General features: G+C 62.4%; 41 protein-coding genes and 3 pseudogenes. 28 read left to right on the forward strand and 16 right to left on the reverse strand.

The window, feature by feature from the left end; translation table 11 throughout:
* The first annotated feature begins 134 nt into the window (after positions 1-134).
* A complete protein-coding gene (locus ACZYOF_RS21445) occupies positions 135-740 on the forward strand; it encodes a vanadium-dependent haloperoxidase (RefSeq protein WP_463717018.1) in 606 nt (201 codons plus the stop codon).
* Positions 741-1,272: 532 nt separating this feature from the next.
* Here the strand turns inward: ACZYOF_RS21445 and ACZYOF_RS21450 are convergent.
* Positions 1,273-2,652, reverse strand: coding sequence for an amidase (locus tag ACZYOF_RS21450; protein WP_463717019.1), 1,380 nt, complete (start codon positions 2,650-2,652; stop codon positions 1,273-1,275).
* Between the two features lie 93 nt (positions 2,653-2,745).
* Between ACZYOF_RS21450 and ACZYOF_RS21455 the strand changes: the two genes are divergently transcribed.
* The 9 genes and pseudogenes from ACZYOF_RS21455 (at position 2,746) to ACZYOF_RS21495 (ending at position 9,976) form a co-directional block, all read left to right on the forward strand.
* Positions 2,746-3,573, forward strand: a complete 828-nt coding sequence (locus ACZYOF_RS21455; RefSeq protein ID WP_463717020.1) for a FadR/GntR family transcriptional regulator — start codon at positions 2,746-2,748, stop codon at positions 3,571-3,573.
* On the forward strand, positions 3,570-4,469 hold the full coding sequence (urtB, locus tag ACZYOF_RS21460; protein ID WP_463717021.1) for an urea ABC transporter permease subunit UrtB: 900 nt from the start codon (positions 3,570-3,572) through the stop codon (positions 4,467-4,469). The genes ACZYOF_RS21455 and urtB overlap by 4 nt, the downstream gene beginning before the upstream one ends.
* 2 nt (positions 4,470-4,471) lie before the next feature.
* Positions 4,472-5,476 carry a branched-chain amino acid ABC transporter permease gene (locus ACZYOF_RS21465; RefSeq protein WP_463717022.1) on the forward strand — a complete coding sequence of 335 codons (1,005 nt, stop codon included), beginning with the start codon at positions 4,472-4,474 and terminating at the stop codon, positions 5,474-5,476.
* Positions 5,476-5,961, forward strand: a pseudogene (locus ACZYOF_RS21470) (ATP-binding cassette domain-containing protein); the annotation flags it as partial. The gene ACZYOF_RS21465 and the pseudogene ACZYOF_RS21470, both read left to right, overlap by 1 nt.
* A gap of 138 nt (positions 5,962-6,099) precedes the next feature.
* Positions 6,100-6,189, forward strand: a complete 90-nt coding sequence (locus ACZYOF_RS21475) for an ABC transporter ATP-binding protein C-terminal domain-containing protein (RefSeq protein ID WP_463717050.1) — start codon at positions 6,100-6,102, stop codon at positions 6,187-6,189.
* On the forward strand, positions 6,189-6,884 hold the full coding sequence (locus tag ACZYOF_RS21480) for an ABC transporter ATP-binding protein (RefSeq protein ID WP_463717023.1): 696 nt from the start codon (positions 6,189-6,191) through the stop codon (positions 6,882-6,884). Before ACZYOF_RS21475 ends, ACZYOF_RS21480 begins: the two co-directional genes overlap by 1 nt.
* Before the next feature lie 22 nt (positions 6,885-6,906).
* Positions 6,907-8,097, forward strand: coding sequence for an ABC transporter substrate-binding protein (locus tag ACZYOF_RS21485; RefSeq protein WP_463717024.1), 1,191 nt, complete (start codon positions 6,907-6,909; stop codon positions 8,095-8,097).
* A complete protein-coding gene (locus ACZYOF_RS21490; RefSeq protein WP_463717025.1) occupies positions 8,094-9,467 on the forward strand; it encodes an amidase family protein in 1,374 nt (457 codons plus the stop codon). The genes ACZYOF_RS21485 and ACZYOF_RS21490 overlap by 4 nt, the downstream gene beginning before the upstream one ends.
* Positions 9,464-9,976, forward strand: coding sequence for an amino acid synthesis family protein (locus ACZYOF_RS21495; RefSeq protein ID WP_463717026.1), 513 nt, complete (start codon positions 9,464-9,466; stop codon positions 9,974-9,976). The genes ACZYOF_RS21490 and ACZYOF_RS21495 overlap by 4 nt, the downstream gene beginning before the upstream one ends.
* Before the next feature lie 693 nt (positions 9,977-10,669).
* Here ACZYOF_RS21495 and ACZYOF_RS21500 read toward each other — a convergent pair.
* From ACZYOF_RS21500 to ACZYOF_RS21530, 7 genes are all read right to left on the reverse strand, one after another.
* Entirely contained in the window at positions 10,670-11,611 is a 942-nt protein-coding gene (locus tag ACZYOF_RS21500) for a haloalkane dehalogenase (RefSeq protein ID WP_463717027.1), read from the reverse strand.
* Positions 11,612-11,748: 137 nt separating this feature from the next.
* Positions 11,749-12,189, reverse strand: coding sequence for a hypothetical protein (locus ACZYOF_RS21505; RefSeq protein ID WP_463717028.1), 441 nt, complete (start codon positions 12,187-12,189; stop codon positions 11,749-11,751).
* A 128-nt stretch (positions 12,190-12,317) separates the two neighbouring features.
* Positions 12,318-12,806, reverse strand: a complete 489-nt coding sequence (locus ACZYOF_RS21510; RefSeq protein ID WP_463717029.1) for a cupin domain-containing protein — start codon at positions 12,804-12,806, stop codon at positions 12,318-12,320.
* Between the two features lie 29 nt (positions 12,807-12,835).
* Positions 12,836-14,356, reverse strand: coding sequence for an MFS transporter (locus tag ACZYOF_RS21515; RefSeq protein WP_463717030.1), 1,521 nt, complete (start codon positions 14,354-14,356; stop codon positions 12,836-12,838).
* Between the two features lie 93 nt (positions 14,357-14,449).
* The gene (locus tag ACZYOF_RS21520) at positions 14,450-14,932 is read right to left on the reverse strand and encodes a MarR family winged helix-turn-helix transcriptional regulator (protein ID WP_282529585.1); all 483 of its coding nucleotides are present in this window, start codon (positions 14,930-14,932) and stop codon (positions 14,450-14,452) included.
* Positions 14,933-15,818: 886 nt separating this feature from the next.
* A complete protein-coding gene (locus tag ACZYOF_RS21525) occupies positions 15,819-17,177 on the reverse strand; it encodes a tyrosine-type recombinase/integrase (protein WP_463717031.1) in 1,359 nt (452 codons plus the stop codon).
* Positions 17,178-18,182: 1,005 nt separating this feature from the next.
* Positions 18,183-19,808: an MFS transporter gene (locus ACZYOF_RS21530; protein WP_463717032.1), complete on the reverse strand. Its 1,626-nt coding sequence runs from the start codon at positions 19,806-19,808 to the stop codon at positions 18,183-18,185.
* Positions 19,809-20,147: 339 nt separating this feature from the next.
* Here ACZYOF_RS21530 and ACZYOF_RS21535 point away from each other — a divergent pair, with 339 nt between their 5' ends.
* On the forward strand, positions 20,148-21,071 hold the full coding sequence (locus ACZYOF_RS21535) for a ring-cleaving dioxygenase (protein ID WP_463717033.1): 924 nt from the start codon (positions 20,148-20,150) through the stop codon (positions 21,069-21,071).
* On the opposite strand, the gene ACZYOF_RS21540 is transcribed toward ACZYOF_RS21535, so the two are convergent.
* A complete protein-coding gene (locus tag ACZYOF_RS21540; protein WP_463717034.1) occupies positions 21,064-22,023 on the reverse strand; it encodes a LysR family transcriptional regulator in 960 nt (319 codons plus the stop codon). The genes ACZYOF_RS21535 and ACZYOF_RS21540 overlap by 8 nt on opposite strands.
* 263 nt (positions 22,024-22,286) lie before the next feature.
* Between ACZYOF_RS21540 and ACZYOF_RS21545 the strand changes: the two genes are divergently transcribed.
* Positions 22,287-23,213, forward strand: coding sequence for a helix-turn-helix domain-containing protein (locus ACZYOF_RS21545; protein ID WP_282532047.1), 927 nt, complete (start codon positions 22,287-22,289; stop codon positions 23,211-23,213).
* A gap of 23 nt (positions 23,214-23,236) precedes the next feature.
* Here the strand turns inward: ACZYOF_RS21545 and ACZYOF_RS21550 are convergent, their stop codons facing one another.
* The gene (locus tag ACZYOF_RS21550) at positions 23,237-23,869 is read right to left on the reverse strand and encodes a hydrolase (RefSeq protein ID WP_463717035.1); all 633 of its coding nucleotides are present in this window, start codon (positions 23,867-23,869) and stop codon (positions 23,237-23,239) included.
* Between the two features lie 474 nt (positions 23,870-24,343).
* Between ACZYOF_RS21550 and ACZYOF_RS21555 the strand changes: the two genes are divergently transcribed.
* From ACZYOF_RS21555 to ACZYOF_RS21585, 7 genes are read left to right on the forward strand one after another with little or no spacing between them, the layout of a single operon-like run.
* Positions 24,344-24,994: a hydrolase gene (locus ACZYOF_RS21555; RefSeq protein ID WP_463717036.1), complete on the forward strand. Its 651-nt coding sequence runs from the start codon at positions 24,344-24,346 to the stop codon at positions 24,992-24,994.
* Between the two features lie 30 nt (positions 24,995-25,024).
* On the forward strand, positions 25,025-25,315 hold the full coding sequence (locus ACZYOF_RS21560) for a XapX domain-containing protein (RefSeq protein WP_463717037.1): 291 nt from the start codon (positions 25,025-25,027) through the stop codon (positions 25,313-25,315).
* A complete protein-coding gene (locus tag ACZYOF_RS21565; RefSeq protein ID WP_463717038.1) occupies positions 25,312-27,198 on the forward strand; it encodes an amidohydrolase in 1,887 nt (628 codons plus the stop codon). The genes ACZYOF_RS21560 and ACZYOF_RS21565 overlap by 4 nt, the downstream gene beginning before the upstream one ends.
* A 1-nt stretch (position 27,199) precedes the next feature.
* Positions 27,200-27,652 (forward strand): DoxX family protein, encoded by a 453-nt coding sequence (locus ACZYOF_RS21570; protein WP_282532052.1) that lies wholly within the window; start codon positions 27,200-27,202, stop codon positions 27,650-27,652.
* Positions 27,653-27,663: 11 nt separating this feature from the next.
* The gene (locus ACZYOF_RS21575; protein WP_463717039.1) at positions 27,664-28,596 is read left to right on the forward strand and encodes a VOC family protein; all 933 of its coding nucleotides are present in this window, start codon (positions 27,664-27,666) and stop codon (positions 28,594-28,596) included.
* 14 nt (positions 28,597-28,610) lie between these two features.
* Positions 28,611-30,032, forward strand: a complete 1,422-nt coding sequence (locus ACZYOF_RS21580) for an alginate export family protein (RefSeq protein WP_463717040.1) — start codon at positions 28,611-28,613, stop codon at positions 30,030-30,032.
* Between the two features lies 1 nt (position 30,033).
* A complete protein-coding gene (locus tag ACZYOF_RS21585) occupies positions 30,034-30,714 on the forward strand; it encodes a YoaK family protein (RefSeq protein WP_463717041.1) in 681 nt (226 codons plus the stop codon).
* Positions 30,715-30,766: 52 nt separating this feature from the next.
* Here the strand turns inward: ACZYOF_RS21585 and ACZYOF_RS21590 are convergent, their stop codons facing one another.
* Positions 30,767-31,705 carry a ring-cleaving dioxygenase gene (locus tag ACZYOF_RS21590; RefSeq protein ID WP_463717042.1) on the reverse strand — a complete coding sequence of 313 codons (939 nt, stop codon included), beginning with the start codon at positions 31,703-31,705 and terminating at the stop codon, positions 30,767-30,769.
* A gap of 125 nt (positions 31,706-31,830) precedes the next feature.
* Between ACZYOF_RS21590 and ACZYOF_RS21595 the strand changes: the two genes are divergently transcribed.
* Positions 31,831-32,736 (forward strand): LysR family transcriptional regulator, encoded by a 906-nt coding sequence (locus tag ACZYOF_RS21595; protein ID WP_282532057.1) that lies wholly within the window; start codon positions 31,831-31,833, stop codon positions 32,734-32,736.
* 1 nt (position 32,737) lies between these two features.
* On the forward strand, positions 32,738-34,006 hold the full coding sequence (locus tag ACZYOF_RS21600; protein ID WP_463717043.1) for an adenylate/guanylate cyclase domain-containing protein: 1,269 nt from the start codon (positions 32,738-32,740) through the stop codon (positions 34,004-34,006).
* 79 nt (positions 34,007-34,085) lie between these two features.
* Here ACZYOF_RS21600 and ACZYOF_RS21605 read toward each other — a convergent pair whose 3' ends face one another.
* From ACZYOF_RS21605 to ACZYOF_RS21620, 4 genes and pseudogenes are all read right to left on the reverse strand, one after another.
* The gene (locus ACZYOF_RS21605) at positions 34,086-34,724 is read right to left on the reverse strand and encodes an oxidoreductase (RefSeq protein ID WP_463717051.1); all 639 of its coding nucleotides are present in this window, start codon (positions 34,722-34,724) and stop codon (positions 34,086-34,088) included.
* Positions 34,649-35,209, reverse strand: a complete 561-nt coding sequence (locus tag ACZYOF_RS21610) for an oxidoreductase (protein ID WP_463717044.1) — start codon at positions 35,207-35,209, stop codon at positions 34,649-34,651. Before ACZYOF_RS21610 ends, ACZYOF_RS21605 begins: the two co-directional genes overlap by 76 nt.
* Before the next feature lie 40 nt (positions 35,210-35,249).
* Positions 35,250-36,397 (reverse strand): annotated as a pseudogene (locus ACZYOF_RS21615) (FAD binding domain-containing protein).
* Between the two features lie 40 nt (positions 36,398-36,437).
* Positions 36,438-37,646, reverse strand: coding sequence for an MFS transporter (locus ACZYOF_RS21620; protein ID WP_282532061.1), 1,209 nt, complete (start codon positions 37,644-37,646; stop codon positions 36,438-36,440).
* A gap of 384 nt (positions 37,647-38,030) precedes the next feature.
* Between ACZYOF_RS21620 and ACZYOF_RS21625 the strand changes: the two genes are divergently transcribed.
* From ACZYOF_RS21625 to ACZYOF_RS21635, 3 genes are read left to right on the forward strand one after another with little or no spacing between them, the layout of a single operon-like run.
* Complete coding sequence (locus ACZYOF_RS21625) at positions 38,031-39,335, forward strand: c-type cytochrome (protein WP_463717045.1); 1,305 nt, start codon at positions 38,031-38,033, stop codon at positions 39,333-39,335.
* A gap of 40 nt (positions 39,336-39,375) precedes the next feature.
* Complete coding sequence (locus ACZYOF_RS21630; protein WP_394569346.1) at positions 39,376-39,864, forward strand: (2Fe-2S)-binding protein; 489 nt, start codon at positions 39,376-39,378, stop codon at positions 39,862-39,864.
* A complete protein-coding gene (locus ACZYOF_RS21635) occupies positions 39,861-42,089 on the forward strand; it encodes a xanthine dehydrogenase family protein molybdopterin-binding subunit (RefSeq protein ID WP_463717046.1) in 2,229 nt (742 codons plus the stop codon). The genes ACZYOF_RS21630 and ACZYOF_RS21635 overlap by 4 nt, the downstream gene beginning before the upstream one ends.
* A gap of 107 nt (positions 42,090-42,196) precedes the next feature.
* On the opposite strand, the gene ACZYOF_RS21640 is transcribed toward ACZYOF_RS21635, so the two are convergent.
* Positions 42,197-42,907 (reverse strand): TetR/AcrR family transcriptional regulator, encoded by a 711-nt coding sequence (locus tag ACZYOF_RS21640; RefSeq protein ID WP_463717047.1) that lies wholly within the window; start codon positions 42,905-42,907, stop codon positions 42,197-42,199.
* A gap of 165 nt (positions 42,908-43,072) precedes the next feature.
* Here ACZYOF_RS21640 and ACZYOF_RS21645 point away from each other — a divergent pair, with 165 nt between their 5' ends.
* From ACZYOF_RS21645 to ACZYOF_RS21660, 4 genes and pseudogenes are all read left to right on the forward strand, one after another.
* Entirely contained in the window at positions 43,073-44,323 is a 1,251-nt protein-coding gene (locus ACZYOF_RS21645) for an FAD binding domain-containing protein (RefSeq protein WP_463717048.1), read from the forward strand.
* Positions 44,320-44,655 (forward strand): DUF485 domain-containing protein, encoded by a 336-nt coding sequence (locus tag ACZYOF_RS21650; protein WP_463717049.1) that lies wholly within the window; start codon positions 44,320-44,322, stop codon positions 44,653-44,655. The genes ACZYOF_RS21645 and ACZYOF_RS21650 overlap by 4 nt, the downstream gene beginning before the upstream one ends.
* Positions 44,652-46,306, forward strand: a pseudogene (actP, locus tag ACZYOF_RS21655) (cation/acetate symporter ActP). The gene ACZYOF_RS21650 and the pseudogene actP overlap by 4 nt, the downstream one beginning before the upstream one ends.
* 36 nt (positions 46,307-46,342) lie before the next feature.
* Positions 46,343-46,747: a cupin domain-containing protein gene (locus ACZYOF_RS21660; protein WP_282532068.1), complete on the forward strand. Its 405-nt coding sequence runs from the start codon at positions 46,343-46,345 to the stop codon at positions 46,745-46,747.
* Positions 46,748-47,113 lie beyond the last annotated feature (366 nt).

Raw genomic sequence — 47,113 nt, forward strand, 5'->3', positions numbered from 1 at the left:
GTGCGGCCCTTCAAGCTCACCACAATCCCATGACGATCAAGCCCGTTGCCCATGTCACAAGGGCCGCGTAACATTCATTCTGGCAACGTCGGCCCGACGTAGTTCAACACCGATCGGGACATCCCCTGGCCTATGTGCAGGCACTACTCGCCACGGGGATCAGTAACTCCGTCCGCGCAGCCTACTGGCAGAAATATTTCGTGCACAGGGCTGTGCGACCGGAAGCCTACGGCGCTCTGGCGCACCATCGCCTTGCCAATGGCGTGAGCGACTACCCGTTGCACGAGAGCTTCCTGAAATCGGAAGCCCTCGATCGCAGCAAAGCCAAATACGGCACCTATCTTTTGTCACAAACCTATCCGGAGGCCGCGCCCCTTCACTCCACCTATCCGGGCGGTGCCACGAGCGTTGGTGCCGTTACGGCTACCATATTGAAGGCGTTTTTCGACGAGAGCCGCGTCATCGCCAACCCAGTGCAGCCCGATCTGGCTGACCCGACGAGGCTCGTGCCCTATAGCGGCCCGCCGCTCACGGTTGGTGGAGAGTTGAACAAGCTCGCGGTGAATTTCGGTTTCGGACGGAATTGGGCGGGCATCCACTGGCGATCCGACGCTTCCGCCTCAATGGCGATCGGCGAGGAAGTGGCTATCGGCATGCTGCGGGACGAGCGCACCACCCTCCGCGAACCCTTCGACGGTTTCTCCTTCACGCGCTTCGACGGCAGCCGCGTGACAATCTGACAGCAGCCGGGCGACACCCCTGGCGTGAGGCGCGCCCGGTCATGTGCAGAGGAGCGGAAGCGTCGTGCCCGACAGGCTATTGATGGAAGCTGAGGGCGGCGCCTGCTCGATCCGCAAACTTCCAATGACCGGAATCGGCGCTACTCCGCCGATCCCTCCGGCAGCCGCACACCGCGCGCAGCGGCTTCGCGCCGGCATGAGCGTTTCAGACCCTACGATCCGTGAGTGATCCGATAGCGCGCCATGTCTACAGGATGATCGAACGTGGCGAGCACTTCCGCTTATGGCCCCTTCGCTGACTGGATCAGCAAAGTCGCGTTCAGGTGTGCCTCCGGCTCGGCGACCTTGCGACTGACCGTCGCGAGCACGGTGAAAATGAGTGCTGTTTCCGAAGTTGGGATGATGAACCGCTGTATTTCCCGAAATGGCGATACCTCGACGATATCGGCTCCATATACGAAATCGCTGATCGTGTCATGGCACGCCACGCTGGAGTCGGAACGTGCGCCGACGAGTGCCGGCCGGCATCGCGCTAGCGCGGCAGTTTCAGGCGGCCAAGTGCCTGCTCCAATGCATAGCTTGCCCGCAGCACCAGCGCGTCGGCGCGTGGTCCAGCTATGATTTGAAGGCCGATCGGCAGCCCCGCCGATGTCAGCCCGCATGGCACGCTGGCTGCTGGCAGACCGGCCTGGTTGACCCACGATGTCAGCGTCGGAAACGGCGGATTAGCCGGATCGAGGCTGGCGATCTCGGGCGCGCTGATATTCATGACCGGCGCAAGCAACAGGTCGTAGCGCTCGAAGAAGATGTTGATGCGACTGGCGAGGTCGCCGCGGGCGACAACAGCATCCACAAAGGCTCCCGCCGGCAGCTTCTCGCCCATCTGAACGAGCGCCTGCATTGACGGATCGAGTTGGCTGACGCGCTCGCTTAGCTTTCGTCCAAGCCGGGCCGAAAACGAGAACCAATGCACGCGGTGCACGTCGGCACATGCTGGAATTTCCGCCGGATGATCGGCCTCGATCTGCGCGCCCAGGCTTTCGGCGACCTTGAAGGCCGCGCGAACGGAGGCGGCGATCTCCGGCTCGATATCGACGCCCATGCCGAGATCATCGCTGACCGCCACGCGCAAGCCGTCGATTCCCCGATCGATGTCCGCAGTATAGTCGGCGCTGTCATAGGGCAGAGCATACCAGTCGTGCGGATCTGGACGTGACATGATGTCGAGCATCGCTGCGGCATCACGCACCGACCGAGTCATTGGTCCGATATGGCTCACCGTCGGAAAGGCACCTCGCGGATGATGTGGCACGCGGCCGAAGCTCGGCTTCAGACCGTAGATCCCACTCCACGCAGCCGGCACACGGATCGAACCGCCGCCGTCGGTGCCTACGGCAAGAGGACCGATGCCCGAGGCGACCGCCGCCGCCGCGCCGCCGCTTGAGCCGCCTGGGCTGTGCGCAGGATTCCAGGGATTGCGTGTGATCCCGGTCAGCGGACTGTCGGTCACGATCTTGTGGGCGTAGTCCGGCAGCGTCGTCTTTCCGAAGATGACTGCGCCGGCCTCGTGCAGCCGCGCCACGCATGGGCTATCGGGGCCTCGCGTATCGGACTCGGCAATGGCAAGCGAGCCGAAGCGGGTCGGCCAGCCATGTGCGTAGACGTTGTCCTTTATCGATACCGGCACGCCATCGAGCCCGCCAAGCGGCGCACCGGCGCGCCAGCGCTTCTCGGATTCACGCGCGGCTGCGAGCGCGGCATCGCGGCCAATGACGATGAAGGCGTTGAGCGTCGTCTGAGTCGCCTCCGCTCTTTCGAGCACGGCTGAGATTGTTTCAACGGGTGAAAGCTCCCGCTTACGAAAGCGCGCGACGAGTTCGGTGGCGTCGAAGTTCAGGATCTCAGGCTGCACAGGTACCGCTCCGCTTGACTTATCAGTATTTTCCTATTTATCATAATAAATATAGTCAACCGAAATGCGGACCGCGAAGCGAGGCGACAAGACGTGGCAAGGAAGGCATCGACGGCGCGCTCGCCGGCAAATGACGCGGTGAGGGCGCCGAAGCGCGGAGACCTCGTGGTCGAGGAGATCAAGCGCTGGATCGTGACGCGCCAGCTCAAGCCCGGCGACCGGCTGCCCAAGGAAGCCGAGCTGCAGGACCTGTTCTCGGTCAGCAAGGGCACGGTGCGCGAAGCGCTCAAATCATTGGAGGTGCAGGGCTTCATCTCGGTCAGCACGGGACCGTCCGGCGGCGCCACCGTGGTCGAGGTGCCGCTCGAGCGCACCTTCCAGCTCGTGCAGAACTATCTCTTCTTCAAGGAAGTCGATGTCCGCGACATCTACACGGTTCGCAAGATGCTGGAGCCCGAGCTCGCCGCGGGTGCCGTCCCGCATCTGACGAAGCGCGATTTCGAGGCCATGGAGGCGAGTATCGACACCTGCGCGCCGACACCTGCCTCGGTCGACGATGCGCTGCGCATGCGCCAGGAGGACCTGCACTTCCACGACATCCTTGCGGAAGCCAATCCGAACCCGTTCCTTCGTTTCTTCTGCCAGATGGTGAATCAGACGCTCCGGCGCCTGGTCGTGTTCGGTGCGAATCCGCTGCAATCCCACAATACGGAGCTCGGGCGCACCAACGTGCTGGCCCATCGGGAATTGCTTGCGGCTGCGCGCAAGCGCGATGTCGAGAATGTGCGGCGGTTGATGCTCGCCCATATCGAGGAAGCCGAGACGCATGTGTTCAGGATGCATGGCACCATGAGCAGCCGGCTGGTGCTGGACTCCGAGATGCGGGTCAACATCACGCCCCGTCTGGCGCGCAAGCCATGAGCGGCACCGTCGTCGTTATCCTCAACGCGCTCACGCTGATCAGCATCCTGGCGCTGGTCGCGATCGGGCTTGCCATCGTGTTCGGCATGATGGACGTGATGAATCTCGCTCATGGCGAGTTTGTCACCATCGGCGCCTATACTCTGTCTTTCGTGCAGGCGGCGCGCTGGATGCTGCCGCCGGAAACGGCCTATTGGGTTGCGCTGGTGCTGGCGCCGCTGATCGGAGCGCTGGTCGGCCTTATCATTGAATGGGCCGTGATCCGCCGGCTCTATCATCGGCCGCTCGACACGATTCTCGCCACGTTCGGCATCAGCCTGATCCTGCAGAAGCTCATTGAGCTGAGCTTTGGCGCGCTGCCGCAGGTCGTCGTCGCGCCGATCTCCGGCATGGTCGACCTGTTCGGCGCGCATTATCCGGCCTATCGCTTCCTGATCATTGCACTGGGCGGGTTGGTGATCGCGGCAACGCTCGCCGCGTTCCGCTGGAGCCAGTTCGGCGTCGACCTGCGCGCGGTCATCCAGAACCGTGCGATGGCGGAATCGCTCGGCATCGACGCCAAGCGCCTCACCCGCGTCGCCTTTGCCGGAGGTTCCGCGCTAGCCTCGCTCGCCGGCGTGCTGCTGGCGCCGCTCGCCTCCGTCGAAGCTCATCTCGGCACCTTCTATATCGGCAAGGCCTTCTTCGTCGTGATCCTCGGCGGTATCGGCTCGGTGCTTGGGAGCGTCGCCGGCAGCGTGCTGGTCGGCGGCGCGGAAACGCTTCTCAATTACGAATTCGATCCTTCGCTGGCGTCCGCGCTGGTGCTTGTGCTTGCCATCGTGCTGGTGCGCCTGCGGCCGCGAGGTCTCGTGCCGGGCTACAGCGCCGCTCACGAGCTCCTGGGCAAGGGCTGAACATGGCGCGACTGCTCTTCGCATGCCGATTGTTGTTTGCGCAGCCTGGGCTTGGCGGCCGTGAACGGGTCGGTGCGCAGATCGCCGTTGCGGCGTTTGCGGTGCTTGCGCTGTATCCCGCTGTTGTATCGGACTATCACCTGGCGCAACTCCGTGATGCGCTGCTGCTTGCGATCTTCGCGCTGAGCCTCGATTACCTCTGGGGCCGCGCCCGCATGCTGGTGCTGGGGCACGCGCTCTTCTTCGGGATCGGCGCCTACGGCATGGCGATTGCCACCACAAGACTAGGCTGGCCGACCGGAACCGGACTCCTGCTTGGCATCGCGGTGGCCGCATCGGTTGCCGCGGCTGCGGGCTATTTCCTGCTCTATGCCGGCGTGCGGCTGCACTTCTTCGCGGTCCTCACCATGGCGATGTCCCTGATCGCGACGCAGATCGCGGTCAGCTGGTCCAGCGTGACCGGGGGCGATGTCGGTATCCTCGGAGTACCTCCGATCGAGTTCTCGGCTTTTGGCTTGCACTATTCCGGCGGCGACGGCACCGCGAGCTACTACGGCGCGCTGGTTCTGGCCTTCCTCGTCATGCTGGTGCTGTGGCTTGCATGCCGCGCTCCCTACGGACTGATCCTCGAGGCGATCGGCAGCAACGAGAACCGCGCGCGCACGCTCGGCTTCAACACCGCCCGCCAGCTCCTGATCGCCTTCACCACTGCAGCGGCGCTTGCCGCGTTCGCGGGCGCATTGTTCGCGACAACGGCCGGCGTCGTGGCGCCCGACCTGCTCGGAACGCTGCTCTCGACCGAAGTGATGATCTGGGTCGCGATCGGCGGCCGCGGCACCTTCGTCGGTCCGCTGCTGGCAACCCTGCTCGTGCACCAGGCGAGCCAGGCGATCTCCAGCTTCAGCGCCAGCCTATGGCCGCTGCTTCTTGGCACCCTGTTCCTGTTGATTGTGTTCGCGCTTCCCGAGGGGCTCGTTTCGTTGCTCCGGCGCAGGAAGGAGGCGTAATGGGCGCGCTGCTTGAGATCGAGCAGGTTGGCAAGCGCTATGGCGGCATCACGGCCATCGACGGGGTTTCCCTCACGATCGGCGAGCGCGAGCTTGTCTGCGTGATTGGACCCAACGGCGCAGGCAAGAGCTCGCTGCTCAATGTCATGAGCGGCACGCTGCGGCCCGATCAGGGTGACGTTCGGTTTCAAGGCCGGTCGCTGCGAAACCAGCCCGCGCATGCCTTCGCCGACCACGGCATTGTGCGCAAATTCCAGGGCGCCAACGTCTTTCCTTGGATGACGGTTACCGATAGCCTCCGCGTGGCGGGGCTTGGCGTTGCGCTGCATTCCGGCCGCGCGCTGCCTGCCATCGAGGACGTGCTTGCCACCATCAAGCTCAGCCATCAGGCTCATCGCCTGGGTTCGATGTGTTCGCACGGCCAGCGACAGTGGCTCGAGGTCGGCATGACCCTGATGTGCCGACCGCGCATCCTCTTGCTCGACGAGCCGACCGCCGGCATGACCTCGGTCGCGACTGTCGAGATGGCGGAATTGGCGCTGCGGCTTGCGACCGAGATGTCGGTCGTCGTGATCGAGCATGACATGTCCTTTGTGCGTCGGCTCGGCTGCCGGACGCTGGTGATGCATCAGGGCCGCCTGATCGCCGATGGCCCGTTCGACGCCGTTTCGCGCGATGAGCGCGTGCGCGACGCCTATCTGGGGCGCGCCTGATGCTGCAGATCGCAAGCCTTCGCGGTGGCTATGGCGCCGGCCCGGTCCTTGACGGCGTCGACCTCGTGGTAGCGAGCGGCGAGGTCGTCAGCGTGGTCGGCCGCAACGGTTCAGGCAAATCGACCCTGATCAAGGCAGTGATGGGTCTGCTGCCGGAGGCGCTCGGCAAGATCGAACTCGACGGCGAAGCGCTGCTTGGTCTGCCCACCCATCAGATCGCACGGCGCGGCGTCGCCTATGTCCCGCAGGGGCGAGGCATTTTTCCGCGGCTCACCGTCAGGCAGAATCTCGAGATCGGCGCGCGCGCCGCCGGCGCAAAGGACGGCATTCCGGGCGACGTGCTGGAGTTGTTCCCGTTTCTCAAGGAGCGATTTGGCCAGTTTGGCGGCACCATGTCAGGTGGGGAGCAGCAGATGCTGGCGATCGCCCGCGCACTTGCTTCGCATCCGCGCATGCTTTTGCTCGATGAGCCGTCTGACGGGGTGCAACCGCGTATCGTGCAGGAGATCGGCGAGCTCATTCCCGAGATCGCGCACGCGCGCCGGCTCGGCGTGATCCTAGTCGAGCAGAATCTCGATCTCGCGATGGCGGCGGCAGGCCGCATCGTGGTGCTCGACAAGGGCAGGACCGCGCATGAATGCGCATCGGAACAGTTTCGTGATGTGGAGGTTCAGACGCGGTTTCTCGCGATCTGACACGGGTGTTGGAGGGGGTACCATGGGCTTGTCGACAATCACGCGCCGCAGGTTTGGCGGCTTTGCAGCCGGCCTCGCCGGCGCGGCAGTCTTACCGCGCGTCTCGCGCGCGTCCGATCCGATCCGGATTGGTTTCCTCGGGCCGCTGAGCGGCGCCCTCGCTTTTGTCGGCCAGACCAACAAGAATTGCCTTGATCTCGCAGTCAGCGAGATCAACGAGGCCGGCGGCGTCGCCGGGCGGATGCTCGAAGTGGTCGCCGAGGACTCGCAGATGTCGACCAAGACGACGCTCGACAAGGCGCGCAAGCTGTTCCAGAGTGATGGCGTGATCGCCGTTACCGGCATGGTGCTGCCCTCGGAGCGCGAAGCGGCGCTCTCCATTGCGGCACAGGTCAAGCGCTACGTGCTGTTTCCAAATTTCGACGAGGGGCGCTGTCATCCCAACCTGATCTGCACCGGGCTTTCGATCAACCAGAGCACCGTGCCGATGGTGCGATGGCTCACCAGCAATATTGGCAAGAAGATCTATGTTATCGCCTCCGACCTTGCGACCAATCGCCAGATTACTCTCGATAGCCTGAAGGCCGAGCTCGATGCGCAGGGCGGCACGCTCGCGGGCGCGCAGTTCTTCCCTTTCGGCACACGTGATTTCTGCCCGGCCCTGCAGCAGGTGGCCGCCGCCAATCCCGACATTGTATGGCACGCGATTGGCGATGACCCCATCACCTTCGTCAAGCAGTACGCAAGCTTCGGCATGAAGCCGCAGTTGGTGACGCCCTTGGTGCACGAATCCATTGCGGCCGCAACAGAGGATGCGTCGGTCGGCAATATCGGCGTGGAATCCTCCTATATGAGCGTCGATACCGAAGCGAATCGCGCTTTCATCGACGCCTACAGCAAGCGCTTCGCCGGTTTCACGCCGCGCCGCATTCGCGGCAAGGTCGTGATGCTTCCGCACGGGGAGAAGACCTATGTCGCGGCAAAGCTGCTCGCGGAGGCGATCCGGTTCGGTGGCGGTACAGACTACGACGCATTGCGAAGCGGCTTCGGCAAGGTCACGCTGTCTGCCCCCCGAGGCACCGTGAAGGTCGACCTCGGCGCGAGCCATCTCGTCTGCGACACGCTGGTCGGCAAGGTCATGCCAGACCGCGGCATCGACGTGATCGCTCGGCTGGGGGCCATCGCACCGGTATGCACGGGAGCAAAGGGATGATCGAGCTCGGAATCGATGCGCTGACCGAGGGCTATCGCAGCCGCGCCTTTTCACCGGTCGAGGTCATGAAGGCGGTGCTCGCACGTGCCGCTGAGCTGCAGCCTATGCTCAATCCGCTTGCCGCGATCGATGAGGAGGGCGCGCTTGCGGAGACGCGGGACTCGGAAGCGCGCTGGCTTTCGGGCACGCCGCGCGGCGTGCTCGACGGCGTGCCGGTCTCGGTGAAGGACCTGATGCCAACGAAAAACATGCCGACCCGCCAGGGCTCCCGGGCGGTCGCGCCTAATGCGATCCCTCGTATCGATGCGCCGCCCGCGGCGCGCTGCCGCGAAGCGGGCGCGATTCTGTTTGCGAAGGCAACCACCTCCGAGTTCGGCAACAAGATCGTTACGGAGTCGCCGCTCAACGGTATCACGCGTAATCCATATGATCGTAACCGCACGTCGGGCGGCTCGAGCGGCGGCTCCGCAGTCGCGGTTGCCACGGGACTCGGTCCGGTGGCCATCGCGACCGATGGCGGCGGCTCGATCCGGATTCCCTCCGCCTGGTGCGGTGTCGTCGGTTTCAAGCCGTCGTACAAGCGCGTGCCGACATTCGGAGGAGAAAGCCCCGGCTCGTTGAGCAATGTCGGGCCGATCGCGCGCAGCGTGGCGGATGCCGCCCTGCTGCTCAACGTGATGGCGCAGCCCTTCGCCGGCGATTGGCAGGTGACGCCTCCCGATGGGCGGGACTACCGTCATGGCTTGAACGATGGTGTGCGCGGCTGGCGCATCGCGTTCAGTCCCGATCTCGGCATCGCCACGGTGCAAGAAGATATCGCAGCAGCAGTAGCGGCAGCCGCAAGGACCTTTGCGGAGGCAGGCGCCATTGTCGAAGAAACGGAGGTGCCGCCGCTCGCCGGTTATGTCGAAAGCCGTCTGCATTCGATCCAGTGGATGGTCAATCTCGCGCAGCTTCTGAAACAGTTTACGCCTGAGCAGCGTGCGCTGATCGATCCGGACACGGTCGAACTTGCGCGCATCGGCTCCGAGCTGCCGGCTTCCGTGCTGGCCGATGCGCTCGCGGCGCGCGAAAAGCTGGGGCGTGAGATGCACGCCTTCTTCGCAGACCATGATCTCCTGATCTGTCCGACCTTCCATGTCGAAGCGCCGCCCGTGCCCGGGCTGCCGGCCGGGCTGCGCGAGGCGCCGCGTTTCACCTCGTGGTGCAATCAGACCATGCAACCGGCAGCGTCCGTGCCATGCGGGCTGACCCGGTCCGGCCTGCCTATCGGGCTGCAGATCGTCGGTCGACGCTATGACGATGCACGCGTGCTACGCGCCGCCGCAGCCTATGAAGTCGCGCGTGGAGCTTTTCCGGGGCCGACATGAGCGAACTCAGGATTGTGCGTCTGGTCAGTCATCTCGACGAGATCGGAGAATCGTGGCGCGCCTGGGCCGCCGCTGTTATCGCCGCCGAGACTGGCGACGAGTTGGAGCCGCTGATGGCGCTTGGCGAGCGGCTGGGCGACCTGCTCGGCAGGCGGTCCGTTGCATTGCTGGACGGCGCGCCGGCAACGGCCTACGGCAAGAGCGCGATCGTAGGTGCCGCACTTGAGATCGAGCTCGGCGCTGCGATCCTGCATCCGCGGCTGGGGAAGCCGTTGCGTCGGCTCGTCGGCGGCGGCAAGGCGCTGATTCCCTCAACCGTGAAAAAAGGCGCGCCGGGTTGCATGATTGACGTCCCTGTGCACGGCAAGGACGACGAATGGGACTTTGCGCTACTCGATTCGATCGAGGCCTCGGTCCCTGGTGCACCGGCGGCACACGAAATCGTCATCATCATTGCTTTGGCTGCAGGTGGACGCGCTCATGCAAGGATCGGCAAGACCGGCAGCTAGCCGGCCGAGCCGATCTGACGGTACGCGCAATATCCCGCAGCCGATCGTCCCGATTGCTCGCCCCTATCTATCAAAAGTTCACCGAGGGCTTTGAAATGCCGGGTTTCGTTGCTGCCTCGCGCGTGCTGCAACGAGCGCGGGCCAACAGTTAGCGGCCGCAGTCGCTATCTTGGCCGACGGCCGCTTGGTCAAGCATTGGCGGGTAGGGCAGCTCTTGTCGCCGAGCGGCCACTCGAATCGGGCGTTGTACTCTGCGATTTGAATATGTTTCATTCTATGCCCGAGAAGAGAGGAAGATTGCGTGCCGCTTCACGATTGAGCGGCTAAGAGGCGGGGGGCCGTTCGATCAGTATCCTCGCCGCCGATATCGAAGGTCGTGGTGTTCCGAGATTTGCATTGCGCGCTTAGAAACTCAGCAAGACCAGTCGTTCACGTCCCGCATCAAGCGGAGGATTGAAGAACGTATCGCAAGCTGCTCGAGTGTGGGGAAAGGCGGTAGCGCTCCCCCGCTATCAGATATCTGATAAATAGTTGCCATTGCTTATGAATTCGCGAAATATGGTAGGGGTTGCGCCTCGTTGGCTGCAATTTGATTGTCGTAGGTTGCGTCACGAGCGAAGGGCCGCCGCTCGTCCACCGCAAGTGCGACTACGGGTGCGGGCGTTGATGAGTACCACGATCACGTTCACTTTTTCAGCCTGAGTGAAGTCCCTTATCACCTAACCATGCCGCGATTTCCTTCCCGATTGTGTCTGGATGATCTTCCTGGAGATAATGGTAGCCTTCCCCCAGGTCGACGGCGCGACACGATTTCAGACACTCGCGATAGAAAGCAGCACGCGCTGGCGGAATAAAGATACCCGGAGTCGCGAGAAAGAAGATTTTCGGCGTTTCCGTTTCGAGAAGCCAATCGTGGTAGGCCATCGCCATCGCATAGACATCGCTCGGTGTGCCAGCTATCGGGAGTTCGTTAGGGAGCCTGTAAATCGGCTCACGGTCTTTCGGGTCGAGGAACGGTCGGCGATATTCCGCTATTTCCTCGGGAGAAAGCTCGCGCACGATGCCGTCCGGCAAACCCTTCTCGATGAAGGCGTTGTCACCAATGATCAACTTTCGCCCCATGACCGGGTCGCGGAAGGCCTTGAAGAATTCATAGGCCTGCGGCCCCAGGTCCAGCCATGTCGGGATTGGCCGGATGAATTCCATGAGCGCCAGGCCGCGAATCCGGGTCGGATGCCGCCGCGCCCAGTCGAGGCCCAAAGCCGAACCCCAATCGTGCAAAATCAAGATCACGTCGTTCAGCTGAAGCGCTTGGATGAATCCTTGGAGATATCGCGCGTGATCTTCGACGCGATAGGGAATGTCGGGTTTGTCGGAGTCCCCGAACCCGATCAGATCGGGAGCGATGCAGCGCATGTGAGGCGCGACGTGCGGAATCACGTTCCTCCAAAGATAGGAGGACGTGGGATTGCCATGCAGGAGCAGTGCAACGGGCGTCCCAGCTTCACCGACGCCTTCATCCACATAGGCCATCTTCGAGCCTAGAACTTCCACATACTTCTTGGAACGCAAAGTCATCGATTTGTCCTCTCCGCGTGAGGTCCACAGCGCCCGCCCGGCAAGCCGCAGCTTCACGTCTTTTCGGGCGCGAGAGATCCTCGCCTCCGTCAGTAGATGTCCCTTGGGCGCAGGGGGAGGAGCGTGTAGGTGTCAGGCGAACACTCCGTGCCCCCGCTCCAAAGGCGTGTCCCGGCGATTGACCGACCGCCGAGCTATTTGGGGATGCCGAACGTGTCCTTGAGCCTGGCTTGACCGTCGAAGAGAGCCTCCATTTCGTCCCGGCGCTCCTGCGAGACGTCGCCTTCCATCATATCGACGATCTCAAGCAACGGGGTCATGTGGTCTCCCACAAGCCAATGCCGCTCCCGCTCCTCGGTACACACGACCCAGATGCCGGACGCATCGTCATCGGGGCCTACTGCGAGCGCCTCTCGAATATTTTTCGCAACTTCGCTCAAAGCTCTCGCCTTGAGTTGCGAGTTCATGAAGCCTTCAGGCGCAATGATGCGAGCGAAAGCCAACTTGCGTCCTCTCACATAGGTATCGTCAAATTGGCCGCCAACAGCCCACATGTTGGCGGGCAGCGTATGGAACCACGTCCAGTCAACCTTACGGGCTTTCTCCGTAGGATGGCCGAACTCAATCGTTTCCATCGTGTCTGAGATACTCCGCGCGAGATGTGCACGAACGTCGTCGGCTAACGGTTCGCGTGTGGTTATTTCGACCCATGGCATGATATAGACCTCCGTTTCGATTGATCACACTGGCCAAGTATTCCGTCTCAGTTCGTGGCCATTGAGTCGCCTGGTGGATGGAGGATTGCCGGAACGCCCTTTGCTCCGAAAGCCACGGCTAAAAAGCGAAGCGGGCCTTTTCCCTCATTGCGCCCACGGTGCCACACTGTCCTGGGCTGCAGCAGGACTTCACCTTGGTGGAACGTTCTCTCCTTGCCGTCGGCGAACTGAACGGTGAGATCGCCCTGAAGGACGTAGACGTATTCGGGATTCGGATGGGTCATCCAACGCGTAACGCCGCCAGGCGGGACGGTCAGAATGTCCGACAAGATCACAGGGTTGGGCGTGCTGAGGTAGATCAGCGGTTCGCCTGCCGTCGTTGTAGTGAGGTCAGGAAGCGGCGTGATCGTTTCCGCACCGGCCTGTTGTTTTGGCTTGTTCGCGGCGGTCTGCGCGACGGCGGGCGTCGCCAGGAGCACCGCAGCGCCGAGCAAAGCGAAAATGCCTTTGAAGGATCTATCGTGACGGTTGTGCATGTCTATCTCCTTTTATGTGGGGAACGGCGTCACTCGTTCACCAGATTGATCGCGTCCGACCGAAGCGGACGTGATTTACGCTCGACTGGGGCGGTATCCTTCTGACGAACGAGCGCCCAGGTCAGAAGAGCCGAGAGTGCGGCGAATGCCGCCGCGACAAGCAGGATTGCCTGGAAGCCCTCGCCAAAGCTCGTCATCACGAGCGCGTGCAGCGAGCTGCGAGCGGCTTCTGGCGCGCTTGAAACCGCGCCCGACAGATCGCCGGCGACCACGCTTCGCACCAGTGCCGCGTGGTCGCGGCCCCCGCTCACAGCGGGGCCGAGGCCGTTGAGGCCTCGATGCAAGACAGCTGTTATCCGTCCCGCGAGCACGGCGCCGAGCGCCGCAAAGCCGATGACTATACCGGTGAAGCGTACTGTCCCGGACACACCCGATGCCATGCCTGCACGCCCGGGCGGAATAGCGCTGATGCCGACCTTCACAACCTCGCTGTTGAGCACGCCGGCGCCGGTGCCCGCGGTGATAAGGCCCGCAAGCAGCGCCGTGTAGTTGAAGAGAGGAACCGCTACCGCAAGCTCAACCAAGCCGATGGTAACCAGCGAGAGCCCAAGTGTCAGTAGCTCGCGCCCCGACAGCCGCGAGGATAAGTGAACGGCAACAAGCCGCGGGACTACGAAGAGCGGCAGGCTGAGCGGCAGCATCAGGAAGCCGGCCTGCACGGGATTGCAGCCGAGCGCGCCTTGGAAGTACATCGGCAGATAAGTGAGCAGCGCCAGCAGCGTTGCCGCGAAAGCAAGCGCCGCGATGTTGGCACCAAGGAAGGTCGGTCGCCCGAAGAGATGCAGATCCACCATCGGCCGGCGCTGCCGCGCTTCGGCCACGAGAAATCCGGCCAGTAGCGTAACCGCACAGCCGAAGGCGACTACGACCGGCGAACTTGACCAGCCCTTGGCATTGCCGAAGATCAATGCCAGCGTCAGGGCGAACACGCAGCTGCTGAAGAGGACGAACCCAGGGACATCTACTGGGTCCGCGTGGGGACTGGACGAATCCACAACGGCATAGAGAGACAGCAGCACCAGGATAAACCCAAGCGGAGGATCGATACAGAAACCCCACTCCCAGCCGAACGTCTGGGTGACGATGCCACCTGCGATCGGACCGGCCGTAATCGCAAGGCCAACCATCGCGCCCCAAAACGCGAAGGCGCGCGCCCGTTGGGCTCCGCTGAACTCGTGACTGAGAATAGCGAGCGATGCGCTGAGTTGGAGCGCGGCACCGACGCCTTCCAGCGTTCGCGCGCTGTTCAACACTGCTAGCGAAGGTGCTGCGCTACAGAGAAGCGAGGCCACGGAAAATATTCCAAGCCCGAGCAGCAAGAAACGCTTGCGCCCATAGCGATCCGCCAGCGCTCCTGCCGGCAATACGAGACAGCCAAAAGTGAGCGTGTAAGCGCTCACTACCCACTCCATGGCAGCAAAGTCGGCATGCATGGAGCGAGCAATCGAGGGCAGCGACACCGGCACGATGTTGGCGTCGAGATTGATCATGAACGACGGCACGGAGACACAGAGGAGCAGTAGGAACTGCCGCGTTCGCTGGGAGTGGAGCGTTTCCGCAAGACGCATGACTTCGCCCTTCGATCAGTCGCTAGCGGTGGTGTCGCCGTAATCGGCAGCGACTGCAGTGGTCAGCAGGGCGCGCAGCGCATGGATCTCTTCGGCCTCGAATGCCGTGGCGAACTGCTTCTGCGCGCGCCGCCACAATGGCTTGGCCTCAGCGAGGCGTTGTCGGCCCACCTCGGTCATCACGATGATGCGGCTGCGTCGGTCACGGCCGATCTCCATCCTCACCAGTCCGTCGCGCTCGAGCGGCTGCAAATTGTGGCCGAGCCCGTTGCGCTCCATGACCATGGCGTTCGCCAATTCCGTAATGGTCATCGGGCCAGTCCGGTCGAGCTCGGCCAGGAGGGCATATTGCGTGAGCCTGATGCCGGCGGGATCGAGAGCACGGTCGTAAAGCATGCTCACCCGCCGCGCTGCCTTGCGCAGAACAGTGCAATTACAGGCCTCCTCGTCGGCGGGCCGCTCCGCGATCTTCCGACGCCTGTCCCTGCGGCTAGGCATGATGGTGTCCTCCGCTGCACCCGAGACGGACCCCGCGTAACGACGCCGCCCCTATGCCGAATGTCAGCATATGCGTAGGTATATCGGCATATGCGTATACCCTGTCAAGTAGCGCCAGCAAAGATTCTGGAAAGCATCCGGTCGGAACGCTCCGCGACGCCTTCTTCTTTCCAATGCCGCCTTTTTGGCCCATCGCGGACTTTGTCGCTTAGCTCGCCGATGCCCACTCTCGGTCGGCCGACATGGGATTCGAACCTGTTCGGCCGATTTGCACGGCACGCTTGGATTGCGCAGACACGGCGGCTTTTGGCCTGCTTTCAAAGCGTCGCCAGCCGCTTACGCTGCCCGCCGATAAGAAAAAAGGGCTTCCGAAATAGTGGTTTAGCGATGTAGCGCTCCAGGGACTCGAACCCCCGACCTCGGAGGCATCGATCTGCTACGTCGATGCGCGTACGCGCAGCCCCTTATTGTTCAAGCCGATCTTCGCCGGCGAGGCGCTCTGTTATTTGGAAATGCCTGCTAAGCAATTGATATTACTATCTGCGAATCCGGCTATTTTTTCCAAATGCCCATTGAAATCGCTGAATAATCAAGCAGGTTTTGATTCCGCCATTCGGTTCTGATCTGTTGCGGCCAAAACGAGACTTAAAGCGTTGAGTTTGTTACGTACAGAACTCCGGTACGCACGGGTCCTTACAGCGCATTTGGAAAGCGCTGCACTCTGGTCACCGGGCTGACTTAACGGGATCGCGCATCCGGGTTTGCACCACTGTACCGAAGCTATCGGAGGCGGTGATCGACCATGCCCAAACTGCAACCTTCGGCACACCGTCCAGAGCAGTCTGCCGAGTTACGCTGCCCTACTTTTCCAGCGTCCGGCTTGAGGTCAGGCCGCCTGCCGAATTCTTTCTTGCTCCTCGTCAAGAGTCCTTGGCTCCAATCGGAATTGGGTTACGGCTTTTCGGCTTGCCCCGTGGCCAAGCCAATTGATCAGAGCTTCCTGTTCTGCAAGCAGCTTACCGAGTCCGGAAAACACGACGGTACTGATGGCTTGTTGTTGGCTGCGCAGGTGGTCTTCAACTAGCTTGTGTCGAGTGACATAACCTGCGTTCACACCAGGGATTGAATGGTTCATGAGGAGCTTGGCGTCGAACTCGGAAACGCCAGCAGCGGTGGCAATTGTCCGAAATGTTTGACGAAGGTCATTGCCCCATTTTGACAAGATATCTCGATCCTCCTTTGTTTCCGCCAAGTGTCCTGAGGCGCTCTCAGCTGGGAACAACCATTCTTGCGCCTGAGACGGATGGATTTGCCTGCCGAAACGAAGCACCCGAATGAGGCTCAGGATCATTTCCCGAGACAGCGGGATGTCGAACGCTCGCTTGCTGCCTCCCTTGGGCTTAGGGATGTGGAGCGTTCGCCGTGGAAAATTGATGTGTTCGGGCCTAGCCTGCTGCAATGCGGTGGGCCTAGACCCACACAGCAATGTGAAAAGATGGAATTCGCGCCGGATAGGATTGTCTAGACTGGCCAGCTCTATGAACCATCCTTTCAAATCGCCGGTGCCCATACCGGTATTCCTGCGCTCCTCCTGATTCCAATCGACAGCATCTGCGGGATTGTCAGGCGGCAGCGATCGATTGGTCTTCCGAGCATGATTGTAAATGGCCCGCAGCGTCCGCATGCTGCCATTCGCCATGTAAGGACCGTTCTCCTTGGTAAGCTGATCATGTTTTTCGGCGACGCGACCGGGATCGTTCGCGAGATCGAGCAGAGGGGTGTCAAGCCATTCCGAAAAGATACGTTCGACGTGATCGCGATAGCCGCTTATCGTTTTCTCGCTACGGCCTTTTCGGATCAAGTGGGCTTCCAGATAGCGTTGCCAAGCCTGCTTCAGGGTAGCGGCCGCTACGGCACTATTCCCCTCGGTTCCGGCCTGTCCGGCCCTTCCGTCTAGCCTCTCTTTCGGGTGCTGCCCTTTGCTGATCTGAGCAAGATATTCCCTGGCAATCGCGCGGGCCGCTCGAGTCGTCAACTCGCTGGCATCTCCAATCGACACTCTGATGGAAGAGGCCCGCTTTCCTCGTTGTCTAAGATCACCTTGAACAGTGAAGGTCCTTTTCCGCTTCCCCACGACCACGAAGAAGCCTTTCAACTCGGTGTCGCGAGCCAGATACCAGCCATCTTCAGGAGTCGGTAGCTGAGCGATGGCCTTGTCGCTGAGAGCAATGCGAATGTCGGTCATGGGGGCGGACGTGAACTGCTAAAACGGTTTTCAAACGGTTTTGGCGAGCCGAGGTATTTGAAGGTCTGGGTTCGCTGGACTGCGAAGCTATGCGACAAGTCCCTATAAATAAAAGACCTTCTTGGACGTTGTCGTAGTGTGACGCAGATTTAGAAATCATAGAGAGGTGCCGGTTTTGAACTCTTAATCAGCGGGTCCCAGGTTCGAGCCCTGGTGCGCCCACCACGCAAAAAACCTTCTTCTTCAACAAGTTACCAGTATGGTCGCCGAGAACAAAACGGGTCTCGTGCGACGTTTTCTTGTGGTCGCCCGCCGCACGGCCAGGTTGCTCTGCGGCTTTTCCTTTGTTTCTGTATCTTCACCCAATTCGATACAGCGCGCAGATCCGATGGTACAGATCGATTACGTGCTCGTCGTAGAATAGGATACTAGGGGGCGCAAAACGGACAATCTGCTCTGCCCGTGGCTGCAGAGTACGGCTTGCTGCAGAACCAAAACCGGATTGTTCGCGTAGGGGGCGATTCGCTCCTCTGCGACACCAGCTACGATTTCCTACGCCAGACTACGATTGTCTGCGATTTTGTCCTCCTGACGGCGGCGGTAGGATGCCGCTGGTGCGATTGCATCACCTGTGAAACGGCGGAGAATATCCGGGTCCTACGAGCCTGGCTTGTCGGGCCAGCAAGGAGCTTCAAATTCGCGCTGAGCATGCGGGCCGGCAGCTTTTTCCCCAAAGCTCATGCTCCTCCCATCTGTCGCTTGTCTTGTTGGACCTATGTGCATTGAGTAATCTAGATGATTTGTGGGCTCCTTCGAATGCGGAGTTTCGATACTAGGTGCCTCGCCACTTCAGCAACTTGAGCCCTGGTCGGAGCGCGATCGAGAGCGGGCTGTCATACTTCGTCCAGAACTCATCCTGAGAAGGTCGACGCTAGCGATACGTCCGGAATCCGAGACCAGGAAAGGTTGCTACTCTCGGCAGGCCGAGCTTGGTGCGGCGCCTGATTAAGGCGACTGAAGCCGGGTCGCTATGAAGTGGGTAACCTTGGGCTCGGCCGTCGCGCCGAACTCGCGGATCGCGTCCTGAACGATCCGGTCCGCGTTCGTCACGCGCTGGTGTTGTCGGAGATGCTCGAGCCAGGATGCGACCATAAACGTTTCCAGGAAGCGTCCGTTCTCAGCGGCATCCTCGAAGATGTCCCAGGCATAGGCGCCGTCGCGCCGCCTCTGTAGGCCCAATTCCATGACGGCGGAAAGGAAGGCGTCGCGCCTTTCCGGAGCGATGAGGTACTCGACCGTGACGAGCACGGGCCCGCGATCCGCGCCGGCATCGATGGTCAATATCGGCGCCGGCCAATGCATCGACGGTGCAAGGTCGATTCCGGCACCGGCCTGAAGCTTCCAACGCCAGGTCAGCACAATCCCGGCGACGGCGCCCGCTGCGGCGACGAAATGCGCCGCCGGCAGGCCCAGTTCCGAGGCGAACTGTCCCCAAAGGGCGCTGCCGGCGGTCATCGCGCCGAAGAACACCGTGACGAACATGGCCAAGCCGCGCCCGCGGACCCAATCGGGCAGCGAGACCTGAACCGAGACGTTGACCGTCGCGAGAACGACGATCCACGAGACACCTGCGAGCAGGCAAGCCGAAAGACCGATCGCCGCGTGATGGGCGATGCCGAGCAGGATCAGACTGAGCGCCGTTCCGAGCGTGCCCGCGGCAACGAGCCGGTCTGGTCCCAGGGTCGTCTTCATCCAGGACAGCGCGAACGCACCCACGACGGCGCCGACCCCGATGGCTCCGAGCAGAATACCGTAGAGTTCTGGACCGCCCGCGATCTGATCGCGCGCGACGAGCGGGAGCAACGCCCAATAGGCGCTCGCGAAGAAGAAGAACGCCGCCGCCCTGATGAGCGTGGCGCGGAGGCTCGGATTGAACCGCGCATGGCGGAAGCCGATCACCATGGCGCCGGCGAGCCGCTCCGGTGGCAGCCCACTCCCTTGCGGGGACGCCGGACGCCACCAAAGCAGGGCGCCGATCACGGCGAAATTGCTCAGCGCGTTGATCCAGAATGGTGCGGCGATGCCCAGTCCGCCGATGACCACGCCGCCCAGCGCTGGCCCGATGGCTCTGCTGATGTTGACGCCTACACCGTTGCTGGCGACTGCCGCCGCCAGGTCTTCCTTCGGGACAAGCTGAGGGACGACCGACTGCCACGCGGGCGCGGTGAATGCAGCGCCGGCGCCGAGCAGGAAGGTGAACAGCAGCAGGATGGGCGGAGTGACTAGACTTAGTCCGACGAGCACCGCGCTTACTCCCGCGACGGTCGTGAGGGCGATCTCGCAGCCGATCAGAAAACGGCGCTTGTCGACGGTATCCGCCAGCGCGCCGGCCGGTAGCGCGAACAGGAACATCGGAAGGCTGCTCGCGACCTGAACCAGGGAAACTGTGAGCGGATTGGCATCGAGATTTGTCATAAGCCATCCGGACGCGGCGTTGTACATCCAGGTGCCAACGTTGGCGACGACGGTCGCGATCCACACGACGGTGAACGTGGTGTGCCGAAACGCGATCCACGGAGAAGCGTTGCGCGCAGCGACCGATTGGATGGGCTTCTCGTTGGATGGAGGCATCGTATCTACTCGACCGATCGAACGGTGATCGTCGACGGATCATGGCACCAGTTGGGACGAAGTGCCGGAGCAAGGTTTCGGACCGCCATCCTTGGTCAAGCCAGTCGGGAGTGATTGCAGGATTTCACGGCGCTTTGTACGATTGCGTCGCCGCAACGGCAAAATGGCCACATTTTGGCGTGGGACGGTTCGGTTATCGGGAGAAAGTCCAAGACGCCTAGTGAAGTTCGGGAGTTGTGTGTCCTGGACGACCGGCAACCGCAGCGGGAACGAAGGCCGGCAAGTAAGCATGACGCATCGCACGGACGGCCTTGGGGCCGCGAATTGGACATCTGCCACGTGAGCGCGCGAGGGATTCATCACGTTACGGCGATCGTCGGCGATGTACGGCGCGCCGCCGACTTCTATTGCGGTGTGCTGGGGCTCAAACGCGTCAAGAAGACCGTCTGCTACGACGACCCGGGCAGCTATCATGTTTACTACGGCGACGACCTCGGGGTTCCCGGCACCGTGATCAGCACGCTTGCCTGGAATTGCGTGACGCCGGGCTTAGCCGGCGTCGGCGAAGTCGTTCAGACGGCTTTTCGCGCAGCTCCGTACTCCCTTGACCAATGGGCTGATCGGCTGGATGCCTTCGATGTGCCCCACCGTTCGCAAATGTCGCCCTTTGGGGAGCGGATGCTCTGTTTTGCGGATCCCGACGGTACGGCGATCGCGCTGGTCGAGACACTGGAAGAACCGTCGCAGAGGGCCGATCGCAATGCGCCGGCCGCCTGCCTGCTGTACGGCCTCCACGATATCACGCTCAATGTCCGCGAGGAGGACGCAACCATCGATATCCTGCAGCAGGTCTTCGAGTTCGAACTGGTTTCCCGAAGGGATGGGACTATTCGCTTCGCGGCGCATGATGGTCCGGGCGGTGCGATCACCTTGCACGTGATCGGGAAGTCCTCGCGGGGACGCCTCGGCGGCGGCACCATCCGGCATGTCGCCTTCCGCTCTCGCGATTTCGACGACCGATCGGAGATGGTCGAGAAGCTTCGTTCAGGGTACGGCATCGTGGTGAGTGATCCGATAGAGCGAACCTACCTGAACGCGGTGGGCTTTCGCGCGCCCTGCGGCGTCCTGTTCGAGATCGCGACCGACGGTCCGGGATTCTCGGTCGACGAGGCGCCCGGGCGATTGGGCGAGAAGCTTCAACTTCCCGCTTTCCTCGAAGAGCGTCGCCTCGAATTGCAGGCGATCCTTCCTCCACTCAATTAGATCGCTTGACGGCCCGTTTCGTCCTGGTGTGTGGGACTCCTTCATGAGCCGACTTACCTTCCATGAAATCGGTGAGGCGAGGGCAGACGAAGTCGAGGAATGCTTTCACGCGAAAGGGCAGCCGCGGCCCGCCATGGTAGAGTGCGTGGATCTGCTCGTCGTCACCGACCGTACCTTTGAGCACTTCGACCAGGCGACCGGCGGCCATATCGTCGCGAACGTGATAGTCGGCCAGCCTTGCGAGGCCGATTCCTGCGATCGCCATCCTCCGCAAGGTTTGGGCGTTGTTCGCAACGAGCGGACCGCTGACCCGTCGATCGACGATGCGACCGCTTTCCTTCAGAGGCCAGACCGGCGCGGAACGCCGGAAGTTGAATCCGAGGCACCTGTGACGGGAAAGATCCGCGATACTCTTGGGTTCACCCATGCGCTCGACGTAGCCCGGAGATGCGACGATCCTTCTCTTCACGACCCCGATGCGCCTGGCGACCATCGCGGAGTCCTGCAGGGAGCCCACGCGAAAGGCGATGTCCGCTCGATCGAGGTACAGGTCGACGATCTCGTCGGAGAGCGAAATATCGACCATGATGCCGGGGTGAGCTTCCCAAAAGGCCGGGAGCAGAGGTTCGAGGCCGAGGATGCCGAACGACACTGTGGTGTTGACGCGGATCGTTCCGCCGGCCGCCGCGGCGCCTCGAGAGACGCTCCGTTCAATGCTGTCGAGTTCGGCGACGAGCGCGAGGCTCTTCTCATGGTACATCCGACCTTCGGAGGTCAAAGCCAAGCGTCGCGTGGAGCGCTCGAATAGTCGGACGCCCAGTCGCGTCTCGATCCGTCCGATGAGCTTGCTGACCGTGGACGGCGTCATCAGAAGGCGGCGGGCTGCCTCGGAATAGTTTCCAGCTTCCACCACGCGGAGGAAGACCTGCATTTCGCCAACACGATTGTCCATGGCCCGACCATCTATGAAGCTGTTTCACAAATAATGTGGAATGCGGGCGGATATCAAGTCCGGGTTTCTTCACCTATCGTTGGTCATCGTTTCCGTTTCGACGCATTTTTCCGATCGGCACGTCGCTCTCGATGGTTGCTCGTTCGGCGACTTGAACGAAGGCGATTATCTCTCTATGAGAATTTTGTTCGACGGACGCGCACTGGAATGTGGTTCGTCCTTCTCGATAGCGTGTTCGGTGGCGGATGGCTTTGGACGTTCCAATGAAGGAAGCGGCTGATAGCAGGTCTGGCGGCTTCTATGGTCGTCGCCTGAGTCAGCACCTCGGTATGGAAGGCGACTGCCTGCTACGCGTCCACCGCGAGGGACAGTTGACGCTCGCGATGACCCGACTGACCTGCTCCCACTTCGTTCGGGAACGGACGGCGGCCATCCCTTCCGAACCAGCCTTCAGCATCCTGCACCAGCTCGGCGACCTCGAAAGGCATTCCTGCTGGCTCGCCGGTAAGGCCAGGTATTCGGGGGCCTTCGGCGCTGGTACCGTCAGCGTCATCAATCTGATGGACAATCCCCAATGCGAATTCAGGGGGCCGTTCGACGCCGTCCAATACTACGTTCCGCGGCGCGCCCTTGACGAATTCGCCCAAGAGCATGGAGCCAAGCCGATCGCGACGCTCAAATGGAGCAGAGATCAGCGCGATCCCTACCTCTCGACCTTGTCCAGCGTGCTCCTCAGCGCGGTCGAGCAGGATCCGGAGACCAATCAGCTCTTCCTGGATCAGATCGGTTTGAGCCTGCTCGCTCATTTTGCGCAGACCTATGGTGGCATGCGCCCGCGGGATAGTGCGGTCGGCGGAGGTCTTGCGCCGTGGCAGGAGCGCCGCGCTAAGGAGATCATGCGGACGCGACTTGCTACCAGCCTGACGATCGCCGACGTCGCCGCGGAATGCAAATTGACGCCCAGCCACTTCGCAAGATCGTTCCGGCGCAGCACGGGTGTCGCTCCGCACGAATTCCTCTCGCAACTCCGGATCGACGAGGCCAAACGTCTCATGCTGAGCACGAAGCTTCCGCTCGCCGACATCGCGCTCATCTGCGGCTTCGGAGACCAAAGTTACTTCACCAGGGTGTTCTCCCGCAGCGTGGGCGCAAGCCCCGGAGCCTGGCGGCGGGCCCGGACCGAGGGTTAACTAAATCCGGGCGCGCTTGCGTCTCAAGCGGGATGGATCATGTCGCGGGCGTAGGCCAGACCGATCCCGTATCCACCCGCATGGGATTCGACGATGGCGCGAGCGCCGTCGTAGGTTTCGTGCCGCGTCCAGTCACGCTGCATCTCCAGAAGTACTTGGATCCACGACGTGAGGCGGGCGCCGGTGGCCTCCATTCGGCCGAGTGCCAGTTCGTGACTCGCCGTCGTGAGCCCTCCGCAGGCGTCGCCGACGACGTAGACCTCCAAGCCGGCCGACAATGCCGACAACACGGCGAAGCTCACGCATGCCTCGGTGAGCAGGCCCGAGACGATCAAACGGTTTCGACCGGTGGCAAGCACGGCTTCGCGTGCCTTGTCGTCTTCCCACACGTTCATGCTGCGCCGGTCGATCGGCTCGATGCCGGGCAGTGCTGACTTGATGGCCGGCATCAGCGGCCCGCTGTACACCTTCGTCGCGGAGGTCGAAGCGACGACCGGCAGGCCGAACACTGTCGCGGTCTTTGCCAGCGCGATGACGTTGTTCATGAGGACCTGCCGGTCGATCGAACCAACTCCGAACGCCAGGCCGGCCTGTTGGTCGACCAGGAGCAGGGCGCAGTCCTTTGGTTCGAGCAGATGAAGTGGATTCGGCGGCATCTGGTTTCTCCGACTAAGATTTCAGGAATGCGAGGAGGTCTTCATTGACCTGGTCGGCTGCGTCGTCGTCGTTGCGTGAGGAGCGTCCGAATAGGTCTTCAACCCAGTCCTTGTAGTAAAAGCTGGGTATCACCTCGCAATTTCAGCAATGCCATCGATCACTCCCGTGACGAGGCGATGAGGGCTGCTACGTCGTCTTCAGATCGCCCTCGGTCCTCCTGCACGCAAAGGTCGCGGATGGAGAACCCTTTGGCTTGGACTATCTGCGCGTCCTTTGGACATGCTGGCGATCTCGGACGAGAGGCTGCTGGGCGCGTGTGCGGCGATTGTCGCTCGTGAGCAGATCATCGGGCCGGAGTCCAAGCCGCGACGAAATCGTCCAAGCGCCGGGCGGCGTTCAAGGTTCACATGCGGCCGCTTGCACCCATCCGCTTTCGTTTGATCGGTCACGTCGATCACAAGGAGACCTTCTCGATGTCGAAGCTCGAAATGCTCAGCCCGGAAAATAGCGCCATCGCACTGATCGACTACCAGCCGGCAATGTTTCAAGGCGTTCAGTCGCATGACCGCTTGGTCACGATCAACAACGTCCAGATTCTTGCAAAGGCTGCGAAGCTCTTCAAGATTCCGACCGTTCTTTCGACCGTCGCTAGAGACTCCTTCTCCGGCCCCTTCATTCCGGAGGTGACCTCGCTGTTCCCGGACCACGACATCATCGATCGAACGTCCATGAATTCGTGGCTCGATGCCAATTTCCGAAAGGCTGTGGCCGCCACAGGTCGCAAGAAATTCGTGTTGGCGGGCCTTTGGACTGAAGCGTGTGTGCTCTTCCCGACGCTGGACATGCTGAAGGAAGGATACGAGGTCTACATTCCCGCGGACGCGTGCGGCGATCTCTCGCTCGAAGCACACAACCGAGCCATGGAACGTGCGATCCAAGCAGGCGCGGTTCCCACCACCTCTTCGCAGTACGCCTACGAACTCCAGCAGGACTGGGCGCGCAGCGAGACTTACGAAGGCATGATGGACATCCAGCGTGCACATTCGCCGTACGGAATTCAGATCCGGTTCTCAAAGTGGGCGCTCGGAGAGCACGCGTCCGAGGGCGGCACGAAGGTGGCCTGACGTCGGCCCCGTCCCATCGAGAGTGGTGCGATGAAGATCTACCTCCTGTCACTCGGCGCCGGCCTTTTGGTCGGCGTCGTCTACAGCCTCCTCAACGTGCGTTCGCCGGCCCCGCCGCTGGTGGCCCTGGTCGGTCTTCTCGGCATCCTGGCCGGTGAACAGATCGTTCCCGTCGCCCGGCAACTGATGTCCGGGCACGGGCTCGCATCCGCGTGGCAACAGGCCAAGTGCGCTCCGCACATGTTCGGGATGCTGCCCGGACGTCAAAGCGATCAATCGAAGAGCGCTTCCTCGCTCGAAGATCTGGAGAAACACTCATGAGCACGGTACCGGACGTCATCTTGCATCGCGGTCTGTTCACAACGCTCGATCGCACGAACCCGACGGCTTCGGCCGTGGCCATCGCCGACGGCCGGTTCGTCGCCGTCGGACGCGATCATGAGGTGATGAAGCTCGCAGGTCCCGCCACGAAGGTGGTCGATCTCAAGGGGCATCGCGTGCTGCCTGGTCTGATCGACAACCACCTCCATATCATCCGCGGCGGTCTGAACTTCAACATGGAGCTTCGATGGGACGGCGTGCGTTCGCTCGCGGATGCGATGGACATGTTGAAGCGGCAGGTCGCCGTCACGCCGCCGCCGCAATGGGTGAGGGTGGTCGGCGGATTCACCGAACACCAGTTCGCGGAGAAGCGACTCCCGACGATCGACGAGCTCAACGCCGTTGCCCCTGACACGCCGGTCTTCCTGCTGCATCTCTACGACCGGGCCATCCTCAACGGAGCTGCGCTGCGGGCCGTCGGTTATACGAAAGATACGCCTGAACCGCCGGGCGGCGAGATTACGCGCGACGCGAAGGGCAATCCCACGGGACTGCTGCTCGCCAAGCCGAACGCCAACATCCTCTACGCGACGCTCGCCAAGGGACCCAAGCTGCCCTTCGACTACCAGGTCAACTCGACCCGTCACTTCATGCGGGAATTGAACCGGCTGGGTGTCACCGGGGCCATCGATGCCGGCGGTGGATTCCAGAACTATCCGGAAGACTACGCGGTCATCCAGAAGCTGGGCCAGGAAGGTTTCCTGACGATCCGGCTCGCCTACAATCTCTTCACGCAGAAGCCGAAGGGCGAGAAGCAGGATTTCCTCAACTGGACGAAGACCTCGAAATACAAGCAGGGCGACGACTACTTCCGGCACAACGGCGCCGGCGAAATGCTGGTGTTCTCGGCGGCCGATTTCGAGGATTTCAGGGTCGCCCGTCCGGACATGCCCCCGGAGATGGAGGGGGAGCTCGAGGAGGTCGTTCGTGTCCTGGTGCAGAACAAATGGCCGTGGCGGCTCCATGCGACCTACGACGAGACGATCTCGCGGGCGCTGGACGTGTTCGAGCGGGTGAACCAGGACTTGCCTCTGGATGGGCTGCACTGGTTCTTCGATCATGCCGAGACGATCTCGGACCAGTCGATCGACCGCATCGCGGCGCTCGGAGGCGGCATCGCCGTGCAGCACCGGATGGCCTATCAGGGCGAATACTTCGTCGAAAGATACGGGGCGGGAGCCGCCGAGGCCACGCCGCCGGTCAAGAAGATCATCGACAAGGGCGTCAAGGTCTCGGCCGGTACCGACGCGACGCGCGTGGCTTCCTATAACCCCTGGGTCTCGCTGTCCTGGCTGGTCACGGGCCGCACCGTCGGGGGGCTGCGGATCACACCGCCGCGCAATTGCCTCGATCGCGAGACGGCGCTGCGGATGTGGACCGAAAACGTGACGTGGTTCTCGAACGAGGAGGGCAACAAGGGCCGCATTCAGGTGGGCCAACTCGCCGACCTGATCGTGCCGGACCGCGACTACTTCTCCTGCAGCGAGGCCGAGATCGCGGATACGACGTCGCTGCTGACCATGGTCGGCGGGAGGATCGTGTTCGGAGCAGGCGACTTCTCCAAGCTCGAGAGCGTCTCGCCGCCACCCGCGATGCCGGACTGGTCGCCCGTCCGACGCTTCGGCGGCTATGCCGCCTGGGCGGACGATAAGGCAAAGGCGAAGGAAAGCAGCCTCGCCATGAAGGCCATGCAGATGTGCGGCTGCACCAACTCCTGCGGCGTGCACGGACACGATCACGCCGCCGCCTGGTCGAGCCGTCTTCCGGTTTCCGACTTGAGGAGCTTCTGGGGCGCCCTCGGGTGCGCATGCTGGGCCGTCTGACATGGCTTCCGGAGATTCGCCGAACTGGGTTTCCGCGATCCTGCGCTGGCCGTTTCTGTGGCATGCGGCCAGGCTGGCGCTGGTCTCGGCCTACCTGTTCGGCGGCATGACCAAACTGCTCGACTTCGCGGGCGCGGCGGCCGAGCAGGAACACTTCGGCCTGCATCCGGGCTGGCTGTGGGCGGCGGCCGCTATCGTGATCGAACTCGGCGGTTCTCTGCTCGTCGTCGTCAATCGCTTCGTGTGGCTCGGCGCCGGCGGGCTCGGTGTTCTGACGTTCGTCGCGATGCTCACCGCCAACGCGTTCTGGACGATGGGGAGCCATGAGAGATTCATCGCTACCAACGCCTTCTTCGAACATCTCGGGTTGATCGCGGGTCTCGTCGTCGTATCGATTGCTTCCGACGGGGCCTGCTTCCGCCCCAGCCGCGCTGCGCGATCTCAAGCTACCTAAGGAGTCTCTCAATGAAATCGACAAGGATATTCGCTCTCCTGGCGCTTGCCGCGGCTGTCGCGGCGACGACGCCGGTCGTCGCAAAGGATGCAACGAAGTCCAAAGAGGCGGGGCTTGCCGTCGCCCCCCAATACGACACGACCCACGTCTACGTGGCGCCCGAGGACGTGGACAAGTTCGTGACGAGCTTCCTCGCGACCTTCGGCGGCAAGAGCACCAAGCAGGTGGTGGCGACCGTCACGCCCACGCCGAGCAGCACCACGTCGCAACTGCTGCAGACGCCTGTGGGCACGGTCTCGCTGTTCGGCTTCAAGACGCCAATCCCATATCCGTTCGGCGCCGAGCGCAACGGCTATCTTGTCACCGACCTCGACGAGGCGATCAAGGCGGCGCGCGCCGCGGGCGCCGACGTGTTCGTGTCGACCTTCCCGGATCCCATCGGGCGCGATGCCGTGATCCAGTGGCCTGGCGGCGTCAACCTGCAGCTCTACTGGCACACGACGAAGCCCGACTACGCCGCCTTCGAGCGGGTTCCGGAGAACCGCGTGTACGTCTCGCCCGACAGGGCAGGCGCCTTCACGCGGAGCTTCCTGACGTTCTCCCGCGGCACGATCGTCTCTGATGATGCGAAGGCGCCCGGCGTCGAGATCGGAAGATCGGATGCGACCTACAGGCGCGTCCGCATAGAGTCCGCGTTCGGGAAGATGGTCGTGCTGGTCACCGACGGGCATCTGCCCTATCCCTACGGACGGGAGACGACGGGTTATGAAGTGGCGGACCTCGCCGCCACGCTCGCCAAGGCGAAGGATGCGGGCGCCACGATACTCGTCGAACCCTACACGTCGGACGGCCGCTCCACGGCGTTCGTCATGTTTCCTGGCGGCTACGTCGCCGAAATACACTCGCGCGGGCCGAAGAGCGCATCGCGGGCGGATCGCAAGTGAGTTGATGTCCGCCGATGTTGGCTCGAGCCGATCTGCGCAGCTTCTGGATCGTTCTTGCACTTGCGACCTTCGGCGCCGGTGTCGACCGCGCGCGTGCGGATGACGGGGGTGCTACGCTTCCGAAGCGGCCCGCGATTCAGGCGAACCGCTGGGCGGAGGATTGGTCGGTTCTCGCCGATCCGAGACTGCGCACGGAACCGTTCGACGGCCTGAAGTACATTCCGCTTTGGGTCACCGATCCGAAAAGTTACGTCTCGTTGGGCGTCACGTTGCGCGAGCGTTTCGAGAGCAACAACGCGGCGGGCTTCGGCACCGGCAACACGCCGTCGGACACCTACCTCCTGCAACGACTGCAGGTCCATGCCGACGTTCATTTCAACGAAAACTGGCGCGCGTTCGTTGAGTTGGAGGACGATCGCGCCTTCGACAAGTTGATCATTTCGCCGGTCGATCAGGACAGGCTCGACCTTCGCCTTGCCTTCCTGGAATATGTCGACACGTTCTCGGGCGGAACCCTGAAGGCCCGCGTCGGGCGGCAGGACTTCGCCTTCGACCTGCAGCGTTTCGTATCGTCGCGGGACGGGCCCAACGTCCGGCAGTCCTTCGACGCGCTGTGGGCCGATTGGGAGACTGGTGCCTGGCGGTTCATCGGCTTCGTCAGCCGTCCCGTCCAATACTTCGATGTCCGTCCCTTCGACGACACGTCGAACGACAGCTTCCGATTCAGCACGCTGAGGGTCGAACGCAAGGTTCTCGGCGACAAGGAGCTGTCCGGCTACTATTCGCTCTACGAACGGAGCAACGCCAAATATCTGGATGCTTTCGGGGAGGAGCACCGGCACGTCTTCGATGTCCGCTTCGCGGGCAACGCGGAGCACATCGATTGGGACCTCGAGGCGATGGGGCAGGTAGGCCAGGTGGGCACGACGGACATTCGTGCCTGGGCGGTCGGCGCACGAACGGGATACACGTTCGCAAGCGCGCCATGGCAGCCTCGGGTCGGGATCCAGCTCGACGCCGCCTCCGGAGACCATCGCCCCGGAGACGGAACGGTGGGTACGTTCAATCCGCTCTTCCCGAACGGCTACTACTTCACGCTCGCCGGCTATACGGGGTATGTGAACCTGGTGCACCTCAAACCTTCCATCACCGTTAGTCCGGCGAGCCGGCTGAAAGTGATGGGCGCCATCGGGTTGCATTGGCGCGAGACGACGGCCGATGCCATCTACGTCCAGCCCAACGTGCCAATAGCGGGGACCGCCGGCAGGGGAAGCAATTGGACAGGAGCATACGGACAGCTCCGCGTCGACTACGCGTTCAACGACCACCTCACGGGCGCCATCGAAGCGGTGCATTTCGCTGTCGGCGACACGATCATCCGCGCCGGTGGACACACCAGCAACTATCTCGGCGTGCAACTCCAATACGGTTGGTAAGATGCCACGAAATATACTCCTGCTTCCGCTTCTGATGAGCCTGAATGCGGGTTTCGTCGATACCGCTGGATTTCTCGCGCTCCAGGGATTGTTCACCGCGCACGTCACCGGCAACTTCGTCACCTTCGGAGCGGCCATGGTGCTCGGGACTTCCGGCGGCTTTGCGAAACTTCTGGCGCTCCCGGTCTTCTGCCTGGTCGTGATCGGAACTCGGGTCTTCAGCTTCGTTCTGCCCGCGAGCGGCTTGCCGATCTTTCGCTCGATGCTCGCCATCAAGACGCTGCTTCTGGCGGCGGGCGCCGGCTGCGCCGTTTACTTCGGACCGTTCCTACAGGGCGATACCTGGCAGGCGATCTGCACCGGCATGATCCTGGTCGCCGCCATGGCGATTCAGAACGCCGCGCATCGCATCCACATGGGTACGGAGCCTCCGAGCACCTTGATGACGGGCACGACCACGCAGATCATGATCGACGTCGCCGACGTGCTACGGGGCGCGCCGGTCTCGGTGTTGACCGCGGCCAAGCCGCGTCTCGGCAAGATGGCGGCAAGCGTAGCTGCCTTCGCGCTGGGGTGCGCTGCCGGCGCATGCCTCTACGCGAAGCTTGGTACGTGGTGCTTCGTCCTCCCACCGCTGATCGCTTTGCCGGCCGTGTTCCTGGCGCCCGCCGAGCCGAAGTGACGCCGCGAGAATGGATCGGCGAAACGACGGCGGGTGAACGGAGAGTTCGCAGTCATGACACGGCTCGTTGAAGTTTGGGCAGGACGTCCTCGATCTCGTGGCGGTGCGGCTCGAGGACGCTCGGCAGTTTCAGATCGCGGCCGAGCGTCGCTACGGGCTCGTCGACCGCGAATCCCGGAATGTCGGTCGCGATCTCGAACAGGACGCCGCCCGGCTCCCGGAAGTAGATCGAGCGGAAATAAATGCGGTCCTTCTGCTCGGTGGGATGCAGCCCATGATTGCTGATGAGCTTCTGGGCCATGGCTTCCTGTTCGGAGTCGTCCTTCGCGCGGAACGCGATGTGGTGCACGGAGCCGCGGCCCTGGCTGCCGCGCAAAAAACCCTTCGCTTCATAGATATCGACGACATTTCCCCGTACGTGGCCGGGCGCCTTGAAGCGCGTCCCGCATCCCTCCCGTGCGGTCTCGCTGAAGCCGAAAACGTCGGTCAGGATCTTTGCGGTCTTGGTCCGATCCTCGAGCAGGAGCGTGACGCCCTGGAAGCCGTGGATCGCATGCTCTGCCGGCACCTCGCCGTTGCTCCATGGAGCTTCGTCCTCGGCGCCGGCGACGCCGACGAGTGCCAGCGCCATGCCGTCCGGATCGGAGAACGCGAGCATGGACTCGCCGAAGCGCTTCTCGATCGCCTCGAACTTGATGCCCTTCTCGAGGAAGCGCTGCGTCCAATAGCTCAGCGAGCGCTGGGGCACCCGGAAAGTCGTCTGATGGATTTCGCCGACACCTCGGCGGCCTGCAGGAGCTGCTGCCCAGGGGAAGAAGGTGAGGATCGAGCCCGGCCGGCCAGTCTCGTCGCCGTAGCAGAAATGGTAGGTGGCCGGATCGTCGAAATTGACGGTCTTCTTGACCAAGCGCAGGCCGAGATTCCGGGTGTAGAAGCGAAAGTTCTTCTGCGGGTCGCCGGCGATGGCGGTGACGTGATGGATGCCTGACATCTTGCCTCCGGGTTCGAAAGAGCCGCTTGGCCTCTGGCGACACATATCGAATGGCTTTGATGCGAGAACAATCCATGCTTTCATGACGCTACTGTTTACGAATTGGCGACAATCGGGATTGAACGATGGACAAGGTGGCCAGCCTAAAGGCCTTCGTGAAAGTGGTGGAAACCGGCAGTTTCTCGGAGGCGGGCCGCCAGCTACGCCTGTCCAGGTCGGCGATCAGCAAGTACGTCGGCGATCTCGAGGAAAACCTCGGTGTGCAGCTCCTCAATCGGACCACGCGGCATGCGAGCCCGAACGAGAACGGTCAGCTCTATTTCGAACGCGCGCTCGTCATCCTTTCCGAGATGGATGCCGCCGACCAGGCCGTCACGCATTTGCAGTCGGCCCCACGCGGACTTCTGCGCATCAATGCGCCGATGTCCTTCGGCACCATAAAGCTGGGCCCGGCGCTCGCCGACTTCATGCTCAAATATCCGGAAATGCAGCTCCAACTCGTGCTGAGCGACGACCTCGTCGATCCCGTCCAGGACGGTTTCGACGTGACCCTTCGTATCGCCGAGCTCGAATCCTCCAGCCTGATCGCGCGGAAGATCACGCCTATGCCGAGGGTGATCTGCGCATCGCCGGACTATCTCGAGAAGCACGGCATGCCATCGCACCCGCGGGACCTTCGCGATCACATCTCCCTGACGTACGGCTTCCTGCTCACCGGCAACCAGTGGAAGCTGACTGGTGCCGACGGAGAGCACTGGATCCAACCCGCCTGGTCCCTGTGCGTAAACAACGCCGAGGTGCTACGCGACGTCGCCGTCAAGGGAAGGGGAGTGGCGTTGTTACCCGAGTTCATCGCCGGTGAGGCGCTGAAGAGGAAGCAACTGCAGGCGATCTTGAAGGGCTTCTCGGCGCCACCACTTACGCTGTATGCGATCTACCCGCCGACACGACACCTGTCGGTGAAAGTCAGGCTTTTCATCGATTTCCTCGTCGAACGCTTCGGGCGCGAACTCGATGCCCGAGGAAGTTGAAATGGCTTCCAAGACTTCCGATCCATCGCCTCGGATATATCCCCCGTCGGTCTCGTTCGTGCGAAGAGCCGGCCCGATCGCGGTCGCTGCCGGCAGCGCGGACAGCTTCGCCGAGACCGAAACCTGGCTACTGGAAGAGGCCTCCGCCGAGCGGCAGATGATCGAACTCCTGGTTAAGCTGATCCGTCGAATGAAGGTGGCTGGCTCTTCGGTCGATCGACTTACCCTGCACATCGGCACGCTTCACCCCCAGCTTGTCGGTTTCGCGTGGGTCTGGAACGCCGACGATGGCTTCTGCGACGAGGTGCGGGTCGCTGACGCGACTGTCGATTCCGATGCCTACAGACTCAATCCGCTGCAGCGTATCGTCGAGACCGGCGAGACGATACGACGAGCGCCGAACGAGAGGTCGGCGCAGGACGAATTTCCGCTCATGATCGAGCTCGCGGCCGCCGGCATGACCGACTACGTTGCGATTCCCTTGTCGGGTCTGGACACACGTAACGTGATCACCGTCGCGACAAAAGCTAGCGGCGGCTTCGCCGGGGCGGAAATAGATTCATTGACCCGGCTCTTCAAACTATTCGCCTTGCATGTGCAACGGCACAGCGAGTTGAAGATCTCCGAAAACGCGTTGGCAGCCTACCTTGGTTACGGCGCCGCTGCCAAGGTGCTCGAAGGCGCAATCAAGCGCGGTGCAGGAGACTCGATCCGCGCCGTGATTTGGGTCTCGGACCTGAAGAATTTCACGCAGATGTCGGACGTTCTGGCCCCGGCCGACATGCTGGTGCTGCTGAACGCCTACTTCGAAGCGATGGCGAGCGCCGTGGCCGCTCACGGCGGCGAAATTCTCAAGTTCATCGGTGACGGCATGCTCGCCGTCTTTCCGGTGAAGATCGGCGTCGCCGAAGCGTCGCGCGCGGCCGTCTCGGCGGCGAGGGAGGCAATTGCCAGACTCGAAGCTTCTAATCGGAAAATCCGGGTCGCGTCCGACGCCGAAGGCCACCCCTTGCTACGCGCGGGCATCGTCCTTCACGAAGGTGAGGTCTTTTTCGGCAACATCGGCGCCCCGGATCGCCTGGACTTCACGGTCATCGGCGCAGCCGTCAACGAGGCTTGCCGCGTGGAAGCGCTCACCAAGACGATAGGCCGGGACCTGCTCATGACGGAAGCCGTCGCCCGACACGTTCCCCATGATGTCGAGTATCTCGGTGAGCACCAGTTGCGAGGAATCTCCGCCCGGATGTCCGTGTACGGAATGGCGGGATGACGACTTCATTGGTCCGGCCGCTGCTCGTCAGCAGAAGGAGCCTCCATGGCTGCCGTCGACCTCCTCGGTTCTGCCAGCACTAAGCTCGCGTAGCGGTCTCTCTGCTGACGGTCTTGAGCGTCGGATAGTCGAGGTATCCGGAATCCGAACCGCCATATATCCCGAACGGTTGCGGTGAGTTGTAGGGGCCGCCGGCTCGAATCCGCGCCGGAAGGTCCGGATTGGCGAGAAAGAGACGACCGAAAGCAACCGCGTCCGCCTTGCCGGAGTTGACGATCCGGGCGGCGCGCTCGGGGGTGATACCTGCGTTGACGATGAGCGGCCCGCGATAGTGTGCGCGGAATATCGGAAGCATCCTTTCGTAGTCAGGCGCCCCGGTCCAGGCGTTGGTGTCGGCGAGGTGCAGGTATGCAAGTCCGGCAGTCTCCAGCCATTGCGCGAGTGGCCCATAGGTCTCCTCCGGTTTCGGGTCCCGCGTGCTGTTGTAATCGGCGAAGGGCGATAGACGCAGTCCTATCCGCGAACGTGGCATGACATCGGAAATCGCCGAGACAATTTCCTGAAGCAGCCGAAACCGTCCTTCGACACACCCGCCATAGTCGTCGGTTCGCAGATTGATGGCCGGGGACAAGAACTGATGTATCAAATAGCCGTTGGCGCCGTGGATCTCGACGCCATCGAATCCTGCGCGAACGGCGTTAGCGGCCGCGAGCCTGATTCGTTCACGACGCCTTGAATCTCTCCGAGAGTTATCGCGCGCGACGGCGTAGCGGTGATCCGCACATATGCGCCATTGGCAAGGAGCGCCCACACCTGCAGCCGATCCAGATCGTCGTTCACGCCCGACGGAGACGGCGGTTGCTTGTCGGACAGCAGGCCACGCGCACTCGCGCGTCCGGCGTGCCAGAGCTGCGCGACAACGCGCCCCCCTTCTTTGTGGATACGACCGACGACCGCTTTCCATCCCTCGGTCTGTTCGTCGGTCCACAGACCGGGCGTCCGGTCGAACGCGAGGGACATCGGTCCCACGTTGACGCCTTCGGTAATGATGAGGCCGGCGCTCGCGCGCGCGGCGTAGTATTCCGACGCCGAGGGATTGATGATGCCCCGCTCGTCGGCGCGCGAGCGCGTCATCGGGGCCATGACTATCCTGTTGGCGAGATCGAGATCGCCCAGGGTCGTCGGATGAAAGAGATCTGCCATATTTCACATTCCTTCGAGTTTCGGATCCTGGTCGATCGGGCTAGTCCGTGCTTCTTTCGCGCGACCAGCGATTTCCCAGCGCAAGACCGTATTGGTAGAGAGCGCTCCCGTATTCGAGCTGCAGCCGCTCGGTGGACTGGAGCGCGACGTCGACGTTCGCGCGCGCCGACTTCAGAGCGCGTGCGAGAACGGAGGCCTCGTAGGCTGCCTTGGCGGTTTCCCCCGCGGTGTGGGGGCGTGCGACGAACGCTGCGTCGCCGGCCAGCAGGATTCGACCGAACAGGGTCTTCGGCACCGTCACGTCGAGGATCGTCTGGAGGAAAGGATCGCGCGTTTCCGAGATTAGTGCGGCCATCTTCGGACGAAGCTCGCGCAAGGCACGCGCCTTCAGCGCGGCAACGGTGCTCTGCGGCGTCGTACCTCGCGGAAGCGAGGATCGATGCCGTACGCCGTTCCTGTCGGTTAGCACGTCGCGAGGTCGGCGAGAGCGACATGCACATACCAGACCCAATTGAGGCGCCGCGATCCGGTCGTGACGGCGCCGTCTTTTCCAGGGATGAAATACGCAAGCATGTGGCCGCCGCTGCGGGCCTCGGAGAAAGTGAAAAGGTCGTCGAAGAAGGACAGAAGATCGGGAGGCACGTCGCGTTCATCCAGCGTGCCCCTCCAGGCAACGTAGCCGGCATATCCCGCCTCGACGCCGGGAAGCATTGCTCGCCTCGTTGCGGAGCCCGAACCGTCGGCGGCTACGAACAGATCGCTTTCGACCACGGTGCCGTCGCCGAGGGTCGCCGAGACCTTGGAGCCGGTCTGGATCACGGTCGTCACGTCGGAGCCCGCGCGATAGCATTCATCCGGAACGGCGGCCCGCAGCGCTGCGTGGATGGCTTCCCAGGAGGTGAATTCCTGCGGCATCTCCTGCAGGACACCGTCTCCGCCGTTGTGATCGAGATATCGCCTCCCGCGGCAGGACGTGAAGGGGAGTGGGCGTACGCCATTTTCCGCGAAAAATCGGGTCAGTTCGCGTTGGACAACGATCCCGGCTCCTCGGGCCATCATCGGGCCGGGCACGCGTTCATGAACCCTTATGGTCGCGCCGAGCCTTCGAAGCGCAATGGCGTTGCAAAGCCCGGCAATCGACCCGCCCCTGATCGTAACAGTGAAGTCATGATCGGCATGCCAACTCATCCGCCACTCCCGATTTGCAGCTTCGAATGGGTCCGTCACGTCAGTGACGCGATGCCTTGCCGGGTCGGAACGAAAGCGTCGGTAGCTGCAGGAGCAGACCCGCTGTCGCAAGCGCAGCCCCGTAGCCGCAGACGCCGAGCCAGGACAGATGCGCGTATGCCCAACTTGCCCCGAGCGATCCGAGTGAACCGCCGACGAACATTGCCGTCATGAACACGGTGTTCAGCCTGCTCCGTGCCTCCGGACGGAGCGCGAAGATCAGGTGCTGATTTGAAACCAGCGCAGCGTTCACGCCGACGTCGAGCAACACCACCCCGACGACCAATCCCGCGATGACGTCCCAGCCCGCGAAGACGATCCAGGAGGAAAGCGATACGGCGGCCGCGATCACAATGACCAGGTGCGGACCCCGCTTGTCGGCCACTCGACCTGCGAGAGGCGCAGCGAGGATGCCCGACGCACCGATGACGCCGAACAGGCCGGCGATTTCCGGTCCGAGTCCGAATGCGGCTTCCTGAAGGTGCAGGGACAGGACGGTCCAGAAGGCGATGAATGAGGCGAACAGCATCGCTTGCGTTGCCGCCGCCAGTCGAAGCGCCGGTTCCTCTACGAGCAGGTGAACGAGCGAACGCAGCGCGGCAGGGTATCCGATGCTTTGCGTCACATGGTGGCGCGGCAGGATCAAACGGACCAGTACGGCAGCGCCGAGCGCCAACGGGACGCCGAGCCAGAACATCTCGCGCCATCCAAAATGCGATCCGACGAACCCGGCTATCGTGCGGCTGAGGAGAATGCCACCCAAGATTCCACTCACGACCGTTCCAACTGCGGCGCCCCTTGTGCGGTCATCGGCAAGCGTCGCGGCGAATGGGACGATCTGTTGGGCCACGGTGGCTGCGACGCCCAGCACGAGCGATGCCGCGATCAACGCAAGCGTGGACGGAGCGACGGCGGCGAATGCTAGAGCCGCCGCTAGAGCGACGAATTGCACGGCGATGAGACGCCGTCTCTCGACAAGGTCGCCCAAGGGAACCAACAAGAGGAGACCAACCGCGTAACCGAATTGTGTGGCTGTGGGTATGAGACCGATTGTCGAGGAGTTCGGGTAGTTTGCCTCGATCAGGCCGAGCAGAGGCTGGTTGTAGTAGATGTTTGCGACCGCGATCCCGGCGCAAACCGCCATGGCGAACGTGCGCGCGCGGGTGAGTTCGGGGACCTGTTGGTCCGTCGCAATCGTTGACGTTGACATGGCGGCAAATCCTCGTTTCGTCGGCACGCAGTCTCGGTTCCGCGCGCCCGACACTTGACCTCGAGCACGATCGAGAGTTAATTATCAATCGATAAATAACAAGGGATCGTCAAAGATGGATGGCTCCTATGTGCCGATGGCTGCGTCGGCACGTGGCCGCAATGGTCTTGGCGATAGCCGCCTTGTCCGCGCGCTCGCTTTTCAGGCGGAAGAGTGTTCGTTCGATCCTTACGCTGCGGACGCGCGAGCGTATTGGATTCCGTGCGCACGCTTTGGATTGGCTCGTCGAGCCGTGATCGGGACATTGTGCAAGTCCCGCATGAAACTGAAAAGATGGCGCCAGTACCGGCCTGATATCGCGATCGCATCTCGGAGGGGAGGGCGATGAATCTCAGGTCCGTTCTGCTTGCACTGCTTGCCATTGGAGTGATCGGCGGGACGGTGTCACTTTTTTGTGCGTTGGAATCGCCAATTCCGCCCGTCGATGCGCGGTCGCTAGGCGAGCCGGATCGTGCAGCGGTGCGCCGCGGAGCCAGTCTTGCTCTCCTTGGAGACTGTGCCACATGTCATACCGCACCCGGCGGACTCCCATACGCCGGAGGGCTTGCGATGCCGACGCCCTTCGGAACGATCTACTCCACCAATATCACACCCGATCCGGAGACGGGCATCGGGCGCTGGTCGGAGCAGGCCTTCATTCGTGCTTTGCGGTCCGGCGTGGATCGTGAAGGTCGCCACCTCTACCCGGCTTTTCCGTACGACCATTTCACGCGCGTATCGGACGACGACGCGAAGGCGTTGTACGCCTTCTTCATGTCGATCGATCCGGTCAAATCATCGGCGCCGCCCAACGAGCTTCCGTTTCCTCTCAACGTTCGTCTGACGCTGGCCGGCTGGAAGCTTCTCTTCCTTCGTCAGGCGCGGTTCGTCGCGGACCCATCGAAGGATGAGAGGTGGAATAGAGGGAAGTATCTGGTGGAGGGACTCGGCCACTGCGGCGCCTGCCATTCCCCCCGAAATCTCCTCGGTGCGGAAAAGACGTCGGCCGGTTTCGCAGGAGGCGAAGCCGAAGGTTGGCGCGCCTATGCGCTCGGTCGAAGCTCACGATCGCCGGTCGCATGGGACGAAGCCGCCCTGGCGGACTATCTCGCGCGCGGCTGGCACGCTTTGCATGGGACCGCTCAAGGACCCATGGCGAACGTGGCCAACAACCTCTCGCAGGTCGACCCCGCGGACGTAAGGGCAATGGCCCATTATCTTGTCTCTCTCGGCAAAGGCGAGGGGCGGAATGATGTGGAGAGGACTCGTTCTGGTCCGGGACGCTTGCCGCAGGCCGGCGGCGCTCAGGCGGCGACGCCCTCCATCCCATCAGAGCCGGGCGGCGCGATCTACGCCACCGTCTGCGCGTCGTGCCACGATGCCGACAGACCCTTGCCGCTAGGCGGCTCGAGACTCGATCTCTCCACAGCGGTTACGGACGAGGTGCCCACCAACCTGGTCAATCTGGTGGTGCGGGGAATACCGGCGGCTAGCGGCGCTTCCGCACGTCCTATCATGCCCGGTTTCGGTGATGTCCTAGACGACCGGCAGATCTCCGATCTTGCCAACTATTTGCGTACCCGGTTTGCCGGAAAGCGGCAGTGGGACGGGTTTGCGAAAGCGGTCGCGAAAGCAAGAGGTGGCCGGTGAGTCGGACCGAACAAGGACTTAGGAGGCTCGGTAAAGCAACATGACAACTTTGATCGTCAACGGCGAGCGCCGATCCATCGAGGCGAGCCCTGACACTCCGCTGCTCTACGTTCTCAGGGACGAACTCGGTCTGAACGGCGCGAAATACGGTTGCGGGCTCGGGCAATGCGGCGCCTGCACGGTCATCGTCGATGGCAAGGCCGTCTTCTCCTGTGTAACGCCGGTGATGGTGTTGGAGGGACGGACGGTCACCACGTTGGAAGGAATCGGGAGCCAGGACGCGCTTGGCCCGATGCAGCGCGCCTTCATCACCGAGCAGGCCGCACAATGCGGCTACTGTATTCCCGGCATGATGATGCGTGCTCATGCGTTGCTGAATCGCGATCCGCACGCCACCGATGAGTCGATCAGAGCGGAGCTGCAGCCTCATCTTTGTCGATGCGGCACGCACATGCGAATCTTGCGTGCGATCCGGCGCGCCGCAGAAGAGATGCGGCCGAAGACGGCCGACGCGAGGACGGAACGATGACGCATGCTGTCTCTCGGCGCAGCGTTCTGGCCGGCGCCGGTGCGCTCATCGTCGCCTTCCGGTTTTCCGGGGCGTATGCACAGACCGAAACCGGCACGGGTGCAGGACCCTCGAAGCACGGTTTGCCGGGAAGCCTCGACGACAACCCGAGAATCGACGCCTGGATTCGCATCGACGCGTCGGGCGCCGCGACGATCCTCACCGGCAAGGCCGAACTCGGACAGGGCCTCAAGACCGCGCTTCTTCAGGTCGCGGCAGAGGAACTCAAGTTGCCGCTCGATCGGCTCTCGCTGGTCACGGCCGACACCGCGCGGACGCCCAATGAAGGCTACACGGCTGCCAGCCACTCGATGCAGGACTCCGGCACCGCGATTCGGAATGCGGCGGCGCAAGTGCGCGAACTGCTCCGGGACGAAGCGGCCCGCAGATTCGGCGTACCCGCCAGCTCGCTGCAGGTACGCGACGGCGAGGTGTTTGGTGCTGACGGCGTGCGGCTTGGTTACGGCGAATTGGTGAGCGATCAACTGCTGTCGGTCGACGCTAAGCCGATCTCGCGCTTGACCTCGCCGGCAGACTTCACCGTGATGGACCGACCCGTGCCAAGGGTCGATATTCCCGCCAAAGTGAACGGTGGGGCTGCCTACGTCCAGGATCTACGTCCAGAGGGGATGCTGCACGGTCGCGTCGTTCGCCCGCCGAGTTACGGCGCCACGTTGCGGGACTGCGATGTCGCGCGGGTCGAGCGGATGAGCGGCATCGTCGAGGTCGTGCGGGACGGCAATTTCCTCGGCGTAATTGCGGAACGCGAATGGGCCGCAGTGCAGGGAATGCGAACTCTCGCGGCCACGACGAATTGGATCGAACGGCAGGAGCTGCCGGACGAGGTGGATTTGCCGGCCGCGCTGATGAAATTGCCTTCGCGCGACACCACGATTCACGACACGGGAAATCCCGGCGGGCCGGGAATCCTGGTCGAGGGGACCTTCAGCAGACCTTATCTTACGCATGGATCGATCGGGCCGTCCTGTGCGCTTGCGCAGTTCGAGGACGGGAAGCTCACGGTTTGGACGCATACCCAGGGCGTGTTTTTCCTTCGCAACGCGATCGCCGGCATGCTGCGGATGCCCACCGAGAACGTGCGCTGCATCCATGCGGAGGGTGCCGGCTGCTATGGCCACAACGGCGCCGACGACGTCGCGGCCGACGCGGCGATGCTGGCTCTGGCAGCACCCGGTCGGCCGGTCAGGGTCCAACTGATGCGTGAACAGGAGCACGCGTGGGATCCGTTCGGGCCCGGCATGGTGGTCAAGCTGAACGCGGCGGTCGGCGCGGACGGCGCGATTGCTGATTGGCACCACGAAGTGTGGAGCCAGTCGCACATGATGCGACCCGGGCCGCCGGGCACGCTGATCGCGGCCCGACTGAAGTCGGACGCTTTCCCGCCCGCGCCACCCGTAGCCCTTGCGCAGCCCGAAGGTGGCGGTGACAGGAACGCAATCCCGCTCTACGCGATCGCGAACTGCAAGGTGATCAGCCACTTCCTGCCCGACATGCCCTTGCGCGGCTCTTCGATGCGCTCCTTGGGCGGTTATCTAAACGTCCTCTCGATCGAAAGCGTCCTCGACGAATTGGCGGTTCGTTCACGTCAGGATCCCGTGGCGTTTCGGCTTCGGCACATCGAAGATCCACCCGCGCGCGATGTCATCGAGAAAGCGGCCTCGCGTTTTGGGTGGACCGCACGGGCCAAGTCCTCGGAAGGCACCGGGTTCGGGTTCGGCTTTGCGCGCTACAAGAATCTCGAGGCCTGGTGCGCGGTGGCCGTCGAGATCGAGCTTTCCCGGCTAAACGGTGTCATTCGTGTCCGTCGCATCGTGGCGGCGGTGGATACGGGGCAGATCGTGAATCCGGATGGCGTCCGCAATCAAATCGAAGGTGGCATCCTGCAGGCGATGAGCTGGACGCTCTTCGAGCGGGTGACGTTCGACCGTACTCGCGTCACATCGGTGGACTGGTCGGCCTATCCGATTATGCGGTTCGATCGCGTCCCCGAGTCGGTCGAAGTCCATCTGGTGGATCGGCCGGGCGACGCCTTCTATGGCGTCGCCGAGGCTGCGCAAGGGCCGACGGGAGCAGCCCTTGCCAACGCAATCAGGGATGCGACAGGCGTCCGGTTCCACGATCTTCCCATTACGTCGGCGCGCATAAAAAGAGCGATAGGGCCGTGATTGGCTAGAGCGTTTTCGAGCGAAGTGGACACCGGTTCGCGTGAAGAAAACGCGTCAAAACAAGAATCTAGAGATTCGGTTCTGATTCAATCAGAACCGAAAATGCTCTAGCCCTTTTCCTTCGCCGGCAGAACGGAGCGGACGCCGCCGAGGAACGTCGCCACCTTCGCATCAATGATCGAATTGACGTCCGTTTCGAGCGGCATCGAATAGATGAACTGGCGTACTCCGAGATAGAAGATCGCCGCATGAAGCCCCCACACCATCTCGATTTCGAGAACGGTGACCGGGAGTTCGCGGGTGGAGGGACGTCCGTATTCGAGCCTGATCTCCTCGATCACCTTTTCGAACGCGCGTTCGCGCAGCATTCTGAGATAGCGGGCGTTCAATCCTAGGTCCTTCAGGCCTGCGAACATGAACAGGCGGATCCACTCATAGGTGAGAATGACCTCGGCGTACTCGTGATAGAACTGGATCAACCTGGTCTTAAGGGGGACCGAACGATCGGTGATGATTTTCTCCCACGACGGCTTCCAGCGCTCGACGAAGACCTCCTGATAGACCCGCTCGATGAGGGCTTCCTTGCTCGGAAAATAGCGATAGAGCAGGGGCTGGGTGATACGCAGGCGCCTCGCGAGTTCGCGGGTCTGTCCTTCGAACCCGTGCTCGGCGAAGAACGAGACCGCTTCTCGCGCGATAATGGCCTCCCGCTCGGACGGGTCCAGCCTCTGCTGCTCTCGGATAGGCGTTCTGGGACGCGCTCTGTTCGGCTTCTTCACACCTGATTCGTGGGCTTGAGTGCGGTTCTGCAACTTCATACACCGATTTCCCGTCCTGTCCGATCCCGCCAGCCGGTTCGTCACTTTTTGTTTATCGATCGATAAATAGTTATTGACTCAAGTCAATGTCGCCTCGATAATTGATCAAACGATAAATAGCGGCCCGACAACTCCCGTCCGACCGCACCGCAAGGGAGGCTGCTCATGACGAACGATGGCTGGACGGGCAAAACGCGGCCGAAAGCACTGGTGATCGGCGGATCCATGGCCGGACTGTTCGCGGCATTGCTGCTGCGCCGGGAAGGTTGGAAGGTCGACGTATACGAACGTATCGGCGCCGAACTGGCAGGCCGAGGCGCGGGAATCGTCACTCATCGCGAGTTGTTCGAGGTATTGGGGAGAGCTGGCATCGACACGGAAGCGGCCGCAGTCGGGGTCGCCGTCCCGGGGCGGCGCGTGCTCGATGGCAGCGGCCGCATCGAGGGCGAGCTCAAGTTGCGTCAGGTCCTCACCTCGTGGGGGCACCTCTATGGGCTTCTGAGGGCAGCCTTTCCGGCGGAGAACTACCATCACGGCAAGAACCTTGTGGAGGTTGCGGAGGTTGACGACCGCGTGGCGGCGCGGTTTTCCGACGGCTCCGAAGCTTCGGGAGATCTGCTGATCGGCGCGGACGGCATTTTTTCGTGCGTCAGGGCGCAGCTCGCTGCGGATGTCTATCCCAGATATGCCGGCTACGTCGCGTGGCGCGGCCTCGTCGAGGAACGAAAACTATCGCCGAGGACCCGCGCGGAGCTGTGCGACTGGTTCGCTTTCAGCCTCCCTCCCGGGGAGCAGATGCTCGGCTATCCCGTCGCCGGCGCCAACGAAGAGATGGATGTCGGCGAACGTCGCTTCAATTTCGTTTGGTACCGTCCGGCCGACTCCGGCCATGGGTTGGCCGATCTCCTGACGGACATCGACGGCGTCCGGCACGAACTGTCGATTCCGCCGATCCGGATACGCCCCGACGTGATCGCCTCGATGCGTCGGGACGCGGAGCGACTGCTTGCACCGCAGTTCGCCGAGGTCGTCCGCCTCACGGACCAGCCGTTCATACAGGCCATCCTCGATCTCGAGACGTCGCGAATGGTCCTCGGACCCCGAACGGTGATCCTGGGCGATGCGGCTTTCGTGGCTAGGCCGCACGTCGGAATGGGAGTGACGAAAGCTGCGGGAGATGCGGCCGCTCTGGTCGACGTATTGCGGGCCCATCCGCGCGATCTGCCCGCCGCGCTCGCGAAATTCGAGTCGACCCGGCTTCCGTTCGGAGCCGCGGTCGTTCGCCGCGCCCGCGATCTCGGCGCCTACATGCAGGCGCAGATTGCCACTGCCGAAGAACGGGCGATGGCGGAACGCCACCGCACCCCCGAGGCGGTGATGGCGGAGACCGCTGTCACGACGGGAATCGCTGCGTGACCGAATTCAAAAAAGGAGGAGGGGACCAACCAATGGACCTACAGGCCATTCAGAATAGTTCCGCGTTCAGACAGCTCGCGAGCGAGCGCGCGCGCCTCGGCGTCGGCATGTCGATCGTCATGACGGTCGCGTATTTCGCCTACATTCTGACCGTCGCATTCTGGCCCCGTTTGCTCGGGCATCCGCTGTGGAGCGGCACCGTGATGACCTGGGGCGTGCTGATCGGCGTCGGTCTGATCGCCTTCGGATTCCTGCTGACCGCTCTCTATGTCCGGCGGGCGAATTCCCGTTTCGATCGGCTCAGTCAGCTCCTGCTGGAGGATTTTCGATGATTGCGCGCTCGGGCTACGCAGCCTTTACCGCAACCGCAGTCGCACTTGCTTCTGAGCCTGCGGCGGCGGACGCGCTGACTTCCGCGGGCGGCGCTCGGCAATCGCTGAACGCAACGGCGATTGTCATGTTCCTCGGCTTCGTCGCGGTCAGTCTCGCCATCACACTATGGGCGGCGAGACGGGGCACGAACACGGCAAAGGATTTCTATGCTGCGGGTGCCGGTCTCAAAGGCGTCCAGAACGGGCTCGCAATTGCCGGCGATTACACCTCGGCCGCAACGTTCCTGGGTGTCACGGCGCTCGTCTACACCTCGGGCTACGACGGCATGATCTACGCGATCGGCTTTCTCGTTGGCTTTCCGATGATCCTGTTCCTGATTGCGGAGCCGCTGCGCAACCTCGGCCGCTATACGTTCGCCGACGTCGCGGCGTATCGGCTCTCCGAAGTGCCGGTTAGGGCGGTTGCCGGCGTCAATACCCTGGTCATCGTGGTCTTCTATCTGATCGCGCAGTTGGTCGGGGCCGGAAAGCTCATCCAGCTATTGTTCGGACTTCCGTACATCTACGCGGTCGGCATCGTGGGCGTACTGATGATGGTCTGACTGTCGGAGGCATGCTGGCGACGACTTGGGTGCAGATCATCAAGGCCGTGCTGTTGATGTCGGGCTCGGTATTGATGTCGGTTCTGATTCTCGGACATTTCGGCTTCAGTCTGGAGGCTCTGTTCCGGGAAGCCGTCGCCTTGCATCCAAAAGCCGACGCAATCATGGCCCCCGGCGGTCTCGTTAAGGATCCGGTGTCGGCGATCTCTCTCGGATTGGCCCTGATCTTCGGTACGGCCGGACTGCCGCACATCCTCATGCGCTTCTTCACCGTCAGCGACGCTCGTGAGGCTCGCACGTCGGTGCTGGTCGCAACGGGATTCATCTCCGTCTTCTACAGTCTGCTTTTCGTGCTCGGCTTCGGCGCCATCGCGATCGTTTCGGCGAATCCCCAGTTTCGGGATGCGTCGGGCGGGCTGCTCGGGGGCGTCAACATGGTGGCCCTGCATCTGGCGGATGCCGTCGGCGGATCGCTGCTGCTCGGGTTCATCTCCGCGGTGGCATTTGCGACCATTCTCGCCGTCGTGTCGGGGCTGACGCTCGCGGGCGCTTCGGCGGCGAGCCACGATCTTTACGCGCGCGTGATCCGCAGAGGTCGTGCGAGCGAGCAGGAGGAAGTGCTCGTATCGAAGGCGGCCGCAGTCGCAATCAGCGTGCTTTCGATGGGCCTGGGCGTCCTGTTCGAGAATCAGAACATCGCGTTCATGGTCGGACTGGTGTTCGCGATCGCCGCGAGTGCGAACTTCCCGGTCATACTGCTCTCGATCGTCTGGCCCGACCTCACGACGCGGGGAGCAGTGAGCGGATCGCTCGCCGGCTTACTGGCATCAGTCGGGCTGGTCGCTCTCAGCCCGGGCGTATGGACCGCCACGTTCAAGCTCGGGCCCGCGCCGTTTCCTTACGACAATCCAGCCCTCGTCTCGGTTCCGCTGGCCTTCGCCGTGTCCTGGGCGGTGTCGGTGCTCGATCGCAGTGCGGCGGCTGCCTCGGTCCGCGCATCGTTTGGCGCGCAGCATGTTCGCGCGCAGACGGGCCTGGCCGTCGAATGATGCTTCTCGGAGAACCCAACTCAAGGAGAAACCAAAATGAACGCTAATGTGGTCGAAAAGGGCTGGGCCTCTTGGCCCGATGTCATTCGCAAGGAGTTCGACGCCAATCAATTCAACGGCCGGGTCGGCACGCGGCTCTTGTCGGAAACGGACCGCGTACGCGTCTGGGAAATTCGGCTTGCTCCGGGCGAGCGCATTGGATTCCATCGCCATGTACTGGACTATTTTTGGACTGCAGTGACGCCGGGGAGGGCGCAGTCGCATGCGGAGGATGGGACGATCGTCGAGGCCGTCTATTCGGCTGGCGAGACCCGTCACTTCGTCTATGGAAAAGGCGAATACAAGATCCACGACCTCGAAAACGTCGGAGATGCGGATTTATGGTTTACGACGGTTGAGTTCCTCGACAGCGCCAACAAGCCTTTGGAACTTGGCCGCTAAGTCCATCGCGAAGCGTGAGGAGTGTCGCGCAATCTACCTCGCGACAGAAAGCCATCGATCAGAATTCGAATCCATAGGCCGAGCGTTCAGTAATGGCCGCTCAATAGGGACTGCCGTTGCAGAACGATGGAGCGACCAATGGCAAGCGATTTCATAGAAAGGGTCGCTATAGTCGCCAAGCGGACGTTTGAGCTGATGGCCATGTAGGCGAAAGGCCAAAAGCCACCATGAGGACTGAATGTCCGTCGTCAGATAATTTGAGACAGATCAAGCTTTTCGAGAAGGGAGGCTCTGGCTCATCAGGGGTTAGAGTTTAAGCGGCCTGCAGCTGATGCTGCAAGCGGCGGTTTGCGATAGTGACAAGCT

It is taken from the genome of Bradyrhizobium sp. LeoA1Lang, assembly GCF_055413685.1.

Bases quoted from the DNA above. Each gene is read 5' to 3' on its own strand.
- ACZYOF_RS21620 (WP_282532061.1), bottom strand. From the start codon at position 37,646: ATGTCAACGTCAACGATTGCGACGGACCAACAGGTCCCCGAACTCACC.
- ACZYOF_RS21630 (WP_394569346.1), top strand. From the start codon at position 39,376: ATGACAACTTTGATCGTCAACGGCGAGCGCCGATCCATCGAGGCGAGC.
- ACZYOF_RS21555 (WP_463717036.1), top strand. From the start codon at position 24,344: ATGTCGAAGCTCGAAATGCTCAGCCCGGAAAATAGCGCCATCGCACTG.
- ACZYOF_RS21475 (WP_463717050.1), top strand. From the start codon at position 6,100: ATGCATCAGGGCCGCCTGATCGCCGATGGCCCGTTCGACGCCGTTTCG.
- ACZYOF_RS21530 (WP_463717032.1), bottom strand. From the start codon at position 19,808: ATGCCTCCATCCAACGAGAAGCCCATCCAATCGGTCGCTGCGCGCAAC.
- ACZYOF_RS21570 (WP_282532052.1), top strand. From the start codon at position 27,200: ATGGCTTCCGGAGATTCGCCGAACTGGGTTTCCGCGATCCTGCGCTGG.
- ACZYOF_RS21645 (WP_463717048.1), top strand. From the start codon at position 43,073: ATGACGAACGATGGCTGGACGGGCAAAACGCGGCCGAAAGCACTGGTG.
- ACZYOF_RS21480 (WP_463717023.1), top strand. From the start codon at position 6,189: ATGCTGCAGATCGCAAGCCTTCGCGGTGGCTATGGCGCCGGCCCGGTC.
- ACZYOF_RS21600 (WP_463717043.1), top strand. From the start codon at position 32,738: ATGGCTTCCAAGACTTCCGATCCATCGCCTCGGATATATCCCCCGTCG.
- ACZYOF_RS21540 (WP_463717034.1), bottom strand. From the start codon at position 22,023: ATGGACAATCGTGTTGGCGAAATGCAGGTCTTCCTCCGCGTGGTGGAA.
- ACZYOF_RS21515 (WP_463717030.1), bottom strand. From the start codon at position 14,356: ATGATCAATCTCGACGCCAACATCGTGCCGGTGTCGCTGCCCTCGATT.
- ACZYOF_RS21660 (WP_282532068.1), top strand. From the start codon at position 46,343: ATGAACGCTAATGTGGTCGAAAAGGGCTGGGCCTCTTGGCCCGATGTC.
- ACZYOF_RS21505 (WP_463717028.1), bottom strand. From the start codon at position 12,189: ATGGAAACGATTGAGTTCGGCCATCCTACGGAGAAAGCCCGTAAGGTT.
- ACZYOF_RS21490 (WP_463717025.1), top strand. From the start codon at position 8,094: ATGATCGAGCTCGGAATCGATGCGCTGACCGAGGGCTATCGCAGCCGC.
- ACZYOF_RS21585 (WP_463717041.1), top strand. From the start codon at position 30,034: ATGCCACGAAATATACTCCTGCTTCCGCTTCTGATGAGCCTGAATGCG.
- ACZYOF_RS21465 (WP_463717022.1), top strand. From the start codon at position 4,472: ATGGCGCGACTGCTCTTCGCATGCCGATTGTTGTTTGCGCAGCCTGGG.
- ACZYOF_RS21580 (WP_463717040.1), top strand. From the start codon at position 28,611: ATGTTGGCTCGAGCCGATCTGCGCAGCTTCTGGATCGTTCTTGCACTT.
- ACZYOF_RS21595 (WP_282532057.1), top strand. From the start codon at position 31,831: ATGGACAAGGTGGCCAGCCTAAAGGCCTTCGTGAAAGTGGTGGAAACC.
- ACZYOF_RS21495 (WP_463717026.1), top strand. From the start codon at position 9,464: ATGAGCGAACTCAGGATTGTGCGTCTGGTCAGTCATCTCGACGAGATC.
- ACZYOF_RS21635 (WP_463717046.1), top strand. From the start codon at position 39,861: ATGACGCATGCTGTCTCTCGGCGCAGCGTTCTGGCCGGCGCCGGTGCG.
- ACZYOF_RS21510 (WP_463717029.1), bottom strand. From the start codon at position 12,806: ATGCACAACCGTCACGATAGATCCTTCAAAGGCATTTTCGCTTTGCTC.
- ACZYOF_RS21640 (WP_463717047.1), bottom strand. From the start codon at position 42,907: ATGAAGTTGCAGAACCGCACTCAAGCCCACGAATCAGGTGTGAAGAAG.
- ACZYOF_RS21525 (WP_463717031.1), bottom strand. From the start codon at position 17,177: ATGACCGACATTCGCATTGCTCTCAGCGACAAGGCCATCGCTCAGCTA.
- ACZYOF_RS21550 (WP_463717035.1), bottom strand. From the start codon at position 23,869: ATGCCGCCGAATCCACTTCATCTGCTCGAACCAAAGGACTGCGCCCTG.
- ACZYOF_RS21485 (WP_463717024.1), top strand. From the start codon at position 6,907: ATGGGCTTGTCGACAATCACGCGCCGCAGGTTTGGCGGCTTTGCAGCC.
- urtB (WP_463717021.1), top strand. From the start codon at position 3,570: ATGAGCGGCACCGTCGTCGTTATCCTCAACGCGCTCACGCTGATCAGC.
- ACZYOF_RS21575 (WP_463717039.1), top strand. From the start codon at position 27,664: ATGAAATCGACAAGGATATTCGCTCTCCTGGCGCTTGCCGCGGCTGTC.
- ACZYOF_RS21590 (WP_463717042.1), bottom strand. From the start codon at position 31,705: ATGTCAGGCATCCATCACGTCACCGCCATCGCCGGCGACCCGCAGAAG.
- ACZYOF_RS21520 (WP_282529585.1), bottom strand. From the start codon at position 14,932: ATGCCTAGCCGCAGGGACAGGCGTCGGAAGATCGCGGAGCGGCCCGCC.
- ACZYOF_RS21610 (WP_463717044.1), bottom strand. From the start codon at position 35,209: ATGGCAGATCTCTTTCATCCGACGACCCTGGGCGATCTCGATCTCGCC.
- ACZYOF_RS21625 (WP_463717045.1), top strand. From the start codon at position 38,031: ATGAATCTCAGGTCCGTTCTGCTTGCACTGCTTGCCATTGGAGTGATC.
- ACZYOF_RS21565 (WP_463717038.1), top strand. From the start codon at position 25,312: ATGAGCACGGTACCGGACGTCATCTTGCATCGCGGTCTGTTCACAACG.
- ACZYOF_RS21560 (WP_463717037.1), top strand. From the start codon at position 25,025: ATGAAGATCTACCTCCTGTCACTCGGCGCCGGCCTTTTGGTCGGCGTC.
- ACZYOF_RS21545 (WP_282532047.1), top strand. From the start codon at position 22,287: ATGAAGGAAGCGGCTGATAGCAGGTCTGGCGGCTTCTATGGTCGTCGC.